At 63.1% G+C, this 55,167-nt stretch carries 57 protein-coding genes and 7 pseudogenes (2 of these 64 running past the window's edge); 27 read left to right on the top strand and 37 right to left on the bottom strand.

The genetic code is table 11. The features are described from left to right. Nucleotides 1–516: the 5' portion of an MraY family glycosyltransferase gene (locus OKW35_RS05650; protein WP_184059737.1), read on the bottom strand. 585 nt of this gene lie to the left of the window's left edge; 516 of the gene's 1,101 nt are visible here — the first part of the coding sequence; it begins with the start codon at nt 514–516; its stop codon lies off the left edge, out of view. Nucleotides 517–764: 248 nt separating this feature from the next. Between OKW35_RS05650 and OKW35_RS05645 the strand changes: the two genes are divergently transcribed. Then, nucleotides 765–2,324: a methyl-accepting chemotaxis protein gene (locus tag OKW35_RS05645; RefSeq protein WP_429551447.1), complete on the top strand. Its 1,560-nt coding sequence runs from the start codon at nt 765–767 to the stop codon at nt 2,322–2,324. Nucleotides 2,325–2,442: 118 nt separating this feature from the next. Here the strand turns inward: OKW35_RS05645 and OKW35_RS05640 are convergent. The 4 genes and pseudogenes from OKW35_RS05640 to OKW35_RS05625 all read right to left on the bottom strand — a co-directional run. Then, nucleotides 2,443–3,001, bottom strand: a pseudogene (locus OKW35_RS05640) (transposase); the annotation flags it as partial. Between the two features lie 1,746 nt (nt 3,002–4,747). Then, the gene (locus tag OKW35_RS05635; protein WP_429551446.1) at nt 4,748–5,212 is read right to left on the bottom strand and encodes a hypothetical protein; all 465 of its coding nucleotides are present in this window, start codon (nt 5,210–5,212) and stop codon (nt 4,748–4,750) included. 61 nt (nt 5,213–5,273) lie between these two features. Beyond that, the gene (locus OKW35_RS05630) at nt 5,274–5,420 is read right to left on the bottom strand and encodes a hypothetical protein (RefSeq protein ID WP_429551445.1); all 147 of its coding nucleotides are present in this window, start codon (nt 5,418–5,420) and stop codon (nt 5,274–5,276) included. A 397-nt stretch (nt 5,421–5,817) separates the two neighbouring features. Then, a complete protein-coding gene (locus OKW35_RS05625; protein WP_429551444.1) occupies nt 5,818–6,252 on the bottom strand; it encodes a hypothetical protein in 435 nt (144 codons plus the stop codon). Between the two features lie 218 nt (nt 6,253–6,470). Between OKW35_RS05625 and OKW35_RS05620 the strand changes: the two genes are divergently transcribed. Further along, nucleotides 6,471–8,378, top strand: coding sequence for an AAA family ATPase (locus OKW35_RS05620; RefSeq protein ID WP_429551443.1), 1,908 nt, complete (start codon nt 6,471–6,473; stop codon nt 8,376–8,378). A 51-nt stretch (nt 8,379–8,429) separates the two neighbouring features. Next, complete coding sequence (locus OKW35_RS05615) at nt 8,430–8,696, top strand: hypothetical protein (protein ID WP_429551442.1); 267 nt, start codon at nt 8,430–8,432, stop codon at nt 8,694–8,696. A gap of 100 nt (nt 8,697–8,796) precedes the next feature. On the opposite strand, the gene OKW35_RS05610 is transcribed toward OKW35_RS05615, so the two are convergent. Then, nucleotides 8,797–8,931: a hypothetical protein gene (locus OKW35_RS05610; protein ID WP_429551441.1), complete on the bottom strand. Its 135-nt coding sequence runs from the start codon at nt 8,929–8,931 to the stop codon at nt 8,797–8,799. Between the two features lie 294 nt (nt 8,932–9,225). Between OKW35_RS05610 and OKW35_RS05605 the strand changes: the two genes are divergently transcribed. The 7 genes from OKW35_RS05605 to OKW35_RS05575 all read left to right on the top strand — a co-directional run bounded on the left by OKW35_RS05605 (nt 9,226) and on the right by OKW35_RS05575 (nt 11,807). Then, nucleotides 9,226–9,537 carry a hypothetical protein gene (locus OKW35_RS05605; protein ID WP_429551440.1) on the top strand — a complete coding sequence of 104 codons (312 nt, stop codon included), beginning with the start codon at nt 9,226–9,228 and terminating at the stop codon, nt 9,535–9,537. Between the two features lie 68 nt (nt 9,538–9,605). Then, nucleotides 9,606–9,818 carry a hypothetical protein gene (locus OKW35_RS05600; protein ID WP_429551439.1) on the top strand — a complete coding sequence of 71 codons (213 nt, stop codon included), beginning with the start codon at nt 9,606–9,608 and terminating at the stop codon, nt 9,816–9,818. Between the two features lie 31 nt (nt 9,819–9,849). Further along, entirely contained in the window at nt 9,850–10,152 is a 303-nt protein-coding gene (locus OKW35_RS05595; RefSeq protein ID WP_429551438.1) for a cyclic-phosphate processing receiver domain-containing protein, read from the top strand. A gap of 1 nt (nt 10,153) precedes the next feature. After that, nucleotides 10,154–10,471, top strand: coding sequence for a hypothetical protein (locus tag OKW35_RS05590; protein ID WP_429551437.1), 318 nt, complete (start codon nt 10,154–10,156; stop codon nt 10,469–10,471). Then, complete coding sequence (locus OKW35_RS05585) at nt 10,468–10,710, top strand: Sir2 family NAD-dependent protein deacetylase (protein ID WP_429551436.1); 243 nt, start codon at nt 10,468–10,470, stop codon at nt 10,708–10,710. Before OKW35_RS05590 ends, OKW35_RS05585 begins: the two co-directional genes overlap by 4 nt. Before the next feature lie 70 nt (nt 10,711–10,780). Next, nucleotides 10,781–11,566 carry a type IV toxin-antitoxin system AbiEi family antitoxin gene (locus OKW35_RS05580; RefSeq protein WP_429551435.1) on the top strand — a complete coding sequence of 262 codons (786 nt, stop codon included), beginning with the start codon at nt 10,781–10,783 and terminating at the stop codon, nt 11,564–11,566. Next, nucleotides 11,544–11,807 carry a hypothetical protein gene (locus tag OKW35_RS05575; RefSeq protein ID WP_429551434.1) on the top strand — a complete coding sequence of 88 codons (264 nt, stop codon included), beginning with the start codon at nt 11,544–11,546 and terminating at the stop codon, nt 11,805–11,807. Before OKW35_RS05580 ends, OKW35_RS05575 begins: the two co-directional genes overlap by 23 nt. 532 nt (nt 11,808–12,339) lie before the next feature. On the opposite strand, the gene OKW35_RS05570 is transcribed toward OKW35_RS05575, so the two are convergent. The 4 genes and pseudogenes from OKW35_RS05570 to OKW35_RS05555 all read right to left on the bottom strand — a co-directional run. Continuing rightward, nucleotides 12,340–13,122: a hypothetical protein gene (locus OKW35_RS05570; protein WP_429551433.1), complete on the bottom strand. Its 783-nt coding sequence runs from the start codon at nt 13,120–13,122 to the stop codon at nt 12,340–12,342. Between the two features lie 107 nt (nt 13,123–13,229). Further along, on the bottom strand, nt 13,230–13,670 hold the full coding sequence (locus tag OKW35_RS05565; RefSeq protein ID WP_429551432.1) for a hypothetical protein: 441 nt from the start codon (nt 13,668–13,670) through the stop codon (nt 13,230–13,232). 30 nt (nt 13,671–13,700) lie between these two features. Continuing rightward, nucleotides 13,701–14,798 (bottom strand): integrase domain-containing protein, encoded by a 1,098-nt coding sequence (locus tag OKW35_RS05560; protein WP_429551431.1) that lies wholly within the window; start codon nt 14,796–14,798, stop codon nt 13,701–13,703. Between the two features lie 934 nt (nt 14,799–15,732). Beyond that, nucleotides 15,733–15,983 (bottom strand): annotated as a pseudogene (locus OKW35_RS05555) (IS481 family transposase); the annotation flags it as partial. Nucleotides 15,984–15,987: 4 nt separating this feature from the next. Between OKW35_RS05555 and csgH the strand changes: the two are divergent. Continuing rightward, complete coding sequence (gene csgH / locus OKW35_RS05550; protein WP_429551430.1) at nt 15,988–16,362, top strand: curli-like amyloid fiber formation chaperone CsgH; 375 nt, start codon at nt 15,988–15,990, stop codon at nt 16,360–16,362. Between the two features lie 151 nt (nt 16,363–16,513). On the opposite strand, the gene OKW35_RS05545 is transcribed toward csgH, so the two are convergent. Next, a complete protein-coding gene (locus tag OKW35_RS05545) occupies nt 16,514–16,648 on the bottom strand; it encodes a hypothetical protein (protein WP_429551847.1) in 135 nt (44 codons plus the stop codon). Between the two features lie 287 nt (nt 16,649–16,935). On the opposite strand from OKW35_RS05545, the gene OKW35_RS05540 reads away from it, so the two are divergent. The 7 genes from OKW35_RS05540 (at nt 16,936) to OKW35_RS05510 (ending at nt 21,150) form a co-directional block, all read left to right on the top strand. Next, nucleotides 16,936–17,400, top strand: a complete 465-nt coding sequence (locus OKW35_RS05540) for a helix-turn-helix transcriptional regulator (protein ID WP_429551429.1) — start codon at nt 16,936–16,938, stop codon at nt 17,398–17,400. A 12-nt stretch (nt 17,401–17,412) separates the two neighbouring features. After that, a complete protein-coding gene (locus tag OKW35_RS05535) occupies nt 17,413–17,673 on the top strand; it encodes a hypothetical protein (RefSeq protein WP_429551428.1) in 261 nt (86 codons plus the stop codon). Continuing rightward, nucleotides 17,670–18,782, top strand: coding sequence for an AAA family ATPase (locus tag OKW35_RS05530; RefSeq protein WP_429551427.1), 1,113 nt, complete (start codon nt 17,670–17,672; stop codon nt 18,780–18,782). Before OKW35_RS05535 ends, OKW35_RS05530 begins: the two co-directional genes overlap by 4 nt. A 173-nt stretch (nt 18,783–18,955) precedes the next feature. Beyond that, nucleotides 18,956–19,237: a hypothetical protein gene (locus OKW35_RS05525; protein ID WP_429551426.1), complete on the top strand. Its 282-nt coding sequence runs from the start codon at nt 18,956–18,958 to the stop codon at nt 19,235–19,237. 81 nt (nt 19,238–19,318) lie between these two features. Next, nucleotides 19,319–19,600, top strand: a complete 282-nt coding sequence (locus tag OKW35_RS05520; protein ID WP_429551425.1) for a hypothetical protein — start codon at nt 19,319–19,321, stop codon at nt 19,598–19,600. A gap of 32 nt (nt 19,601–19,632) precedes the next feature. Continuing rightward, complete coding sequence (locus OKW35_RS05515; RefSeq protein WP_429551424.1) at nt 19,633–19,998, top strand: hypothetical protein; 366 nt, start codon at nt 19,633–19,635, stop codon at nt 19,996–19,998. 69 nt (nt 19,999–20,067) lie between these two features. After that, the gene (locus OKW35_RS05510; RefSeq protein ID WP_429551423.1) at nt 20,068–21,150 is read left to right on the top strand and encodes a phage major capsid protein; all 1,083 of its coding nucleotides are present in this window, start codon (nt 20,068–20,070) and stop codon (nt 21,148–21,150) included. A 345-nt stretch (nt 21,151–21,495) separates the two neighbouring features. On the opposite strand, the gene OKW35_RS05505 is transcribed toward OKW35_RS05510, so the two are convergent. After that, nucleotides 21,496–22,395: a LysR family transcriptional regulator gene (locus OKW35_RS05505; protein WP_187628925.1), complete on the bottom strand. Its 900-nt coding sequence runs from the start codon at nt 22,393–22,395 to the stop codon at nt 21,496–21,498. 103 nt (nt 22,396–22,498) lie between these two features. On the opposite strand from OKW35_RS05505, the gene OKW35_RS05500 reads away from it, so the two are divergent. Next, nucleotides 22,499–23,479 (top strand): NmrA/HSCARG family protein, encoded by a 981-nt coding sequence (locus tag OKW35_RS05500; protein ID WP_187628926.1) that lies wholly within the window; start codon nt 22,499–22,501, stop codon nt 23,477–23,479. 636 nt (nt 23,480–24,115) lie between these two features. On the opposite strand, the gene OKW35_RS05495 is transcribed toward OKW35_RS05500, so the two are convergent. Beyond that, nucleotides 24,116–25,390 carry a tyrosine-type recombinase/integrase gene (locus OKW35_RS05495; RefSeq protein ID WP_429551422.1) on the bottom strand — a complete coding sequence of 425 codons (1,275 nt, stop codon included), beginning with the start codon at nt 25,388–25,390 and terminating at the stop codon, nt 24,116–24,118. A gap of 163 nt (nt 25,391–25,553) precedes the next feature. On the opposite strand from OKW35_RS05495, the pseudogene OKW35_RS05490 reads away from it, so the two are divergent. Then, a pseudogene (locus OKW35_RS05490) lies at nt 25,554–25,706 on the top strand (methyl-accepting chemotaxis protein); the annotation flags it as partial. Between the two features lie 194 nt (nt 25,707–25,900). Here the strand turns inward: OKW35_RS05490 and OKW35_RS05485 are convergent. Then, a pseudogene (locus OKW35_RS05485) lies at nt 25,901–26,350 on the bottom strand (ABC transporter ATP-binding protein); the annotation flags it as partial. Here OKW35_RS05485 and OKW35_RS05480 point away from each other — a divergent pair. Continuing rightward, nucleotides 26,344–26,511: pseudogene (locus OKW35_RS05480) on the top strand (RNA-guided endonuclease InsQ/TnpB family protein); the annotation flags it as partial. The pseudogenes OKW35_RS05485 and OKW35_RS05480 sit on opposite strands and share 7 nt — an antisense overlap. A 120-nt stretch (nt 26,512–26,631) precedes the next feature. Here OKW35_RS05480 and OKW35_RS05475 read toward each other — a convergent pair. After that, complete coding sequence (locus tag OKW35_RS05475) at nt 26,632–26,889, bottom strand: ATP-binding protein (RefSeq protein ID WP_429551421.1); 258 nt, start codon at nt 26,887–26,889, stop codon at nt 26,632–26,634. Between OKW35_RS05475 and OKW35_RS05470 the strand changes: the two are divergent. Then, nucleotides 26,803–26,982 (top strand): annotated as a pseudogene (locus tag OKW35_RS05470) (ATP-binding protein); the annotation flags it as partial. The gene OKW35_RS05475 and the pseudogene OKW35_RS05470 overlap by 87 nt on opposite strands. 340 nt (nt 26,983–27,322) lie before the next feature. Beyond that, nucleotides 27,323–27,784 (top strand): GNAT family N-acetyltransferase, encoded by a 462-nt coding sequence (locus OKW35_RS05465; RefSeq protein ID WP_429551420.1) that lies wholly within the window; start codon nt 27,323–27,325, stop codon nt 27,782–27,784. 321 nt (nt 27,785–28,105) lie between these two features. Here the strand turns inward: OKW35_RS05465 and OKW35_RS05460 are convergent, their stop codons facing one another. The 5 genes and pseudogenes from OKW35_RS05460 to OKW35_RS05440 form a co-directional block, all read right to left on the bottom strand. Further along, on the bottom strand, nt 28,106–29,143 hold the full coding sequence (locus OKW35_RS05460) for a GSU2403 family nucleotidyltransferase fold protein (RefSeq protein WP_429491209.1): 1,038 nt from the start codon (nt 29,141–29,143) through the stop codon (nt 28,106–28,108). A gap of 314 nt (nt 29,144–29,457) precedes the next feature. Beyond that, nucleotides 29,458–30,480, bottom strand: a complete 1,023-nt coding sequence (gene galE / locus OKW35_RS05455) for a UDP-glucose 4-epimerase GalE (RefSeq protein WP_429551419.1) — start codon at nt 30,478–30,480, stop codon at nt 29,458–29,460. Nucleotides 30,481–30,493: 13 nt separating this feature from the next. Continuing rightward, nucleotides 30,494–31,642: a glycosyltransferase family 4 protein gene (locus tag OKW35_RS05450; protein ID WP_429551418.1), complete on the bottom strand. Its 1,149-nt coding sequence runs from the start codon at nt 31,640–31,642 to the stop codon at nt 30,494–30,496. 143 nt (nt 31,643–31,785) lie between these two features. After that, nucleotides 31,786–32,616, bottom strand: a complete 831-nt coding sequence (locus OKW35_RS05445) for a glycosyltransferase (protein WP_429551417.1) — start codon at nt 32,614–32,616, stop codon at nt 31,786–31,788. Further along, nucleotides 32,613–33,882 (bottom strand): annotated as a pseudogene (locus OKW35_RS05440) (oligosaccharide flippase family protein). The gene OKW35_RS05445 and the pseudogene OKW35_RS05440 overlap by 4 nt, the downstream one beginning before the upstream one ends. A gap of 343 nt (nt 33,883–34,225) precedes the next feature. On the opposite strand from OKW35_RS05440, the gene OKW35_RS05435 reads away from it, so the two are divergent. The 4 genes from OKW35_RS05435 (at nt 34,226) to waaA (ending at nt 39,164) form a co-directional block, all read left to right on the top strand. Continuing rightward, on the top strand, nt 34,226–35,620 hold the full coding sequence (locus OKW35_RS05435; protein WP_429551416.1) for a phosphomannomutase/phosphoglucomutase: 1,395 nt from the start codon (nt 34,226–34,228) through the stop codon (nt 35,618–35,620). Nucleotides 35,621–35,795: 175 nt separating this feature from the next. After that, nucleotides 35,796–36,797, top strand: a complete 1,002-nt coding sequence (gene waaC / locus OKW35_RS05430; RefSeq protein ID WP_184059725.1) for a lipopolysaccharide heptosyltransferase I — start codon at nt 35,796–35,798, stop codon at nt 36,795–36,797. An 80-nt stretch (nt 36,798–36,877) separates the two neighbouring features. Continuing rightward, nucleotides 36,878–37,762: a Kdo hydroxylase family protein gene (locus OKW35_RS05425; protein WP_429551415.1), complete on the top strand. Its 885-nt coding sequence runs from the start codon at nt 36,878–36,880 to the stop codon at nt 37,760–37,762. 88 nt (nt 37,763–37,850) lie between these two features. Continuing rightward, nucleotides 37,851–39,164, top strand: coding sequence for a lipid IV(A) 3-deoxy-D-manno-octulosonic acid transferase (gene waaA, locus OKW35_RS05420; protein WP_429407192.1), 1,314 nt, complete (start codon nt 37,851–37,853; stop codon nt 39,162–39,164). A 492-nt stretch (nt 39,165–39,656) separates the two neighbouring features. Here waaA and OKW35_RS05415 read toward each other — a convergent pair whose 3' ends face one another. The 17 genes from OKW35_RS05415 to urtA form a co-directional block, all read right to left on the bottom strand. Continuing rightward, the gene (locus OKW35_RS05415) at nt 39,657–40,751 is read right to left on the bottom strand and encodes a phosphoserine transaminase (protein ID WP_429551414.1); all 1,095 of its coding nucleotides are present in this window, start codon (nt 40,749–40,751) and stop codon (nt 39,657–39,659) included. After that, the gene (locus tag OKW35_RS05410; protein ID WP_429551413.1) at nt 40,751–42,019 is read right to left on the bottom strand and encodes an ATP-grasp domain-containing protein; all 1,269 of its coding nucleotides are present in this window, start codon (nt 42,017–42,019) and stop codon (nt 40,751–40,753) included. Before OKW35_RS05410 ends, OKW35_RS05415 begins: the two co-directional genes overlap by 1 nt. A 761-nt stretch (nt 42,020–42,780) precedes the next feature. Further along, nucleotides 42,781–43,443, bottom strand: a complete 663-nt coding sequence (gene ureG / locus OKW35_RS05405) for an urease accessory protein UreG (protein ID WP_429356728.1) — start codon at nt 43,441–43,443, stop codon at nt 42,781–42,783. 20 nt (nt 43,444–43,463) lie between these two features. Beyond that, the gene (locus OKW35_RS05400) at nt 43,464–44,144 is read right to left on the bottom strand and encodes an urease accessory protein UreF (RefSeq protein ID WP_429551832.1); all 681 of its coding nucleotides are present in this window, start codon (nt 44,142–44,144) and stop codon (nt 43,464–43,466) included. Beyond that, nucleotides 44,131–44,766: an urease accessory protein UreE gene (ureE, locus tag OKW35_RS05395; RefSeq protein ID WP_429407189.1), complete on the bottom strand. Its 636-nt coding sequence runs from the start codon at nt 44,764–44,766 to the stop codon at nt 44,131–44,133. Before ureE ends, OKW35_RS05400 begins: the two co-directional genes overlap by 14 nt. A gap of 2 nt (nt 44,767–44,768) precedes the next feature. Then, on the bottom strand, nt 44,769–46,475 hold the full coding sequence (ureC, locus tag OKW35_RS05390) for an urease subunit alpha (RefSeq protein ID WP_429551412.1): 1,707 nt from the start codon (nt 46,473–46,475) through the stop codon (nt 44,769–44,771). Between the two features lie 87 nt (nt 46,476–46,562). After that, complete coding sequence (locus OKW35_RS05385) at nt 46,563–46,868, bottom strand: urease subunit beta (RefSeq protein WP_018419648.1); 306 nt, start codon at nt 46,866–46,868, stop codon at nt 46,563–46,565. Nucleotides 46,869–46,893: 25 nt separating this feature from the next. After that, the gene (gene ureA, locus OKW35_RS05380) at nt 46,894–47,196 is read right to left on the bottom strand and encodes an urease subunit gamma (protein ID WP_008923043.1); all 303 of its coding nucleotides are present in this window, start codon (nt 47,194–47,196) and stop codon (nt 46,894–46,896) included. Between the two features lie 161 nt (nt 47,197–47,357). Further along, the gene (locus OKW35_RS05375; protein WP_090803364.1) at nt 47,358–48,170 is read right to left on the bottom strand and encodes a transporter substrate-binding domain-containing protein; all 813 of its coding nucleotides are present in this window, start codon (nt 48,168–48,170) and stop codon (nt 47,358–47,360) included. A gap of 214 nt (nt 48,171–48,384) precedes the next feature. Further along, nucleotides 48,385–49,254 carry an urease accessory protein UreD gene (locus OKW35_RS05370; protein WP_429407183.1) on the bottom strand — a complete coding sequence of 290 codons (870 nt, stop codon included), beginning with the start codon at nt 49,252–49,254 and terminating at the stop codon, nt 48,385–48,387. Nucleotides 49,255–49,325: 71 nt separating this feature from the next. Further along, nucleotides 49,326–49,523 carry a hypothetical protein gene (locus OKW35_RS05365; protein ID WP_184059700.1) on the bottom strand — a complete coding sequence of 66 codons (198 nt, stop codon included), beginning with the start codon at nt 49,521–49,523 and terminating at the stop codon, nt 49,326–49,328. A gap of 58 nt (nt 49,524–49,581) precedes the next feature. Next, complete coding sequence (locus OKW35_RS05360; protein ID WP_429407181.1) at nt 49,582–49,941, bottom strand: hypothetical protein; 360 nt, start codon at nt 49,939–49,941, stop codon at nt 49,582–49,584. A gap of 73 nt (nt 49,942–50,014) precedes the next feature. Continuing rightward, nucleotides 50,015–50,707 (bottom strand): urea ABC transporter ATP-binding subunit UrtE, encoded by a 693-nt coding sequence (gene urtE / locus OKW35_RS05355; RefSeq protein WP_429551411.1) that lies wholly within the window; start codon nt 50,705–50,707, stop codon nt 50,015–50,017. A gap of 50 nt (nt 50,708–50,757) precedes the next feature. Further along, nucleotides 50,758–51,621 (bottom strand): urea ABC transporter ATP-binding protein UrtD, encoded by an 864-nt coding sequence (gene urtD, locus OKW35_RS05350; protein WP_184059696.1) that lies wholly within the window; start codon nt 51,619–51,621, stop codon nt 50,758–50,760. After that, nucleotides 51,621–52,820: an urea ABC transporter permease subunit UrtC gene (urtC, locus tag OKW35_RS05345; RefSeq protein WP_429551410.1), complete on the bottom strand. Its 1,200-nt coding sequence runs from the start codon at nt 52,818–52,820 to the stop codon at nt 51,621–51,623. Before urtC ends, urtD begins: the two co-directional genes overlap by 1 nt. Nucleotide 52,821: 1 nt before the next feature. Further along, a complete protein-coding gene (gene urtB, locus OKW35_RS05340; protein ID WP_429551409.1) occupies nt 52,822–54,456 on the bottom strand; it encodes an urea ABC transporter permease subunit UrtB in 1,635 nt (544 codons plus the stop codon). 279 nt (nt 54,457–54,735) lie between these two features. After that, nucleotides 54,736–55,167 carry the end of an urea ABC transporter substrate-binding protein gene (urtA, locus tag OKW35_RS05335; protein WP_184020929.1) on the bottom strand. Its footprint extends 867 nt past the window's final position, so the window shows 432 of its 1,299 coding nt (coding positions 868–1,299); its start codon lies beyond the right edge, outside the window; its stop codon occupies nt 54,736–54,738.

Below are 55,167 nucleotides of genomic sequence, written 5' to 3'. Positions count from 1 at the left end.
CATCATGAACGCGACCATCGACGCGAGGCCGTTGAAGCCGTCGATGATATTGATCGCGTTGGCGAGCGCCGCGACCGCGAGCACCGTGACCACGAACGAGATCGCCGCATATGACAGCAGAAAGTCGAGCGGCGGCACGCTGATGCGCGTGACCGCGATGTCGAGAAAGAACCAGGCGAGCGCGGCGGCCGCCATCGTGCAGATCAGGCGTGCGAGCGGCGACACGCGCTTGGTCAGATCCTCGACGAGTCCCGAGCCGAACGCCGGCATGCCGCACGCGATCAACCCGAGAATGCTGCCCGATACGGCCGGATACGCGCGATGCAATTGCACCGCGGAGACGATCAGCCCGACCAGAATCCCAGTCCCGCCGATGCGCGGCACCGGCCGCACGTGGAATTTCTGGACGCCGGCCAGATCGGTGTCGGTCGAGAACTTTTCATGCAGATGCGCATAGCGCACGATCAACAGCGTGATCAGCAGAGAGACGAGAAAGCCGAGCGCAAAACTAAGCATGAAAGTGGGCCTGAGCGAAGACGCGGAATTATACAAACGAAACGTGCGGCGGCCGGCGCGCGGCACGGGCGCGAAGCTTTCATCCAGGCCGGCAAAAAATCCCAGATAGCGAGACCGAAGTGGCCCGCACAGGCCCGTGAGCGCTCGCTCCTCATGGATTCCCCCTATGCGGCGCGCGCGCGCCGCAACCGTAAACCTGGATGCGACGAAGTGTAAGTCGCGCGCAACAAAGGTGTTCCGGAGACCCAATGCTTAATAACATCACAATTCGTGGCGGACTGACGCTCGTGATCAGCGTATTCGTCGCCTTCCTTCTGACGGTGATCGCTGTCGGCTACGGCGCGCTGAAGCTCGCCAACGACAGCCTCGACGACACCCAGCGCAGTGCGGTCGCGCTGTCGCATCTGAAGGCGAGTTCCGAGAAGCTTCTGCAGGTGCAGCTCGCATTGGGCACCTATCAGACCTTGTTCAGCGTCGGCAAGCAGACCGACGATCTGCTGCCGGCCGCGCACAAGGTGCTGCTCGAATCGAACAACGACTTCCGCAACTACATGGCCGGCCCGTTCGCGAGCGACGCAGAGCGCAAGCTCGCGCAGAGCGTCGGCGACGCGCGCGCGGCGCTCGTCGACAAGGCGATCGAACCGGAATTCAAGGCATTGATCGACTTCGACTTCAACACCTTCCGCAACATCCAGGGCGACACGGCGAACAGCCTGTACGCGTCCTACTCGAAAGCGATCGACGCGCTCGAAAAAGCGCAGATGGACCATCAGCATCAGCAGGCCGCGACCGGCGCGCGACGCTTCCAGCTCGCGACAGTGCTGTTCGGCGCGATCGCGGTGATCGCTCTCGTGATCGCGGTGGGCGCTCGGGTCGCGTTGTCGTCGGCGCTGATCAAGCCGGTCAACGCGACGGTCAAGCACTTCGAGCGCATCGCGGCCGGCGACCTGAGCGTCGCGATCAAGGTGAAATCGCGCAACGAGATGGGCCAGCTGCTCGGCGCGCTGACGCGGATGCGCGACGGCCTCGTCGAAACGGTCGGCAAGGTGCGCGGCAGCACGAGCGCGATCACGCAGGGCGCGAACGAAATCGCGTCGGGCAATGCCGATCTGTCGGCGCGCACCGAGCAGCAGGCGGCCGCGCTGCAGCAGACCGCGGCGAGCATGGAGCAGCTGTCGGCGACCGTGAAACAGAACGCCGACAACGCCAGGCAGGCGAACCGCCTCGCGCACGGCGCGCTCGATACGGTCACGCGCGGCGGCAAGGTGGTGTCGCGCGTGACCGAGACGATGGACGGCATCAGCGAGTCGTCGCGCAAGGTCACGGAGATCATCGGCATGATCGAGGGGATCGCGTTTCAGACCAATATTCTCGCGTTGAACGCGGCCGTCGAAGCGGCGCGCGCGGGCGAGCAGGGACGCGGCTTCGCGGTGGTGGCCTCGGAGGTACGTAGTCTCGCGCAGCGCTCAGGGGCGGCGGCCAAGGAGATCAAGGAACTGATCGGCGAATCGGCGGCGAAGGTGGAAGAGGGCGCCTCGCTCGTGTCGGATGCGCAGAAGACGATTCATGAAGCGATGAGCGCGGTCGAACGCGTGACCGGTGTGATGAGGGAGATCGAGGCGTCGGCGCTCGAGCAGAGCGACGGTATCGAGCAGGTCAACAAGGCCGTGTCGCAGATCGACGAGGTCACGCAACACAACGCGGCGCTCGTCGAGCAGGCTGCGGCCGCGGCGAAATCGCTGGAAGAGCACGCGGTGGCGCTGCGTGATGCGGTGGCGGTGTTTCGGCTCGACGCGAAGGCGGCGTAGGCGGGACCGAGGGGACATCCCATGGCGGCCCACTCACGCCATGGACGCAAAAGATAACTTTGGTCGGCGTGAGCGCTTTGCGGGGACCCGAGCGGGCGGGCGCCTTGAACTTGCGTTACTGCCTGCATCGCAGCCCGAGCTTTTTGCGTAGCCGTTTTATTCGGTGAACCCCGACCGCACGCCGTGCCCGTCGAGGTGTTTCTGCAAACGCTCTGGACCGAAGCTCTCGCGAGTACGCTGATGCGCTGCAAGTACTTCAGCTTCGAGGCGTGGCTCCTGTTGTGCCCGCAACGACAGCGGCCGTTTGCGCCACGCGTAATAGCCGCTGACGGAAACGCCCAACACCCGGCACATCTGTTCAATCACACCGTACCTCACCGCGACTCCTTCGCGAAGTACGTCGCGAATTTTATTAGCAAATCGCGCTCCATCTTCACTTTGGCCAGTTCCCGCTTGACCCGCCTCAGCTCAGCTTCGATTTCCGTGAGCGGCTTCTGATGCTGACCGACGCTTTTGAGCTTGCCGGCCTTCGCGGCACGCACCCAGTTCGCCAGCGTCTTCATCGAAATTGAAAGCCGACGCGCAGCCTCCGAGATGCCGACGCCCTCGGTCATTGCCAACTTCACGGCCTCTTCACGGAATTCCTTCGTGTAGACCGCCTTGGGGATTCGATTCATGTGCGCCTCCATTCCCAAATTCCACGGAATGTTGGCGTCTACTTTCTCCGACCGCCTCAGCAACGGCAGCGCAGCATTGCAGCCCTCAGGCAACGTGCCTCGGCCCCCGGATTCCAGCTCCAGCCAAGCTCGCCGACGCCCTGAAGACCCATCTCTTCTCCCGGGCTTCTTGAGAGCTTCTAAGGACGAGCCGCCGCCGAGAGCGACTGCGGCGGACAGGGCCGCAGCGCTTCGTTGCGCTGGCAGTTCTTGAGGTCACCGTCTGCTCTCAAATTGAGAGTGTTGCGCGGGCCAGATCCGTGTGTCGCCCGTCCTTTGGTGTTGTCCCCGCAGCGTTCCGGATCGATCTCACGGTGGTTCGCGAGCGCGACTTGCATTTGCGATTTCCGGGGGATACTGGTTTGGCGAACCTCCTCAGCAAAGAGGAGATCGCATTCTTCCTTACCCCGTTACTCATGAGAGTTGAGATGAAGAGTGATAAAGCGCACCAATGCCAGTGTGGCCCAAGCCTTTCGGAGCGGCCGTCCCAGTGCTGGGTCGACAATGTCTGCGGGCAGTGATGGACGGTCCGCACAGCGACGCGCACACGAGCACGTCTTTGCTGATTGCGCCGGGGCGCAAGGGAGCTGGACGGAGGCGCGCGGCGTCACAGGTTGCACCTTCATGCCTGGAAGCGCGGACCCGCGCGAAACATGGATCGCTTCGTATGTGCGTACAAAACTCAGGACGATGGCGGCCGACGCTTTCTCCATATCGCGTCACACGACCGACTGTGTGGCACAGGCAGCGTACGAACGATTCCTCTCGGATACGGACATCGTCTTGCAGCGAATCCTTGATCTTGCCGCTCTACGGTGTCTGTATGAGGGCTCGACTACCGTGACGCTAGACGACGTCAGGATCGCCTTCTGTTCTGCCGCGCCGTCTCTTCGGTGACGATGGCGTCGCTCGTGTACGGGAACTTTCAGGAAACGGGTGGGGTTGTTAAGAGACGTGAGTCGTGTGCCGATTTTTTAAGCCGCGCCCGGTATGGGTATGGCCTGGTGAGCTTCGTCTGAGCCATTGGAGCTGAGTCGAGTCGACAGGGGGCTGCCAGCAAGAGGTGTGGTGGGGCGCACGGCACAACGGACGCCAGCGACTTGCATTGCCGATTTTCCATGATGGAGGGATGACCGCACCGTCGAGCCGACCGACGATCACCTCCTCGAGCGGGTCCCACTCGTTCCACGAGTTGACGGGCTTGCCGCTGCCGGGCGTCCGATCCGGTGGCAGCGGACCGGTGGCGGCTGGCTTCGCCTGGATGTCCACCGAAGATCCTGTTGGCGGATTGTCAGTGAAATGGTCAGCGAATCGAATTTGCCGAAGAACATCTGATGCGGGTTCATCGGCCGGCACGGGTGCCGCCCGTCGTGCGACGCTCTGGCTTATCAAATCGCTGGCGACGATGTGAGAGCCGGTTGTCTTGCCCATCGCCGTGCACGGTCCCTGGAGGAACTTGATGCAGGCGTCGATCTAAGACGGAATGCTCTCCGCAGAACTCCGGACTGCGGCATGTTCCGCGCAACACAGGGCGCGCCCTAGTTCCGTCGTCTGTGTCCCGGGGCCAGTTTCGGGGTCTCGCGGGCGATTTCGGCAATTTCACGTAGCCATCATCGCCATGGGCGCGTCGTGCTATCAGCTCGATCATCACCAGGGCGAAGTGTGCCATGATCGCGTATCGCCACGTGCCGGTCCGGCATGACCGGCTCACTCCCGGGTCTTCGGTTTCCGCCGGGCATCTTCATCGGTCGCTTCCCTCCCGTAACCTGCAAGCTGTCCGGCAAGCTGCCGACACTCGCCTTTCACAGACTCCATCGTCCGATAGGTGCTGCCACCGCAAAGCCCGCCAGGCTTAAGGTCGCCCGCATGGCCGCAGTCGAATCCGAAATACCAGTGCTCGCTGTCACCTCGCAGATGCCCCGAGTACGACAGGCCGCCATGCACGCCGATGATCAGGCAGACCAGCGCATGGTCGTCGCGCCATTCGGGGCGATCAAACATCGCCGCGAACGTATTCAGCACGCCATGCTCATCAATCGCAAAGGGGCGTTCCAGTGCGCCCGGCGGATACGGTACGGCGTCGCGGAAGTCATGCCCGAACAGCGGATGCGACGGCGGCACACCGACATAGGCGCACCAGTGGCCGAAGCATTCATGACGATAGCCACGCACCGGCAGGCCGCACGCGGTCAGCGTGAATTCGTCGGGGTCGTCTTCCCAAGGCTTGCCGCGCTCATGGCCGTTCCTGTGGGTCTTCTTCGCGCGATAAAGGGTCCAGCGCGATGCTGCAGATCACCGCATGGTCCGTCAGCAGGCGGCACAACTCAGCGCGATTGACCGTCACGCAGCACGTATCCTGCTTCGCGATGATGGCGAACATGTCCGCCGCCCGGTCGTGCGATTCACGGATGGCTTGCCGGGTCTTGCTAACCATTGTGTTCCCCTCTCGCGATAGTTCGCACAGTCCTTCGTCTTCCAGACCGGATCGAACAGAAGCGGATGGTAAAACCATCCGCGCCTGATGCCGTATGCATGCTCAGTGATGGCCGGGTCCGGGTTGACTCAGGCGATATGACAGTCTCCCGGCCACGTCGCGCCGATGCCCCCACGAATAGCATTCACCCATCATGGTCCGCACAGGCGCGAGGTTCATCGTCTTATTCCTCGGTCCGAAGCGCCAGCGATGCGCGTAGCAACGCGTCTTTCAACACCGATATCAGGCCGGGACCAATGCCGCGAATGGCATTCAGCTCGCTCTCGCGCCAGGTGCTCGCCTGCTAAAGCGTGCCAATGCCGTTTGCTTCGAAGGTGCCATGACGACGCACGCCAGCGAGCGCAACCGTAATCGGTGTCGCCGGTTTCAGTACACCTTCCTTCGCGCGCCCCTTGCCTTTGTCTTTACTACGGCTTGCGCCTCTAGTCTGGCAGCTCCTGCGCACCTTCGCCCGGACAGCGGGCTCGTCGGTCGTGAACAGTGCAGCCAGATCAGGCAATCCCTGTTCGTCAAGCATGTGGCGCGCGACTTCCAGACGCAGAGCTTCGGCCGATGGCGCAAAGGTCATTGCCGCCCTGACCAGCGACCTCACGAACAGCGATTCCGTATCGCTGGTGACGCCTTTCTTCCATGTGCATCGTTGGTTCCGGCCGCCATCGTACCTGCCGATCTGACGATCCCGCGACGACTGCAAGGCCACTGTCAGCGGCTGACGCACTCAAAACACCTCGCCCGTTGATTCCTGGTCGCAACGACGTGCAGGTTTGGCTGTCCGATTCGGCCGGCACTATATGTGCAGATTTCTTGCCTCCTAAAGCGTTCCCGGCATCGACTTGCATCGGCCCAATCCTGTGAGATCCTGGTTCTGTTGCCGCCGCCAACTGCGGCGACAAAACGGACGGGAACCGTCCGCCCCACCACCCTCACGAGGTCACCATGCGATACTCCGCCATCCAGAAGCCGTTTCGTCGCAAATCCACTTTCTACGTCGAAGGCACGCGCGCGTGGATTCCGCTGCATCAAAAGATCGGCCGCTCGCGCTCCATGGCCAGGGCATCGGCATCCGATCAAGCCGCTCCTGCAGTTTCAGCCGCCCCTGCAGTCGTACCGGTAGCGGCACCCGTTGCGGCATCCGCCGCTGTGGCGCCGTCTGAAACCGTTGTATCGGCAACGCCTGCCGCTTCATCCTCTACCCCGCCGGTGCCCGCATCACGCGCTCCCACGCCCACCGGGCGCCCGGCTACCCCGGCACCCGCCAGCATGGAGGCCATTCCACACGACTGCAGCGACCTTGTCCGTCGTCCCCGTGGCTCGTTCAAACACCTCACCGGCATGGCCGACACCAAACGCCGCCTGCTGCGCGCCGGGCAGGACATTCTGGCTGGCCTGGAGTGCGAGCCGCGCAACGGCATCCTGCTCTTTGGCGAACCCGGAAACGGCAAGACGATGTTCGCCGAGGCGCTGGCCGGTGAACTCGGCATCCCGTTCCTGTCCGTCGCCTTCGGCGACATGGCATCGAAGTGGATCAACGAGACACCCGAGAAACTGCGCGGCCTCTTCCGTACCGCGCGACGCCATGCGCCCTGCGTGCTGTTCGTCGACGAGATCGATTCATTTCTCAAGCCCCGTGATGGCACGACGGGCCACTCGATGGACCGCGACGTCGTCAACACGCTGCTCAAGGAAATCGTGGATCTGCGCAGCGCGAAGGTCGTGCTCGTCGCCGCCACGAACTACATCGAGCAACTCGACCGCGCCGCGATTCGCTCCGGGCGCTTCGATTTCCACATCGAGGTGCCGGCACCCGACTTGCCCGCGCGCCGCCACCTGATCGGGCGGCATATCGTCCGGTGCCTCGGACGGGAAGCCATCGACGAGGCTGCCGTCGACGAACTTGCGCGCCGCTGGGACGGCTTCAGCGCCGCCCGGCTGGCCGCCCTCGGCCCGCAACTGCGCGAGATGCAACGCGACAGTGAATTCGACGGCCCCATCACCTTCGAGCTCGCCATGCGAGCCATGCGCCTCATCCAGGGCCAGCGCAGTGCGTTGCCCAGGCATGTGGTCCCGCTTGAAGACATTGTCATGCCCGATGCCTCCCTGGGGATATTGACCCATCTCGGTGACCGGCTTCGCAACATCTGGGACTTCACCCGGCTCGGCGGCACCCTGCCGCGCGGGATCCTGTTTTATGGCCCCCCCGGCACTGGCAAAACGATGGCTGCGATGTCACTGGCGAAGGCGTCGGGCTGGCTGTTCCTCGCCACCACCGGCACCGACCTGATTGCCCGCCCCGATGAATGGGAGAACCTCGTGCGCAAGGCAAAAGACCAGCGCCCGGCCATCGTGTTCATCGACGAAGCGGATTCGATCCTGACCGACCGGCGTCACTCGAACGTCTCGGCCCTCACCAACCGCATGCTCGCCACGATGGATGGCACTGCAGGACGTACACCGGATGTCATCTACATCGCGGCCACCAATCATCCGGATCTGCTCGATCCAGCCGTGCTGCGCGGCGGGCGCTTTGCGATGCGGATCCGCTTCGACGTGCCTGGTGCAGCCGACCTGCTGGCATGGGTGGAGTCCACGCTGGATGACCGGCAGGCGAGGTGGAATATTGTGCTGGAGCGGGGCGCCGAAGATCTGGCTGCCCAGTTGCTGGCCGGGCGGCCCATTGCCGATGCCGAGGCGCTCATTGAGGAAGCCATCAACCTGAGCAATATGCGGTTTCTCAATGGGGAGGAAATCGAAAACGACATGCACAACGGGCCCTTTTTGTGCCTTGAGGACATGCAGGCCGCCGCCCGGACACTCGGCATCGGCGCTGCAGAGTCGCCTGCCTGAAAACGGGTTGCATTCTCTCCCATCCTCCCTCTGTCATTCCGGGGTCCCGTCATGCGTTTGTCCTTACTCGCCGTTCTCACCGGCTTGACCGGCCTGCTCTGCTACTGCGTGTTCGTGCGCCACTGGGATGGTGCGCTCGCCGCGCTGGTGATCGGCGGCGCGGGGCTGGTCGCCAGCCTGCTGCTGATCGGCGCGCTACTGCTTATCGCGCCCGCGGCGCGCCGCCCGGCCATGCGGCAGCTCTTTCTCGTCACGCTGCGCGAGGACCTGCGCACGCTGCGCGCGGCGGTGATGTTCTGGCGCGCGCCCCCGAGGTGACCGGTCTACCGGGCAGCGCCAGCCGCCCGAAACCCGGCGTCGCATTTTCGTCGTAATATCGGGCTCAGCGTCGCGTTGGGCGCCATACTGCCGGCGTACTTCATTCGTTGAACGCGCCGGCAGCCGCGGCCATTGCTCGCCACGGTCCCTTGCGCACGCCGTGGCTGCCCCCCTTCTGTCGCCGCCTGTACCGCCCTTCGTCGGCACCAGACTCCGCTCCGATGTCGACTTGCATTCCTTCCGCCGTGTGAGAACCTGGTTGTGTCTGCACCGAAGCGTGCAGCAACAGGTGGGCGCCCCGTATCAGGCTGCCCGGTTACCGGTGCGCCTTCGTCGCGCCGTCCTTCTGGAACAACCCGATCATGACTAATCCCGTTCATCCTGGCAGGTCGCCGTCGAGCAGGCCCAGATCTGCCTGGGCCTCTACTGCCTGCCGCTCACCATTACGTGGCGCTGGTTGCGGCGTGCTGCTCGACGCACGCGCCGTACGTGCCGCACGCACGGCACAGGCCGGTAGGGAGGCCCGATCATGGTGATCCGCTCGCATCGTCGCCGCTTCTGGTATCGCGTCACGCCGCACCCGACCCGGCAGCCGCGCTACCCGCGGCACCCCACCGCCACCGCACTCGTCACAGAAATAGCGCCCATGAGTATGACGGGCTGGCTGTTCCGCATCAGCCGGGGCCGACCCAACCGGACAGGCGAGGCGCGCCGTGCCATCCGCCTGGTCCTGCGGCGCCGCCGGTCGCGACGCAGACCGCAACTGCGTATGGCCATCAGGGCGTCGCTGCGGCTCTTTCTGCCACGACGCACGGGCATCCATGACGGCCCGGCGCGCTGACCGGTCACGCACCGCCTGCCGCCACTACACATTGGATTACACGCCCGCTTGCCGGGAAGGAGACTCTTATGCAGATCCGGTACAACGGCATCGACGACACGCTGGCCCTCCGTTTTTCGATCGAGCCCGTGCGTGAGCTGTCGCTCGGTCTCGCGGCCAACACCGGCCCGTCGGGTGCGGGCAGTAGCCAGTTGACCGTATTCGGAGCCAGCGCGACGGGATGCTGGCCGCCACAGGAGCACGGCGGCATCCCCGCTGCCGATGAGAAAAACCAGTCCTGAACCCTCTCCCGCTTTCATGGTGACATCAACGATGAAGATCTTTCTTGACGATGAGCGAGAGGCGCCCGCGGGCTGGATCCAGGCGCGCTGGCCCGACGAGGTCATTGCCCTGCTCAAAACGGGCGAAGTCGACACGGTCAGCCTCGATCACGACCTCGGTGACGACCGCCGCGGCACCGGCTACGACGTGATCCGCTGGATTGAAGAGGCCGTCGCCCTGCGCGGATTCAAGCCGCCGCACATACTGGTCCACTCGGCCAATCCCGCGGCAGCGGCGCGGATGCACGCGGGTATCGCGGCGATCGCGAACCTGATGAAGACGAGGGGTGCATGACATGGCGCTGACCCCGGAAGAAAAATTTGACCAGGCTGTTGCGTGGCTCGCGGATGCCGATGCGCTGCTGATCACGCAGGGTGCGGGCATGGGCGTCGACTCGGGGCTGCCCGCCTTTCGCGGGCGGCGGGGCCTCTGGAAGGACTATCCGGCGCTGAAACACCTGAACATGGATTTCGCGCGCATCTCCACTGAGGTGTGGCAATGCGCAAGGCCCCGCGCCTCGCCTGAGGCTTTCACGGCCATCTGCTGCAGCGCTTTCGCCAGACGGAGCCACACCACGGATACCGGATCCTGCTGTGCTGGGCGCGGCGGATGAAATATGGCTACTTCGTCTTTACGAGCAACGTCGATGGCGCTTTCCAGAAGGCGGGCTACGACAGCGACCGGATTATGGAGTGCCACGGCTCGATGCATTTCCTGCAATGCATCGATGCATGCGATGGGTGCACCTGGTCCGCCGACGGATTCGGTCCGGTGAACCGGCGCGACCTCGAACTGGCCGGCGCCACGCTACTGTCTCTGGCAAGCAGTTCGACATGCCCGCGGTTTTCGTGAACAGGGCGTCCGCCAGCACCCACTTCAGGTTCGACAACTCCCCCCTGCACCGCCCACGGGGCGGCCGCTGATGATCGTAACCTATCACGTGACGCCGAGGCTCGCCGAAAAACTCATTGCAAACCATATTCCGTTTCTGGACACCGCTGGTAACGCGTACCTCGACGAGCCCGAGGCGACGATCATGATCACAGGCCGTGACAAACCCGCGCTCAAGCCAACCGACACGACTTCGCGCTCGACAACACAGAAGGGACTGCGCGTGTCGTTCGCGCTGGCGACACAACCCGACCTGGTGGCCTGGCCCTTGCGCGCCATCGCTGATCTGTCCGGCGTGTTGCTGAACACCGTCAACCTTGCCGTTGACGACCTGATCGCGCGCGGCCTTATCGTCAAGAAGAACGGGCGCCGCGCAATCGCCGACTGCCGCAGGTTCATCAAGGAGTGGACGGTCCTGAATCCGACCGGACTGCGCCCGAAGCTCGGCGCGCGGCGATATTCAGGCGGCGTGGGGATCGACTGGTGGCGGAATGCGCCGCTGGCGGACTTCGAAGCCCGTCTGGGCGGCGACTGCGCGGCCGAGGTACTGACACACGAGATCAAGCCTGTTTCCGTGACGGTTTATTCGGCGGGCGGCGCAAAGTCGTCGCTCATGAAGGCCGCTCGCCTTCGGCCGGACGTCAACGGGGACGTGGAGATCCTCGAGCCCTTCTGGCCCGCACACGCCGCGAGGGGATGGAAGGTCCCGCCCGGCGTAGTGCACCCACTCCTCATTTATGCGGACCTGGTCGCATCAAGCGACAGCCGTCATCACGAAGTTGCCGAGACCATCTATGACCGCTTCCTCGCTCGCTAGGGTGCCGGCCGAGCGGCCTGTCGACCCTCTTGTCATTGCCTTGCTCGCCGCGGTCAAGATCACATGCGAGAAGATCGGCACACGGTTCATGCTGGCCGGCGCGACGGCTCGCGACGTCCAGTTCCCGCACCTGCACGGTGTCAAGGCGCCAACGGCTACACGCGATGTGGACGTCGCGGTGTGTGCGGTCAGCTGGGACTTCCACCAGCGCCTCATCGATGCGCTTGCTGGCGACCGGTGACTTCACGCGCAACGCCAAGGCCCCACTGCTTGCTCCTGAGTCAGCATCGGCGGCAAAAAGGCCGCCATCCTCCCCCAGGTAGGTCAGGTTTGCTTCGGCGCTAACAGTTAGACCGTGGTTGGCAAAGCCCGATCAAGAAACCATACCTTCGAGTGCGAAAATCCGATGGAGGCGCCAATCAGCGAATCCCATCAGGGACAGCGGCGACGCCGCATGACAGTCCGGATGTACGGGTGCAATCGATTCCTTTCTGACCATCATGAAATGAAATCCTGGCAAAACCGGGGCGACCATGTACGTTTCTTGACGGCACCCCTCGGCAATGGGCAACGCCCTGGTTCCGTCCACGTTCGCTGGATACGCGACGCGCTTCCTCGTTGCGTCGCGTACGCGTCGTCGTCCAGCATCAGGCCTTCAGCGCGTGACCGCTATGTTTATGCCTTATATGATTGACCCGCAAGACGTAACTGCGGGTGCAATCCTGAACGGTCACGCGCCGGGGCGCCCACAATGCTGTTCCCTGCGCCGAGCATTATTCCTGGGCCGCGGTCTCGTGGGGATACTCGCGTTCGTTGGGCAACTCGCTGCCAGGAATGCGCAACGCGCCAACAAGCCGGTTGATTTCGGGCATCAGTCCGTGCAGAGCACGCTGTGCAAGAAGCTTTTGGGCCAGTTGACACAGCACCTCAGCATCCGCATTGTTCCGACGCGCCCTGTCAATCTCGCTCAGGTAATCGTCCTTGCCGGAAAGGATGTTTGAGACCGAGATCTGGGCTTTTCCTGCATTCTCAAAGATGGATGTCACACGCAGCCGTGCCTCGAAGCTGACGTTCGGATAGGAGCCGGACGGCAGGCTTTCGCAGACTGACTTGAATGTACTTTCGACTGACTCGCCTTCGTCGCACTGAAGAAATGCAATCCTCGGCTGGGTGCGACTCATGCCAAGCCGTTCAAGCGCCTGGATTGTGTCGACCGCCGCGCGTTGGCTTTCGTCCTCGGGGGTAGCGGTGAGGATGAGAGCCTTGAAATCGAGGAGAGTCTGTGGGTGCTCGTCCAGAAACCTGAGCAACTGCGTGCGATAGGCTGACGGCACATGAAGGATGGTCGTTCCACGCGCACCCATTTGCATACAGTAACACTCACTCACCTTCTCAGGCCGAAAGCGCACGACGACATCGCGGGGCGGGGTCGAGTGGCGGGCGCGAGGCTCCAGACGGAATAACAGGCCGTCTGAATGAGTCGTGATGACCTCACCCATATTGATCTCGGCCGCGTCGTTACCACTGTTGATGAGAAGAATCGGATTGTGGCTCATTTGGTTGCTCCTTTCGTTCATCGGGTTTTTGATGGAAGACTCTGTTCGACTGTTGCATTTCCAGCTTTCATCGACTGCCGGCGGAAGCCGCCGCGCAGGAGACGTTGCTATCCATTTGATCCATCAGGTTTGTTTTCCAGCGTCGTTTCCGTCGGAGGGAGGGGAGAATCCGCAACTACCACGAGCGAGCGCTTTTCCGTTGCGAATTGGTATTTCCCCCCCTGATTCTTTTGGCGCTTTCGTACTCTCGGCGCTGTCAGGATTTGAAGATCGGTATCCTTTATCCCCGCGAGACACAGGACCATGCGCACGCTTGCCAACGTCAGATGTATTTCGTCGTCCGGAAGAGTGGAGGCCTCCAGATATTCCACGAAACCGCCGAAGGTGCAGGCAGGGATGGATTCCAGACGTTGGGAAATAACCCCCGCCGAATCCAGATGGGTAAAGAAGACAGGCAGTCGTGGAAGTACGACCGGAGCAATTGCGCTGCCGCCTTCCACCCCGTCCAGCAGACGTGTGGCTTGATCAGCTAGAAGAGAATCGTTCACTATCTGGTCTCCAGGTAATATGGTTGGGGTCTACGATCCGTTGCCAAGACGACCTGGCCAGGAATTCTGCATTCCGCGTGTGTTTCTCGCCTTCCGTCTTTTGGGAGCGCGGCGATTTGGCTTGTCTTCGTTGCGGCGCGTGACGGGGAGCTCGATTTCGATCGAGGTCGTTATGCGGCGTCGCCGAACCCGCGGAAATGCTTCCTTCACGTCGCGACGGCGAGGAATGTTGACGAAGCGATGGGCGAGCGACCTCAGGTAGGTATTTTTGGTGAAATGAATTCGGGTGGGACCGTGGCCGAGCACCGCGCTAACGGCGACGAGAGTTGCTTCGGGCGAATTGCCGCTGTCGAGGCTATCTGTAGCGGTATCCTCTGCAAACGCGTACCTGAATGCATGGGAGGAAAATTTCCCCTTCAGACCAGCACGCCTGTACCTTGCGGAAACGGAGTTGAGGACGCGCTTCATACCACGATTCGTAAGAAGGCGTGGAGGGTTGAACTGATGGCTGTAGTCGAGCGCTGCCTTGATGACCTGGATCGTCTCCGTCCGACGCGCGGCGAGCACAGACACGGTTCGGTGGCGGCCGTTCTTGGTTCCTCTCGTCACGAAGACGGTGTTCCCCCCGTTTTCGAGGCTGGCAAGCCACTCAGGAAGCGACTCTGCGCATTGGATTGCTTCTCGTCGGCGGAGCCCGAGAAGTCGCTGGAACCGGAGAATGAACTCGAATCCCCTGTTGGTTCTTGCGGCAAAATCGAGAGCACGTTTGCACTCGTCGTCCGGAATTGCCTGCTTTTTACCGTGGAGTGACCGATTCGGAATCCCCAGGAACCTGTTTGTGAAGTGGTCGATGTTCTTGCCACAGCGACCGCTGACGACGCGGATGTCCGTTGTCCGATTTTTCATCGTTGAAACGACGATTCCCTTGCTGAGTTCGTAGTGGACATAGAGCATGAAGGCGGCAGGAGGAATATCCTTCACCTTTCTCGGAAGACAGTTGATTTGTTTAAGGAAGCGCGCGTATGGTCGCCAGATGTCGAGCGAGTTCTGCGCGCTCTCTTCCGCGCCCTTCGATGAGTTCTTGCGCGCAACACTGGCTTCGTGGATCAGGTCACCGGTTTTGCTCATTGCGGTCTCCTTCCTGAATGACGACGTGCCATCCACGTTTAGTGTGGGTGCGGCGAAAAGAACGTTTGCGAAGCGGCGTGCAATCGGCACCGGAAGATTCTGGTTTGCCGGACACATGGTCGGTGCGGTGTAACACGATGTCCCTCGCGGGTGTGAGGCCACGCATGCAAGACTCCTGAAGAGGACAGGCAAGCAGGTTGAGTTAGGGTGCCAGGACGCAGCAATCCTGGCGGCCCTTCGGGCATGACGCATTTCCGGTCGGGGCAGAAGTCCGGTGACAAGTCGAGCCGCTGCTGCGAAGCGGGCTGCGCCTGTCCGACATGAGTTCGCGGATTGAATTGGTGACGAGTCGACGCAGGAGAGCCCTGTTCAGCTGTGGAACCGTATGCGCGGTGAGGCGCTACGGCTAAAAGGTGCGACTCTTTCGTGGTGTCGAGCGGCCCGGGAGGGGTGCGTGCGCTTGCACGGACGCACGACAAGCAGTTGCTCGTGCGGTCGGGCCTTTGATTCGCCCAAGGGGCGGCTTGAACGACTGCAGCAGGTCAGACGCTGTTCGTGACAGCGCAAACGCCGATCAGGCGTTCGCCAATGCAATGCGACGCGCGCTGCGGTCTGAAAACTGCATGAAGTCTTTTCGGCGCGGATACGCCACTGACGACGACCCTTGCGGGTGTCGTTCCGAACTGCTTGCTTGATGGCCCTTCGAATACAGGCCGCGTTGGAGGTTGCCTTTCCATCGGCACGACGACACCGACGGATAACGGAAGACCTCTTTTTCTTGCAATTGCGGCGTCCTGGACGCCGACTTTATAGATGTCACAGAGTGACGTACGTCATGCCGGCCAGCGGCTTGTTTGAAACACGGTCGACCCGAAGTCCAGCCGACACTGGCGCTAATTAACGCATGGAAATCACAGGCGTAAAATTAGGGAAATTACCAGGTATTTTGTCCCGGCATTTGATCGAACGGGTCAAGGTTGAACCTTTCTGGTTCTGCTGTCGAGATCTTGTATTTGGCGGAGTCTCTTGAGAGTCTCCAGGCGCCGCGCGAATCTGTATGCCCCAATGAAGTCGTGAAAATAGGTTTCAAGGCGGCTATGGGTCTCGCAGTGGTAGCGCTTGACGGTCGCTTCCTTGATGATGCGGTTCATTCTCTCGATCTGACCGTTTTGTCCAGGGATGCTCTCCGGTGTTTGCGCCGCCATCGGCGTGGCGCGCAAGGGGGAGCCGCAATGATGAACGCAGTGGATCTGCAGGTCTGGTTCGACGCGCATACGAACCAGGGCCGGCCTATGTCGTCGATTACGTGCGCGCCGCGCAGGCGCTGCGTATCGAGTACGACCCGAAGGTGGTCATCACGGCAGACAGCGCGGGGACGTCGCGCATCAGCCAGCGTGGCGCCGTAACGCTCGCGGCCGGCGAGCCACGGGCTCTGTCGTCCGCGCGTGCCGCAGGGCAGGCGGGCGGCACGTGCCGGATCGATCTCGTTTTGCGGGACAGTCAGGGAGGCCTCGGACAGGCGCAGCTCGGCGAATACACGTACGACTGTAGCGCCGGAAAATGACGCAGCTTCGTTCCGTGTTTCAGCCGCGCTTCAGCTTCGTGCCAAGGCGGTGTTGAACCGGTCCGAAGCGTGACGTACCGTGCCGGCCGTGGTTAGAGCGCGGATACGATCTGCACCATCGCTTACTGTTGGCGTTTCATCGCCACCTCCCTCAAAGGGAAACGTGCATCGAAACACCAACATTCATTTCTGTCCAGGCTTTCTGCAGCAGATCAGTGTCGCGCGTGACCGAAGCGATGGACGGCATCAGCGAGTCATCGCGCAAGGTCACGGAGATCATCGGCATGATCGAGGGGATCGCGTTTCAGACCAACATTCGGAGATCTTCAGTAAGCCATTGTTCTGTAATGGCTTTTTCTTTCTGACAATTTTCTGGCTAGCCACGCAGCTAGCCATTTCTTTCCGGACGTTCGCGAAACAACGCGGACAGACGCGGCACGTTTTTCTGCGCACGACGTCTGCGCACCGTCCAGGCCGCGATCTCTGCCGGCCTTCGTCTCTGACGCGGGCGCTTAATTTCCGCCATCTGCCGAAAAAATATTTTTCGCGATCGCGACGTAGTCGAGTATGTCCATGTATGTCTTCGTACGTCTCCATACGTCTTCCTGCATTGCTCCCCTTCAGATAGGGCGGTTTGCATTTCTTCAATCGTTCGCCAACGATGGATCTCAACGGCGCAAGTCGGGACTCGTTGAACTCACTGCGGAGGGGGAAGTGATGAAAGAAGCAAAAGCTGAATCGCTGCTAATACGCTTGATGCGTGCGGCTGAAGTCGAGATGGTTTGCGGCGTGAAGCACACGGCGATGTATCGAATGATTGGCGAAGGCACGTTCCCGGCACCCGTGCGCCTGCCGAATTCGAGGGCTGTGCGCTGGCGCTCGACGGATATTTTCGCGTGGCTGGAAAGTCTTGAAATCTATGCGAGCGGCCAGAAAGCGTCCAACGCCGAAAGCGTCGTGCAGGACAGACCCGATGAGGTCGGCGCGCAGCGCGGCAAGCGCGGGCGTCCCGCGAAGCGCATCGCTGAAGCCGTTTGAGCGGAGGCAGTCATGTCCCGCCCAAAAGAAAAGGCCCGCGGCGCGAGCGCGGCGGGCGAACTTGACCAAAATCACGCCGATCGTAGCCCGCGCTTCACGTCCCCGCAAGCTCTTGAGCGTTGGTTCGAGGCGCGCATCGCGCGCGAACTCGAACGCTGCCGCTCGTGCATGACTGAAGCGGAGTGGGCTGAGCGTCGTGCGTGGATCGAGGAACACGCCCGCGCGAGTCTGCGCGAGGCGATTGAGCAGCGCGCCGCGCGGGGGGGACTGTGACCACTGCACCAGATGACGTGCCGGGTTCCGTGCCGCCTGCCTGGTACGCCGCGCAGATCGAAGCGAACGGCAACCGGCTGGATCAGCAGGCTGCTGCCGAGAAGCGCGCTGAGAAGGCCCGCATCGCGAAGGCCAACGGCCATGCCGACGCGAAGCCGAACGGCAAGGCAAAAGCCCCTGAAATCTGGACCCCGGAGATCACGATGACCGAGAAGCTGATCGTCACGCCGCCAGTACGCCCGAAGTTCGTGATCGACGGTCTGCTGCCGACCGGCCTTGTGTATCTCGCGGGTCGACCGAAGGGAGGCAAAAGCCTGCTCGCCCTGCAGATGGCAGTGGCGGTGGCAAGCGGAAACCCGCTGTGGGGCCGTGAAGTGGACGCGGGCCGCGGCTGGTATATCGACGTCGAAAACGCGCGCTGGCGCGTCTATGACCGACTCGTGAAGGCAGGGATTGATACCACGGGACGCGCGCCGAATCTCGCGTGGTCTTTCGAGTGGAAGCGTGGCAACCAGAACGCCCTCACGGAGGCGCTCGACCGGATGCCGGTCAAGCTGCTCGTGATCGACGTGTGGGCCAAGTTCCGCGCGCCGCTCGACCGGCGACAGGACCAGTACGAACAGGAAGGCACCGAACTCGCGTTCCTCGCCCGTGTGGCGAATGAGCGCGCCATGGCGATCATCTGCGTCGGTCACACGACCAAGTCGGACATTGGCGACGTGTACTCGCAGATCGGCGGCTCAACGGCAATCTCGGGCGGCTCGGATGCGCTGTTCGTGCTGCGCAAGGAGGCCGACGACCGGCGGGTGCTACACATGACGGGCCGCGATGTGGCCGACAGCCGCTTCATGCTTCGCCTCGGCAACGATCTGCAGTTCCGTTTCATGTGCGATGCCGACTCGATGGTGAGCGAGGAGCAGATGCGCTATCTGCGCTTGATCGCGAAGGGCGCCGGTTTCCAGAGGCCGATCGCGGATGCGCTCGGCGTGTCCAGCGCCGCTGTGTCGAAGATGACGCAACGCCTGATCGAAGCGGGTTTCGTATGCAGGCCGTCAGGCGTCCTGCAACTGACCGATCTCGGCCAGCAGATCATCGAGGCAGAACAGTAAGTAAGAGGTAGTAGTAGTAGTAGTAGTAGTAGTAGTTAGTAAGGTTAGTTATGTTTAGTTAGTTAGTAGTGTTATGAAGGTTATCAAGGTTAGTTAGTCTTACTGCTTCGTCAGATTCCCTAACCAATTAACCTATTAACCTGCACAACCTCACTTTCGAATCGGAGAAAAACATGACGGAGAAAGAAGCGGTCAACGAAGCCGAAGCCCATGTCACGCAGCGTCTGAGCGCCCGCGCGACTCACCTGATCGCCGCTGCAAGACAGAGTTTCGATCCCGAGACGCTGCGCCAGATCGAGATCGCGGAAGCGAACGGCGCGACGCTGCTGTGCATCGCAGACGGCAAGGGCCGCGTATCCGTCGCACTGTTTGACGGCGCGCACGTGATCGCTGCGCTCTACGAGGTCGACGGCGAAGGCCGCAGCGTCGTTCGTTCGCTGCGCGCCAAGCAGTGAAGGTCACTCCTGCCCTGCTAGATGCTTGCATTCACGGGCGGTTTCCAGACGGATAACGAGCCGATGGTGAGGGAGATTTCGATGAACGAACAGCAGACACTCGAACAGAAAGTCGAGCAGCGTCGACGCGAGACGCTGGAAAAGGTGTCGCCGATGTATCGCAGCACGTACGTCAAGGCATACGAAGGCAATTCGAAAGCGGCGGCGATCAGGGCGTTCTGCCTGTACTGCACTGGCGACCAGCGCAACGAGATTCGCGACTGCACTTCCTACGCGTGCCCGCTGCGCGAGTGCCGCCCCTATCAGGAAGGCGACGCGGTCCGGCACCGTACAGTGATTGACCTTGCCGCGGTTGAGCGATAGCTTTGCATCACGAATCGATTGCGGAGCGGGCGATGGACGAGCTGGCAGCGTTTTACTCGGGCGTGCGGCGCTCGATCAGCGAAGCGATCGGACTCATGAGCCGGGAACTGGACGAGACAACGCTCGCTGTCGTCGAGGACGCGCTTGAGAACGAATGGCGGATCGCGCTGATAGCCGACCTGAGCGGCGGCATGGTCGTGGCGTTGCTCGATGCGCGCGGGCGAATCGGTCCGTTGCTCGGGTCGGTGAATGACCGGGGCCGGGAGCGAATCTACCGGTTGCAACGCACGCAGAACAAAGGATTGACCAACGGCGAAAACCTGCCGTACCGGGACCGCGAGAGGCGACAACCCCGGCGTGATGGTCAGGCGCCGGCCGCGCCTGCGCACTCTGCGTGACGCAGAATCTGTGGCGACCGATCGAAGTGGCCGTAGAGAAGTCATTCGTGGGAGTCCAGAAAAATGGACATGTCAGAAATTCGACGGGCGCTCGACGAAACGTTCGGGAAGTACGGCAACGACATCGCGGCGCTGAAAACGCAAATGATCGACCTGCAGCAGCAGTGGGCGGCGAAGTCGGAAGGTGGCTGGTTTCGCAGCGGTGGCGATGCCGGTTCGATGGCTGCGCTGATGCTCAAGCACGACGCGCTCGCGCAATTCCGCGCAGGCGCACGTACGGTGCGTGCAGACGTGCCCGACCTCGATATGAAGGCCGCTTTGCTCTCGAGTGTGGGCAATCCGACCGGCGGCTATCCGGTGCCGCCGCAACAGGTGCTGCCTGCGCCGCTGAAGCCGCCGCGCCTGTGGTCCTCACTCGCGAGCACGCCCACCGCCAGCAACGCGCTTCAGGTCATCGACATGATGGCCACCGGCGCCGCCGCGGCCACTGCCGAAGGCGCGACCAAGCCTGAGATGACGAACGCGGCGGCCCCTCGTCTGGTGCCGGTCGATACCATCGCGGTCCACAAAACGCTGTCGTTTCAATTGTTCGAGGACGCACCCGCGCTGCAGGGTTTCCTGCAGGCGGAACTTGTGGAAAGCTGCCACGACTCGATGGACGCCGCGTGCGTGGCTGCGCTGGAAGCGAACTCCACCACCTACGTGCCTGCGACTGGCGGCACGATCATCGATGCCGTGCTCAATGTCATCGGCTCGATGTACGGCAAGGGCGGCCAGGGCATCGTGATCGGCCTGAACCCGCTCGACTGGATCGGCATGCTCACGTCGAAGGATGCGAACGGCAGCTATCTGGTGAACCCGCTGCAAGGCCTCATCAACGGCGTGGCAGGCGCAACCATCGCCCCGACGAACGCAGTGGCACAGGGCGAGTTCGTGAGTGCTGCATCACCGGCCGGTGCATTCGTGGCACTGCGTGCAGGCTTCTCGTTCGAGTGGAGCCGCGAGCACGCCGACAACTTGATCAAAAATTTGGTCACGTTGCTCGTGGAGATGCGCGCTGCCACGGTCGTGCAACAGGCCGCGCTCGTGTACAGCGGCCCGCTCGTACCGGCAGAGCCGCCGCCGCTTGCCGCGAAGGGCGCAAAGGCCTGATTTTTTCATGCGGTTGCTGCCGTCCGGCTTACTCCTCCGGGCGGCGGCTTTTTTTTTCGCAGAGGTCTTCCACGCAGCGTCGACCCCCAAAGTTACAAATGCGTTTCTGGAAGAAAAACAGGACGGGGGGTGTTCGAGAGGGAATCGCTGGACTTTTGACCCGCCCCTGCCACCGTCCTTTATCAGCGGAGTCGCTCAACGACCCGTTACAGACATTGTTCCCCTCAGTCTGATCGCTGAAAAGGGGTCATTCAAATTAACCAGATTGCCTGTCAACTCAGTCGTTGCGCGCGTGCTTAGACCGCCGTGAGACGGCCGTTCCGCCCCGCCCTTTGCAGACCCGCCTCACCCGGCGACCAACGCCCTAAGGATCTCGCGCACCCAGCGATGGCCGGTGTGTCCGTGACTGCGCTCATGCCACAGCATGCCCACCTCGAAGCCCGGAACGGAAATCGGGCATTCTACGATCCGCAATGCATCGGTGTGATCGCGCACAAGCCGTTGCGGCACTAGAGCAACGAGGTCGGAGCGGGACACGATATCCAGCACAAACAGGAAGGAGGCCGCGGACAGCACCACGTTGCGCCGAAGGCCTAGGGCCGCCAACGCGTCGTCCACGGGCGTGACGAAGTCGCCGCCGCGTAGCGACACGATGACATGCTCAAGCTGCGCGAACTGCAAAACCGTGAGCTTTCGTCGCAGCTTGGGATGGTCGCGGCGGCCTATCATCACGTAGCGTTCGTTAAACAGGTGGCGGCTGCGCAGGCCAGTCGGGGCGTCACTGGGCGTCATAAACGCGAGGTCGACCTCGCCGTGAGCCATTTGCGTTGGCAGTTGCGGAACGTCCAGCATACGCAACGCTATCCGCACACCAGGCGCCTGTTGTCGAAGCTCCAGGAGTAGCGGCTGCACAAGCGCAGCCTGTAGATAGTCGGTGCAGGCGATAGCCATAGTTAGTTGCGCCCGCGCGGGATCGAAATGGCCATGCTGGATCACCGTTGCACGCAATTGATCAAGCGCATTGCACAAGGGCGCCAGCAGTTCGTCGGCTTTCGCCGTGGGAGTCATGCCGCGTTGCGCCGGGATCAGCAACGGGTCACCAAACAGGTCGCGCAAGCGTGCGAGCTGCGCACTTACCGCTGGTTGGCTAAGGTGTAGGCGGCGGGCAGCGCGCGTCACGTTTTGCTCTGCGAGCAAGGCTTCGAGGGTGACCAACAGGTTCAGGTCTATGCGTTTGGTATCCATGGCATGGATAGTAGAGCAAGAGATTGACGATTTCACTCTATAGCATTTTTTGTCCAGACTGCACATGTCGGCGCGCGTGTTGCGTGCCTGTATGGAGAGTCTCATGACGCCTTTTGCACCATTGCCCTTGATCACCGTCGCTGGCGCCTCCAGCAAGCAAGGCCGCAGCGTGGCCTGCGCCCTGCTGGATAGCGGTCGCTACCGCGTGCGCGCTCTCGCACGAAGTGCAGATAGCGCACCCATGCGCGAACTGGCCCAGCGCGGCGCCGAGATCGTCATCGCGCCGTTGGAGGCGGGTCGCCAAGCCGAGCTTGCCGCGGCTATGCGCGGCTCGTACGGTGCCTTCCTGATGACACCGCCAATAGCGCCCGTGCCGCCGCCGGGCCGCCCCGAATTGGCGCTGGGGCTCGAGTTGGCTGATGCGGCGCTCGCCGCGGGCGTGGAGCATATTGTCTGGAGCAGCCTCGAAAACGTTGAGGCTCGCACGGGGGGCACCCTGTGGGCGCCACACTTCACCGAAAAGGCCTTGGTGGAGGCATACTTGCGCACGCTGCCGCTGCGCAGCTCCTTCATCCAGCTCGCTTTTTTCTACAGCAACTTCCTTGAGTACTACGTACCACGGCCGGAAACCGACGACAGCCTCAGCTTCGCCGTCTATCTGCCGCCAGATACGCCCGTGCCATTTGTCGATCCGCTGACCGCAACCGGTCCCGCGGTTCTGGCGCAATTTGACGAGCCGGAGTCTTATTCCGGCCAAACCCTGCCGGTGATCGGTGAGGTCCTGACCGCGCGCGAGATTGTGGACACCTTCGTCCGCGTAACAGGCCGGCGTGCGCACTACGCCTCAGCGTATACGCGCGAGGAATTACTACGTCACTTTCCCGCGTTCGGTGCCGATGAGTGGCTGGTGCGCGAACTTGTGGGAATGGTTACCTATGCGGTCGAATACGGGTACTACGCGCCAGAACGAGACTTGACGTGGAGCCGGCGAAACGATCCCGACGCACTGACATGGGAAGGTTTTCTGCGGCGCAGTGGTTGGCGTGGAGAACTCACCAGCTTCCGGGTTGCAACGGGTTTATAGACGATTACGCACGCGGTCGACTAAAAGGCCGTCTGGCTCGGAGGGCTTATCAACATACGCCCTTCCGAGGTAAAGCTCGACCAGTATTTCTTATCGCAAAAAAATGCTCCACGGCTCCGGCGGCGAAATGGGCCGCGGTGCAGGAAGTTGACATCTGGCCGGCGTCCTTCCGGGTTCCTGTAAAGCGAGCAGGAACCCCGAAAGCGGTCAACTATGACCGACCGCTGTTGGCCGACCACGGACCGATGGTTGAGCCACTGACGACGAACTCGAACGCGCCAAGTTGATGCGGCGCCTATGCGCCGCGGCACGCGCACGAGACGCCAGACGAACGCGCGAACGCGTTGCCCGCGATGGTCGACAGGCAGCCGGAAGCTGGCGCGATGGCGCCGTTCGTCGACGGTGTCATCTGACGTTGATCGAGCGACGGCAGATCAGAACCGGCAGCGGCGCGCCAGATCGAGCGCTGGTCGCTTCCGGGCGGCTTTGTCTATGCGTCGGCAGCGGCGAGCGGCCGCAAAGCCGCCAGCGAGCGTTCTGGCGAACCGTCTTTTCGGTCGTCCAGAAACGACAAAACCCGCCACGCGGGCGGGTTCGTACAGGTTGCGGCCGCCACGTCGGGCGGGGTTCGCTCGTTCAGGCTGCGACGTTCAGATTGAGCGGCGTCACGTTGCTGTCGACGGCTCGCCCGTGCAGGTAGTTCGTCCATTGCTCCAGCAGGCGCGCGCGGCGCAGATACATCGAATCGCGTTGATACGCCGCCGCCGTCTGGCCTTTCGGGCGGTGCGCCAGCTGACGCTCGCCAAGGCGGCCATCGTAGCCCTTGGCATCGACCCATCCGCGAAAACACGCGCGACATCCGTGCGGGACAGGCGTGCGCCCGTCCGTGTCCGACGCGACGCCCGTCTCGCGAAAGAAGTCCTGTAACGGGACATCGGGCATGGCGTTCGTGCCGAACGTGTTCGGAAAGACATACGTCTCGTGCAGTCCGGTTTCGCGCATCGCGCGCAGCAACGCGACGACCTCGGGCACGAGCGGAACGTCGTGCTGGATGCGGCCTTTCATCCGCTCGCCGGGTATCAGCCAGCGGCCAGCGTCGAGATCGAATTCGTCCCACGTCGCCTCGCGTACCTCGTTCGGACGCACCGCCGTATGCAGCAGCACGAACGCACAGGCGCGCACGATATCGGTCGGCTCGACGCCCGACAGGTGATCTCGCACGAACGCGGGCGCGTCGGCGTGAGGCAGCGCCGGCTGGTGCTTCGACTGATGCGGGCCACTCTTGCGGCTTGGCATCAGTTTGCGCGCGCTCGGTACCGGGTTGCTCACGACGTGCTCGGGCCATTGCGCAACCGCGTGGTCCATCGTCTGCGAAGCGCGCTGCAGTACGTCCGCGGCGACCTTCGGATATTCGCCCCACGCCACCGCCAGCGCCTGGGCAAAATCGCGCGGCTTCAGGTCATCGATGCGGCGCTCGAGCAGCGGCGCAAGATGACGCTTCACGCTGCTGATCCACGCTCGCGCGTTCGCATCGTCGGGATGCTTCCAGCCGGACTTCAGCTGTTTGTGCTTCGCCTCGGCGGCCTGCCCGAAGGTCGGGATTGTCGCGTCGCGCGCCGCCGCCTTCTCGCGATCGCGTTCCTCGATCGGGTCGCGTCCCGCTTCGACCAGTTTGCGCATCGCCTGTGCCAGTTCGCGCGCCTCGGCCAGCGTGACAGTCGCCAGCGTTCCGAGACCCATCGTTCGCCGTGCGAGGTTTCCCTTTTTGTTGCGATGCACGGGCGATACGTAGCGGAACATCCACTTCGCGCCGTCCGCGGTGCCTTCGGCGATCAGGCCGGACGTAACCGAATCGGTGACCTGCTCGGCGGGTTTCAGGGCCTTCACGGCGACTGTCGTAAGTTTTGGCATTTTGGTTTTCTCTCGGTCGATGGCTAGCCACGCAGCCAGCCATCCGGACGATGCTTGGCGCGGAAATCTGCGGAGCAGTAATGCACGTAAAGCATTGATTATACGCGGTTTATAGCCGTTTTAACGGAGAGCGCCGGAACGCTACGAACGAGCGCCAGAATTTCAGACCAACATCCTCGCGTTGAACGCGGCGGTCGAAGCGGCGCGCGCCGGCGAGCAGGGACGCGGCTTCGCGGTGGTGGCCTCGGAAGTGCGCAGCCTCGCGCAGCGGTCGGGCGCCGCGGCCACGGAGATCAAGGAACTGATCGGCGAATCGACGGCGCTCGTCGAGGAGGCCGAAGCCGCGGCGAAGTCGCTGGAAGAGCACGCGGTGGCGCTGCGTGATGCAGTGGCGGTGTTTCGGCTCGACGCAAAGGCGGCGTAGGCGGGACCGTGGCTCACGCGGCCCGGTGCAGAGGCGCCACAGCCGCGCAAAGTGCGCTTCGGCGATGACCGACCCGGTCCGTCGCCTCAGTGACTCGTACCCAGATAAGCGACCTTCACCGACGGATCGTTGCGCAATTGCAGCGCCAGCCCGTGCGCGGCGATCCGGCCGTTTTCCAGCACGTAGCAATAATCGGCCACATTGAGTGCCGACGCGGCGAACTGCTCGACCAGCAGCATCGTCACGCCCTGTCCCTTCAGGTTCTCGATGATGCGAAACACCTCATCGACAAGAATTGGCGCGAGCCCCATCGACGGTTCGTCGAGCAGCACCAGTTCCGGGTTCAGCATGATCGCGCGCGCCATCGCCAGCATCTGCTGCTCGCCGCCGGAGAGCGTGCCGGCCAGTTGGTGGCGCCGTTCCTTCAGACGCGGAAACAGTTCGATCGCGCGCCCCAGATCGGCGTTCACATCGCCGCGCGGCCGCGCCCACGTGAGGCGCGCAAAGGCGCCCAGAATCAGGTTGTCGGTCACGTCTGACGCAGGCGAAATTCGTGTGCGTCGGATGCTGCTTCGAGGACAACGCCGGTGTGGTCGGCGCGATCAATGTTTTGGCGCGGGGACGCCGCGTTGCAGCCTGTGGAGAGCCGGTGCAGTCAGGCCGCTCTGTGAAGCAGGAACCCGCCGAGGCGATCTGAGACTGTCCATTGTTTCAGTCGCTGTAGGAATCCCCTGCCGCCTTTAGGCAGGGGAGGATGTCAACGATAGCATGTCTGTTCCTGTGAGTCTCGTGGGTCCCGAAGGAGGCCTAGACGGCGTCAAACAGCACGGCCGGCGTGCACGCTCTGTTTGTCGCTAGCCTTACGGCGGCGATAGCTCTCAACGTTCAGTTCGAAGATCATCGAGTGATGCACGAGCCGGTCGATAGCGATGATCGTCATGCCGGGGTCGGGGAAGACATCGTTCCAGCCCGAGAAGGGTTGGTTGGTATTACAACGAATCTGAACTTCGCCGAATGGTCGAGGGTGTCCGGCGACGCGAAGATGACGACGGCGTTGCTGGATCGGCTGACGCACCACTACCACATCGTCGAGAACGGCAACGAAAGCTATCGTTTCCGGCATAGCAGCGCCAGTGCAAAGAAACGCATCCGGTCGCGCGAACATTGATGACACATTTGACGCGCTGAATCCCCGCGCCGGGTTTCGTCAACTTGCCATGCAGCTCAGCGGAGGAGCCCAGTGCTGCATTGCGAAAATGAGGTGTCCATATTCATGGCTATCTCGGTGGGTCTGATTGACCAACCGAGGAACAGGCACCATGCGCGCGCCGCCATTGCCTAAACTGAAGTTTGTACGCACTGCGCTGAGTGTGCCGTGTCGCTCGCGCACGTGAACTCCGGCACGTCTTCGGTATGTGAAAGAACATCGGGGCGGACATGAGGACGGCTGCCAGTTTTCATCCGCAATGGAAAGTCATGATCGACCATCGCGCCGTCGTGCCGCTGCTATGAATCTGGATTTTCGGCAGGCCGTATCCGGCGACTCGGAATGGCTATATGACACGTACCAGCGAACGATGAAGGGTTTTGTTACCTCAGCGCACGGCTGGGATGAGGACTTGCAACGAGCGGGGTTTGCAAAAAGCCTTCGCCAGGGTTCTTGTCAGATAGTTATGCGGGACGGCAACCGATGCGGGTTTGTTCACTGGGACGTCGAACCAGATCTCGTATGGCTGAGGATGCTTTGCATCGTGCCCGGGATGCAAAACAAGTCGATCGGCAGTGAAGCGCTTGCCAACGTCAGGTCGTTGTCCAGTTGCTTGCAAAAACCGCTGTACTTGCATGTCTTCGTATGCAACCAGGTGGCCTATAAGTGGTACAGGCGAATTGGTTTTGTCGAAATCGAGAACGATGGCAAGGTCTCTACATTGGTGCTTGCTCCGTCGTTGTCATCGGGTCATGTGGCGTAACACGTAGCTTTCCAGGAGCCCTGGTGCAAATAGGCGGTCTGGAAGAAAAGGCTCATCTAGAAAGGGATTCCTTATCGCGTAGACAGGATAGCGTTCCAGACGGCTGGCGCAGCGGCATCTTTGAGGTTGAAGTGACGGCCTGAGAATAGCTTGTCCGTGCTCTTCGCTTTGCTCATTGCTGGTTGACGAATTCAGGGAGCAACACTTTATTCGATTCATCCATACTGGTTTGCATCATGAGCCTGCTTGGGAGGATTTTTGAGGTTCGTCCGAGTGCCGGATGCCTCAACAGGCGTTCGCTCAAATATCGCGAGAACCGGATCACGTCTGTGTACCCAAATCAGTCAGAAAGTCCCTGGCGCGCTCTGACAGGTTAGGTGCAAGAGTCAGGGTTTGGGCGGCTGCTGCACCAACCCGTGTACGTGCGGTCTTCTCCAGTTCATTTGCAGCTGTCATCAACCAGTCTGGAAACCGCTCCGTCAGCGCATCAATCAGCGCTGCGGCCTGCCGTCGGTCCTTCTCCGCCTTAAGAGCGCGCGACGGGTCGCGAAGCGTGCTTACGATAAGCTTGTGAAGAGCAAATCTCGCAGGGTCCGGCAGCATGACGGGGACCACATGTTCCTTCCCGAGGATAAAGCCGCGCGACGGATTCGATACCAGATACGCGAAGTACGGGAGCCCGGTCGCGTGTGCGCGCAACTGGGGAATGGCTTTCGTCTCGTACGCCTCGGTACCCGGTACGAGCAAGTCGACCTTTAAGGGCTGTCCACGAGCCTTGAATGAGGTTGAAGGCTTTCGCGAGTCGAGTTCCGGCACCTCGAGAAAGGGAATGCCGCTGTCACGCAGGACGTCGAGAAAGCTGCGGTCTTCCGGGATCGCCACCGTAATAGAGCCCGCGCTTCCGATGTCGATATCCTCGGTCCTGTAGTTTGCGGAAAGACGAACGCCGAGACCGTTCAGGAGCGCGCCAAACGCGTGAGAGCCGACGAGCACCCCACCGTGACTGAAGATGCCAGCGTTAAAGAGCGTTGCGATAGTCAGCGCCGATGAATTGTCGGCGGCAGCAAAGCCTGCCTTACGCAAAACCTGGGCGTCAGTGGCAAGCATACGCATCTCCGCGCTCTCGAGCATTTTCGCCTCAAGCGCGGCGTCGGTAGCCGGTTCGCCAGTACGGCCCAGCGAGGTTTCCTTGTGCTTTCCTGAAGCGAGATACACCCGCCAATAGGTGTAGGTCTTCCCGTCGACTGTCTTTTGTGCAGCAGAGCCCGGGGAATGCAACGGAATGAGCTGTTGCGCACTGGCCCGTTCGGTGACCGAGGAATACAGCGTTTGCAGTGCTTCGTTATGGAGATTGGCCATATGGCTGCTCCTTATACCCTATTACTGGATCGTAGGGTATAAGTGGCGGCGTGTCAAATTTATACCTTGCTATTGCGTTGCGAGGTATAACCTCCATCGCTGCTTCGGCCAGATCAGATCATCATGTGAAAGATGTCCGAGATTGCGCAGTGGGCGAACATGTTGTTGGCATATATGCGCATGAACACAACAAATGGAGTCAGCACGGCACGCGACGTGGGTGCCGCGTGGGCGTGATCGCACGGAGCGACTCACCCGACGGACGCCGTGCAAGACGGGGCCGCCGGTCAACGAGAGTTTATTCGACGCTACGTCTACGCAAAGCCTCGCGGATTCGTCGATTGCCAGCGCCAATGATCCGCGCACATCCGCTCGATGCCGAACTCAGCGCGCCAGCCGATGATTTTCTCCGCCGCAGCAGGATCGGCAAAACACGAAGCCACATCGCCCGGACGGCGCGCAACGATCTCGTACGGCACCGGCTTGCCGGATGCCTTCTCGAACGAGCGCACCACGTCGAGCACGCTATAGCCCTGGCCCGTGCCGAGATTGACGACGAAGCTCGCATCGCGCTCGACGAGCGCATCGAGCGCGGCGAGATGCCCGCGCGCGAGATCGACCACGTGGATGTAGTCGCGCACGCCGGTGCCGTCGGGCGTCTCGTAGTCGCCGCCGAACACGCGCAGCTTGTCGAGCTTGCCGACCGCGACCTGGGCGACGTACGGCATCAGGTTGTTCGGAATGCCGGCCGGATCTTCGCCGATCAGGCCACTTTCATGCGCGCCGACCGGATTGAAGTAGCGCAGCGTCGCGATGCGCCACGATGGGTCCGACACTTCGAGATCGCGCAGGATCTGCTCGGCGATCAGCTTCGATTGACCATACGGATTGGTCGCCGACAGCGGGAACGATTCGTCGATAGGCGAGCTCTTCGGCACGCCGTACACCGTTGCCGACGAACTGAACACGAACTGCTTGACGTTGCGATCGCGCATCACGCCGAGTAGCGTCAGCAGGCTGCCGACGTTGTTCGCGTAGTACTCGATCGGCTTCGCGACCGACTCGCCGACCGCTTTCAGCGCCGCGAAATGGATCGCGCCGGTGATCGGATGCGCATCGAAAATCCGCTGCAGCGCGGCTGCGTCGCGCGCGTCGTCGTCGTAGAAGCTCATCGCACGGCCGGTGATTTTCTCGACGCGCCGCAACGCTTCGCGCTTGCTGTTCACGAGGTTGTCGATCACCACGACGTCGTAGCCGCCGTTCAGCAGTTCGACGCAGGTGTGCGAGCCGATGAAACCCGCGCCGCCCGTTACCAGAATCGTGCCCTTCGTGGTCATGCTGTTGCTCCCATTAAAGTAAAACACCCGTGATTTTTTGCACCAGGTCTTTATAGGTTTCGACGACCATGTGTTCGTCGAATTCGGTCGCGACTTTCTGCCGGCCGCGTTCCGCCATCGCGCGCCGCTCCGCGCCGCTCATGTCGAGCATGCGTGCGAGACTCGCGGCAAGGCTCTGCGCATTGCGCGCTTCGCACAACAAGCCGTTGACGCCGTCGGCCACCACCTCGCGGCAGCCGGGCACGTCGGTCGCGACGATCGGCCGGCCCATCGCCGACGCTTCCATCAGCGTGCGCGGCACGCCTTCGCGATACGACGGCAGCACCACGCAATCGGCATCGGCGATGAACGGCCGCACGTCGTGCGCCTCGCCCAGATATTCGATCACGCCTTCCTGTTCCCACGCGGCGACTTCCTCGCGCGTGATCGCGCTCGGATTGTCGACGCCGACCGGCCCGAGCAGCTGAAAGCGCGCGTGGCGGTAGCGCGCGCGCAATTGCCGCGCGGCCTCGACGTATTCGCCGACGCCTTTGTCCCACAGCAGCCGCCCGATCAGCACGAAGCGAAACTCCGCGCGCTCGCGCAGTGGCGTGAACGCGAACTGCTCGAGATCGACGCCCTCGCCGTGCAACAGCCGCGCGCGCTCCGGATGCACGAGCAGCTTGCCGTCGATGAACGCGGCCTGATCGTCGCGATTCAGGAACCACACTTCATGCGGAAAGCGGAACGCGAAACGATACAGCCTTTTGGCGATCTGCGCGGCGCGGCTGTGCTGGATGAACACGTAGCCGAGCCCGGTGGTGACCGCCACCGACTGCACGCCAGCCAGCTTCGCCGCGATCGAGCCGTAGATGTTCGGCTTGATCGTGTAGTGAAACACGACATGCGGACGGATGGTCCTGTACTGCCGATACAGCGCGACGAGCGTGCGCAGATCTTCGCCCGGACTCGTGCCTTTCGAGGCCATCGGCAGCTCGATGCAACGGCAGCCCATCGCGGCGAGCAACTCGAACGTGCGGTCGCGCGGCGCGAGCACCGTCACGTCGACGCCGCGCCCGATCAGCGTGCGGATCAGCCCTTGCCGATAGGTATAGATTGCCCAGGCCGTGTTGCAAACGAGTGTAATGCGTAGCGCGGGCGTCGACTTGAAAGAGGGCTTCATGCGAAGAAATGCCGGGCGTTGAATGAAGTGTGGACCATTGATACGAAGACAGCGCCCTACGATGCGGCGCGAACCTCAGCGAATGAAGCGACAGCGGCAACGACAACGACAGCAGCAACGACAGCGCTCACACGCGGCGCGACTCAACGGTTCGCGCGCGGCGTGAGCAGCGCGCGCTTGACCCGCTGTAACGTGCGATAAGGCAGCATCAGATGCAACAGATTCTTCGCGAGGCCCAACCAGTCGTAAGGATTGGCCACGTTGAAGTAGCGCAACTGCAAACGCAGCGTCGAACCGATCTGCCGGCGCCGTTTCGTCGCGCTGATGCCGCCTTCGTTCAGCTCATAGAAAAGGCCGAGTTCCGGCAGATTCGCGCAGTCATAGCGTTCCATCAGACGTACGAACAGATCGAGGTCCTCCGCCGAACGATACGCGGCGCGGTAGTTGCCGACTGTGCGGACGGCATCGATACGCAGCATCATCGACGGATGCGCGAGGCACGAGCGGAAAAAGCGCTGGCGCCGGATCACGTTCGGCTCGGCCGGCGGCGTCAGCATGAAAAGCGCCTCGCCCGCGCGCGTGACGACCTGGGTCCACATGCCGAGGCCCGCCACGTTCGGATGCGCTTGCATGAACGCGCGCTGCTTCGCGAGCCGCTGCGGCACCGCGCGATCGCCCGCGTCGATGCGCGCCGCATAGCGAAAGCCGCGCTGCGCGAGCGCGTCGATGCCGGTTCGCAGCGCACGCTCGATGCCCCCGTTCTGCGCCATGCGCAGCACTTCGATCTTCAGGTTCGGCAGCGTGGGCGCGACGATCGGCGGCGTGCTGCCGTCATCGACGATCAGTACGTGCACCAGCGCACTTTCTTCGAACGACGCGAGCGTAGAATCGACGTCCGCCTGACCGTTATAGGCGGGTATCAGCACCGCGACGTCGTCGAGCGTGGTTTGCGCGGTGGCGGATGAATTCGTCATGGGCGCAATTTGAAACGGATGTAATAAAGATTGACCGAGGCGGCCGCCAGATAGCCGGCCGCGAGGCCGACGAGCGCGCCATACGCGCCGAGCCGCGGGATCGCCAGCAGATTGACCGCGAACGCGACGGCGAGCGCGAGCAGCCACTTGGCGAGCAACACGAACTTGGCCTGATATTTGAGCACGACCAGATTGCCGATCGCCTCGACGCCGGCGGGCACCGACAGCCACACGGCCCAGCGGAAGATTTCGATCGCGCCTTCGAAGTCCGGCCCGAACACACGGCGGATGATGAAGCCCGCGAGCAGATCGAGCACGAACGCGCCGCACACCATCAGCACGGCGGTCAGCGCGGTGAGCCGCCACATGTTGCGGCGTAGTTGCGCGATGCCTTGCACGCGGTAGACGAATGCGGGCGCAATGGTTTGCGCGAGCATCAGCGCGAGCGTGATCCAGTTTTCATTCAACTGCTGGGCGGCCGAGTAGCGACCGAGGTCGGCGAACGAAATCGCGCGCTCGAGCATCAGCCGGTCCAGTTTCAGAAATAGATACATACAGATGAGCCCGAGCCAGAACACGGTGCCCGCGCTCGCGAAGTGCCTGAAGAGCGAACGTTCGACATGCCAGCCCAGCTTGCCGCCATGCCGGCGCATGAAGTAGAGCAACAGCACCGTGCCGATCGCCGCCGATTCGAGCGCCCACAGCCAGCCGAAACGCGCGGGCGCGGCCGTCGCGCGCACCAGCAGATAGACGAGAGCCGCCTTGATCACCGCGGTGCTCATGCTGGTCAGCAATTGCGGCTTGCTGTAGGTCATGCTTTGCAGCCACGCGTTGATCACGCCGACGAACGGCTCGCGAAACAGCATCGTCACCGCGAGGCCGGCGAGCATCGCACCGACGAGCGGTTCGAAGAAGTGCAGCGCAATGCCGAGCCACGTGCTAAGTGAGCAGCAGCGCAACGGCCGAGACGGAGATGCGCAACGCGAACGCGCTGCCGAGGACGGTGCCGAGTTGTTCGGGCGGCCGGTTGACGATGGTCGGTACGAGGATTTCCGCGCCGCAGACCCAGGTGATCGGCGACAGCACCAGCAGCAGCGTATTCGCGTACTGCCATTTGCCGAACGTTTCGGGCCCGAAGTAACGCGCGAGCATGCCGCTGATCACGATTGCGACGCCGATCTGCGTGAGCCGCTCGAGACCCAGCCAGACGATGTTCGTAAACGCTCGGGTGACGTCGGGATTGGCGAAGCGCTTGACCGTCAGCATCCGTTGGCCGCTCGCCGCTGCGCGTCGGTCAAGCCGCCTCGCACGGCCATGCATGCGGCGCTATGCGCATTCGCCCGCCCGGCCGGCAGCCACGGCAACTTTACAAATGGAGGGCGTCTAAGCATTAGAATGGCGGTATTCAGGCTGGTCAGAAAAACGCAATTATAAGTTGGAACCGGACCGCTTCCGGCAAGGGCGCATCGAGGCGCGGTAACAGGTGTTTTTAACGTGAGTATTACCGTGGTTTTTAACGCGAATTTTTACCGCGTTTTTTACCGGCGATTGTTACCGGTCGAGGTCGGTGCGCAGGTCAAAATTTTCCATTGCACGCAAGTGAGCCAACATGATCTCCAAATCCATTTTCAAGGCGTATGACATTCGTGGCGTCATTGGCAAGACGCTCGACGCCGACGCCGCGCATTCCATCGGTCGCGCATTCGGCAGCGAAGTGCGCGCGCAGGGCGGCGACGCGGTCGTGGTCGCGCGCGACGGACGCCTGTCGGGCCCCGAGCTGATCGGGGCGCTGTCCGACGGCCTGCGTGCGGCCGGCGTCGATGTCGTGAACGTGGGCATGGTGCCCACGCCGGTCGGCTACTTCGCGGCGAGCGTACCGTTGAAACTGGCGGGCGGCGAGCGGCGCGTCGACTCGTGCATCGTCGTGACGGGTAGCCATAATCCGCCGGACTACAACGGCTTCAAGATGGTGCTGCGCGGCGCGGCCATTTACGGCGAGCAGATTCTCGCGCTGCATCAGCGCATCGTCGACGAGAACTTCGCCGACGGCAGCGGCAGCTACGCCGAGTACGACATCGCCGACGCGTATCTCGAGCGCATCGCGAGCGACGTGAAGCTCGCGCGTCCGATCAAGATCGTCGTCGATACCGGCAACGGCGTGGCCGGCGAGCTCGCGCCGAAGCTGTTCAGGAAGCTCGGCTGCGAACTCGTCGAACTGTTCACCGAAGTCGACGGCAACTTCCCGAATCACCACCCGGACCCGGCGCACCCGGAGAACCTCGAAGACGTGATTCGCGCGCTGAAGGAAACGGATGCGGAAATCGGCTTCGCGTTCGACGGCGACGGCGACCGCCTCGGCGTCGTCACCAAAGACGGCCAGATCATCTACCCGGACCGTCAGCTGATGCTGTTCGCCGAAGAAGTGCTGTCGCGCAACAAGGGCGCGCAGATCATTTACGACGTGAAGTGCACGCGCAATCTCGCGAAGTGGGTCAAGGACAAGGGCGGCGAGCCGCTGATGTGGAAGACCGGCCACTCGCTCGTGAAGGCGAAGCTGCGGGAAACCGGCGCGCCGCTGGCTGGCGAAATGAGCGGCCACGTGTTCTTCAAGGACCGCTGGTATGGTTTCGACGACGGCCTGTACACGGGGGCGCGTCTGCTCGAGATCCTCACGCGTGTCGCCGACCCGAGCAAGCTGCTGAACTCGCTGCCGAACTCGCACTCCACGCCCGAGCTGCAGCTGAAACTCGAGGAAGGCGAGAACTTCGAGCTGATCGCGCGTATGCAGCAGAACGCGAAGTTCACCGGCGCGGACAACGTCGTGAAGATCGACGGTCTGCGCGTCGAGTATCCGGACGGCTTCGGCCTCGCGCGTTCGTCGAACACGACGCCGGTCGTGGTGATGCGTTTCGAGGCCGACAACGACGCGGCGCTCAAACGCATCCAGGACGACTTCCGCCGCGTGATTCTCGCGGAGAAGGCCGATGCGAAACTGCCGTTCTGACGGCTGATGCGGCGCGGCGCTTCGAGGTTCGTTAAGACGGCTCGAAGCGTCGCCCCTACCGAACGCGGCGCGGGTTGCCTTACCGCGCCGCGTTTTTCATGTCTTTCATGGACGGCGCGCTAGAATTGCGGTCCTTTCAACGCATCTTCGAGCCGGATAGCCGGTTTTCTCACTCTTGAGCGCGCAAAAGATACTGATCGTGAGGGTGTCGTCGCTGGGCGACGTCGTTCACAACATGCCCGTGATCGCCGACATCCGGCGCCGCCATCCCGACGCGCAGATCGACTGGCTCGTCGAGGAAAGCTTCGTCGGGCTCGTGGAACTCGTGAGCGGCGTGCGGCGCGCGATTCCGGTGTCGCTGCGGCGCTGGCGCAAGCGCATCCTGTCCGTCGACAACTGGCGCGAGATCGGCGCGTTTCGCCGCGCGCTCGCCGCCGAGCACTACGATCTGGTGATCGACTGCCAGGGCCTCATCAAGACCGCGTGGCTCGCGAACATGGCGCGCGGACCGCTCGTCGGCCTCGGCAACCGTACCGAAGGCGCCGGCTACGAATGGCCGGTGCGCTTTTTCTACGGGCGGCGCGTGCCGATCGCGCCGCGCACGCACGTGGTCGAACGCACGCGTCAACTGGTGGCCGCGGCGCTGAACGATCCGCCGCCGCAACCTACCGACGACATCGACTTCGGTCTCGACACGGGCCGTGCCGCGCTCGCGCTGTCGCAGGCGAATCTGAATCTGCCGGTGCCGTACGTGGTGTTCGTGCACGCGACTTCGCGCGCCGACAAGCAGTGGCCCGATGCCGCGTGGATCGAACTCGGGCAGGCGCTGGTGCGGCGCGGCGCGTCGATCGTGCTGCCGTGGGGCAGCGACGCCGAGCGCGCGACCAGCGAGCGGCTCGCGAAGGAGTTCGGCGCGGCCGCGATCGTGCCACCGAAGCTGTCGCTGCCGGCGGTGGTGGGGCTGATCGATGGCGCGGCCGCGACGGTCGGGGTTGACACAGGTCTGGTCCATATCGCGGCGGCGCTGAAGCGGCCCACGGTCGAGTTGTACAATTTCTCGACCGCGTGGCGCACCGGCGGCTACTGGTCGCCGAACGTCGTCAATCTCGGCGCGGCGGGGCAGCCGCCTACGCTGCAGCAGGTGAAGTCGGTGCTTGCCGGCTTCGGGCTGTTGTAACCCGGGCCGGCCGGCATCAGCACCTGCTGCATCCTGTCGGTGCGCTTCGCCTTGCGCACCCTCCGTTCCAAAGGGCGACCATGAACGAAACCCAGATCATCGAAGTAGCGAACGCCGACTGGCACGGCTGCAACCTGTCCGTGCCTCGAGAGACGCTGCTCGCCGGCGTCGAGCGCGGCAAGGTGCTGTACTTCCCGAACCTGCGCTTCGCGATCGACGGTGGCGAGCAGGCGCTGCTCGACCCGGCGCTCGCCGATCCGAACCGCAAGAACATCAGCCTCGAACCGAACGGCGGCGCGCTGCATGGCGTGGCCGGCGATGCGGTCACGCAATCGGCGGTGCGCGCGTTGATCGCGCGTTATCAGGCGAATGCGCGCACGCTCGTCGACGGGCTCTTTCCCGAGTACAGCGGCAAGCTGCGGGTCGCGCCGACGAGCCTGCGGCTGCATCAGGTCGAGACTCGCGAAACCTCGTGGCGCAAGGACGATAGCCGTCTGCACGTCGACGCGTTTCCGTCGCGGCCGAATTACGGCGAGCGCATCCTGCGCGTGTTCACCAACGTCAATCCGCATGGCGTGCCGCGCGTATGGCGCGTCGGCGAGCCGTTCGAGGATATGGCGCAGCGCTTCCTGCCGCGTATCAAGCCGCAGATGCCCGGCTCCGCGTGGCTGCTGAACCTGCTGCACGTGACCAAATCGCTGCGCAGCGAATACGATCATCTGATGCTCAGTCTGCACGACGGCATGAAGGCCGACCTCGACTATCAGAAGACGAGCCCGCAACAGACCATGCCGTTTCCACCGGGCAGCGTGTGGGTGTGCTTCTCCGACCAGACCTCGCATGCGGTGATGTCCGGCCAGTTCATGCTGGAGCAGACTTTCTTCCTGCCAGTGAAGGCGATGGCGCAGCCGGAATGCGCGCCGCTCGGCATTCTCGAGCGCCTGAAGGGCAGGGTGCTGGTTTGAGCGCGGCGGCCGATTCGAGGGCCGGGCAGACGCCGGCCCGCATCGCGCGCGTGAGCGCGCTGCGCTTTCCGAATCACACGGGGCGCCGATGCTAAGGGCGATCTATCGCGCGCTCTGGTGGCTCATCGCGCCGCTTGCGGTGCTGCGTCTGTTGATCCGTTCGCGTAAGGAGCGCGGTTATCGCCAGCATATCGGCGAGCGCTTCGGTTATTCGCGCGGGCGCTTGTTGGAGGACAGCGCGCCGTTGATCTGGGTGCATGCGGTGTCGGTCGGCGAGACGCGCGCCGCGCAGCCGCTGATCGATGCGCTGATGAAGGCGCGCCCGGACGCGCGCATTCTGCTTACGCACATGACGCCGAGCGGCCGCGCGACCGGCATCGAGATTTTCGGCGACCGCGTGTTGCGCAGTTATCTACCGTACGACATGCCGCATGCGGTACGGCGCTTCTTGCGCGGGTGGCGGCCGTCGCTCGGTCTCGTGATGGAAACCGAGGTGTGGCCGACCCTGATCGACGAGTGCCGTCGCGCCGACGTGCCGCTCGTGCTGACCAACGCGCGGATGTCGGCACGTTCGTTCAAGCGCGCGGCGAAATTCGGCGGTGCGACGAAGGACGTGTTCGGCGGCTTCGCGCGCGTGCTCGCGCAGAGTCCGTCCGATGCCGAGCGGTTGACCTCGCTCGGCGCGCGCAATGTCGCGGTGCTCGGCAATCTGAAGTTCGACATGAGCACGCCGCCCGAACTCGCGGCCCGCGGCCACGCGTGGCGCGCGGCGATCGGCACGCGGCCCGTGTGGGTCGCGGCGAGCACGCGCGAGGGCGAAGAAGCGCTCGTGCTCGAGGCGTTCGCGGCGCTCGGCATCGACGATGCGCTGCTGATTCTAGTGCCGCGTCATCCGCAGCGCTTCAATGAAGTCGCGGCGCTCGTCGAGAAAGCGGGGTTGCGGCTCGAACGGCGATCGAGTTGGGCGCCCGATGCGAAGGTCGCGTCGGCGGCGCGCACCGCTGACGATGGCGTGGCGCCGCTGCCTCGCGACGTGAACGTGCTGCTCGGCGATTCGATGGGCGAGTTGGGCGCTTACTACGCGGCGTCGGATCTTGCGTTTATCGGCGGCAGTCTGTTGCCGCTTGGCGGACAGAACCTGATCGAAGCGTGCGCGGTCGGCGTGCCGGTGCTGATCGGGCCGCACGTTTTCAACTTCACGCAAGCCACCGCCGATGCGGTCGCGGCCGGTGCCGCCGTGCGGGTGCAGGACCCGGCCGATCTGGCGCGCGCGCTGCGCGAGCTGTTCGGCGACAAGTCGCGGCGGCTCGCGATGGGCGGCGCGGCTGCCGCGTTTGCGGCGAGGCATCGCGGGGCGACGGCGAGGACGGTGGATGTGTTGGCGGCGTTGTTGCCGGAGTAGGGTTCGGCGGATGACGTGCAACGCGGCGTGGTGCTTCGTCGGATGACGCGGAAAGTGCAGACCGTGCTGGTTAATGTGAACGCGCTGCCGCAGGTAGTGAAAAAATCTGGGTAGCGCTCGAAAAGAAGCGCCCCGGATCCCGGCTCTTGTTTTTGATGCGCAGTTTAAAAAGCTCATTGCGCGGTGCAGGGACAGCGGTGGCCGCTGCGTCTTCGCAGTCGTCGGGCGGCTGTCGACCGAGGCCATGTGAAAACGCAAAAGTACTCGGTTTTCGGGTGTCGCTTTACCCTTCCCGAGTCGCCACCAGGCCGATACGCGGCGATCTGAAGGGTCGACTTTTGAGAAGGCTTCGTGCGGAGCGCGTTTTCACACTGCCTCGACCCACTTCGGACTCTAAACCAGACGCCACCTCATCGGCAGCTTTTTGGGGTGCAGCGGTCATTTATTCCTTCGAGTCGCACGGCACGTCAACGTGAGAACCGGCATTGCCGTTCAGGCCCGTTGCATACTGAATTCCGTTAGTGCGTTTGCCAGAATGTCCACGGCTTGCTCTGTAACGGCGTTGTATAGAGACGCACGCAACCCGCCAATTGAACGGTGCCCCTCTAGTCCAACGATACCCTGTTCACGAGCCGCCCCGATAAACGCATCGCCGAGCCGAGAATCACCGAATTTAAAAGCCACGTTCATTTGTGAGCGCCAGCGACGGTCCGCGTGGACGGTCACGACCCCCTCCAAAGCGTCCAGCGTGTCATACAGCCGCCGCGCCTTTCTCTCATTGATGCTTTGCATCGCGTGCAGACCGCCAACATCGAAGCGCAGCCAGCGCGTAATCAACGTCAGCACATAGATCGCGAATACCGGCGGCGTGTTGTAGTTGGAACCGTGCGAGACGTGGGTGCGAAAATCGAGGATCGCCGGCAAGCCGTCGGGGATCCGTTCAAGCAGCGAACGCTTGATTACCGCTACCGTTACCCCAGCCGGACCCAGGTTCTTCTGGGCGTGAGCATAAATCATCGAGTATGCGTCTGGCCGAATGGGCTTCGACAGAAAATCGGACGACATGTCCGCAATCAGCGGTACCTGCGTCGCCTCTTCCCAAACCGGAAATTGCAAACCTTCCACGGTCTCGTTCGACACGTAGTGCAGATAGGCGGCAGAGCCGGAGATGTCCAGTTTATCGAGGACGGGCAACTGCCGGTAGCCCGTCGCGTGGCCGTCCCACGCAACTTTCCTCTCAGTCACCTTGGCCGCCTCCGAGGTCGCCCGACCGCTCCAGTAGCCGGACGTCACATATTCGGGCGGGGCGAATCCTTTCGCGGCAAAATTCATCGGGATCATCGCGAACTGCAGACTACTGCCGCCCTGCTGAAAGGTAATGGCGTAGTCGTCGGATATACCGAGCAGAACGCGCAGATTCTGTTCCGCTTCGTCCAGTATGGAGCGAAACCAGTCCGAGCGATGGCTCATGCCGAGTACGGAGATGCCGGTTTCCGGTAACGCGGTAATCGCTATGCGCGTCTGTTCCAGCACCGTTTCAGGGAGCGCTCCGGGACCACCGGAAAAATTCAATGCATTGGACTTCACTATGCCTCCGAGGCCAGCCGTTGGATTTTGTATGCGTTCGCAGCCGCGCGGCGCAGCATTTCATGAAAGGCGTCAGCAACCCGGCGAATTTGCGGAACCTTATAAGGAAAGATGCTCTGGTCGTCCAGGTCATGCACAACCATGCCCGTCGCGATCTCGAATATGAGCAGCCGGCCATCGCTGGTTTCAGCGCAATCGAATCCTACGTAATCGAGACCGGTCAATTCCGCGACGTTGCGAAACGCCTCGCGGTGACGCACAGCAAAATCGGTGTCAAAGCTCGCCATCAGGTGCGATTCTTCCTCTCGCCGGTCGGGATGCGTCGACATTTCCGCGTAAGGGTAGTGAACCATCCATTCCTTCGAGATGCCCATATGGCACACGAATGGTGTTCCCTCGATCATCACGATCCGGTATTTGCGAAACAGACCGTCGGCGCTGCTGTAGTCGATAAAAGGCGCCATGTAATATTCGACGGCGTCAGACTCAGCCATGTAGCGCGCGAGTTCCTGAGCGTCAGACACTTTTGCCAGACCTTGTCCGGCGTGCGATCCTATCGGCCGTATGATGAGCGGATAGTTTGCGCCGAGTACCTCGGACAACTGCAACGCTCCCGAAGCCGCTTCGCTGACCCGCTCACGGGAAAGGCGCACCGTGTGGGCCATACAGATACCGGGGGCAGCGCCCAGCAGAGCATAGGCGGTGTCACGCATTGTCTTCGCAACGTGTTCGGACCGGTTTAGTACGCGGCAACCCGTCCCGCTCGTCAGCGACGCGATTTGGGCAAGAACGCCCACGGTTTCATCCGACGCGCATGCCGCAACGAAGATAACGTCGTGTTCGGGCAACTCGGCATCCCCCAGCGGCCGCGTGTCGACATACAGGACCTCTATCTGCAGGTCGGCGTTCTCAAGCAGGCACTCAAAAGGCGTGTTCGCCATCAGATCGCCGGGAGCCTTGAGCACCAGCACCTTCAAAGGAGACTTGATCGTCTGGGCGCTCTTTAACCGATAATGTCTGGTCATTTGAAGCGCTTGCTGCTGGACGGCGAGAGCGGCCGCCTTCTGGTATTTCAATTGCAACACTAGCGACAAATCAAGCAGAGCGTACGGGTCGTCATGGCGCTTTATGTGCTCGAGCAGGCTTTCCCCCAGCGGCGTCAGATCGCTCCCAGCCGTTGCCGCCCGGAGCAACGCAGCCAGTCCCAGTGGCTGATGCATCGATGGAAGGGCGGCATCACCCGTTAATTCAGTTCGAACAGTATTCATGAATGGCGCGTTTCAGTGGAGCGATACCCGGGGCGAAAGAATGCGCTCGCCGGCATTACTTTTACGTGAAGTTCACTCAGGTCATTGACGGTGGGTGTCAGTCGGGATGCGGGTACACGCCGGCATTTCGCCGATGTAGCCGACTTCTTCCTCGAACCATGCTTCTGGCATCGGCCCGGATGTCGTTGCTTTACAGTCCGCGGGAATCGCGACAGCACTCGATGTGTTGGCTACGAGGGACAATCTGGCCGAGCTCGCGCGTCGCTTTGCAATTGACATGTATCTTTTCCTTCGATAGAAACGTCAGGATTTTGTAACCCAAAACGTGTCCCACATACTGCATTAACTGCAATGTGCAGCCCATGATACGAGCTTGGGGCTGAACCAAACGAGGGAAAAGAGGGGCGATTGACCACCTATTCAGAGGACTTTGAGGCGACGACAGGTCAACGGTGACCGTTTTCCGTCCTTAAACTCAAGCATGGTTCACGACCCGGAGAGTGAATCTCACGGGGCTGACCGCTGTTAGCGGCAATCCTGAATAAGCGGGTGGATTTGCGGCTTCCCGGCGACTTCCCGTGCTGTCCAATCAATTGAGAAGGGCGACGGCACGTCTCTGGATGGCGTGCGCGAGCAAAGCTTTCCCGGCGGCCGCGTGACCCGCGAGTTTCCGCAAAGCCAGATCGATTTCGAATGTCATAGCGAAGACCACGATCCGGCGCATACCATTTTCGCGACCACAGGCATTCCCAAAACCACCCTCACACCTTCAACAATCCCTTCTTTTCAATAAACTTCACCACATCATCAAGGCCCTCGAGCGCCTTCAGATTACACATCACAAACGGCCGCTCGCCGCGCATCTTCTTCGCATCGGATGCCATCACATCGAGGTTCGCGCCCACCAGCGGCGCGAGATCCGTCTTGTTGATCACGAGCAGATCCGACTTCGTGATCCCAGGTCCGCCCTTGCGCGGAATCTTCTCGCCGCCCGCGACGTCGATCACGTAGATCGTCAGGTCCGACAGCTCCGGGCTGAAAGTCGCCGCGAGGTTGTCCCCGCCCGATTCGATGAACACGATGTCCGCATCCGGAAAACGCGTGAGCATGCGGTCGACCGCTTCGAGGTTGATCGATGCGTCCTCGCGGATCGCGGTGTGCGGGCAGCCGCCCGTCTCGACGCCCATGATGCGCTCGGCCGGCAGCGCGCCCGCGACGGTCAGCAGACGCTGATCCTCTTTCGTATAGATGTCGTTCGTGATCGCGACGAGGTCGTACTGGTCGCGCATCGCCTTGCACAGCATTTCGAGCAGCGTGGTCTTGCCCGAGCCGACCGGGCCGCCGACGCCCACGCGCAGCGGCGGCAGCTTCTTCGTGCGAATCTGGCTCGCGGTATGGAAAGCGGAATGATGAGATGCGTTCATGATGGATCGTGGGAATCGTGCTAGGAGCGGAAGAGCCGCGAATACTGCGACTCGTGGCGCGCCGACAGAATGCCGAGCTGCGGCGCGAACGTGTTGAGGTCGTCACGCGAGGTCGCCAGCGCGCGCGCGACGGCCGCCTCGATCGGCTCACGCAGCGCGACGATGATGCGTTGCCCCGCGAGCTGGCCGAGCGGCACCGCCTTCAACGCGGCGGCGGCCTGGTTCTCGACCCAGCTGAACGCATAGGCGGCGAGCGCGGCATCGACCGGAGCATTGTGCGCGTGAGCGGCGAATGCGAACGCGCTCGGCTGCGCGAGTGGCGTCAGCGACGCGAGCGTCGCGCGTCTTGCCACATCGCCCCATTCGAGCGACACGCACAGCTGTCGCAGCGACCAGCCCATCTGCTCCGTTTCGCGGCGCAGTTCGGCGGACTCGCGACTCGCGAGGAATTCGGCGTTGGCGTCGACGAGTTCCACGGCGTCGTGCGTGCGCCAGCGTTCGATCTGCTGCGCGAGGAACGGCAACTCGCCGCGCGCGAGCACGTCGGTCAGGCCGCGTTCAATCCACGTGCGCGCGGAGTCGGCATCGGTGATGAGCTGCACTTCAATCGCCGCTTCGAGACCCTGCGAATAGCTGAACGCGCCGATCGGCAGTGCTGGCGACGCGAGATGCAGCAGCGCGGTGAATTCAGCGATGCGCATGACGATGCGGGTGGTGTCCATGTCCGCACGATTCGTCGTGCACGTGGTCATGGTCGTGATCGTGCGAGTGCGAAGAGCCCTCATGGGCATGAGCATGCTCATGCCCATGATGCTCACCAAACACCTGCTGCGCGATCGCATAGTCCTCGGCGAACGTCTCGTCGTGCCCATGCTTATGTCCACCGCCATACGCCCCGGCCTCAGGCTGAAACGGCAGCGACACCTGCTCGACCGTCGCGCCGATGCGCTTGAGCATGTCGGCGAGCACCGGATCGTATTCGAGCTTCAGATAATCGGCGCCCACTTCGACCGGCGTATGACGATTGCCGAGGTGATAGGCGGCGCGCGTCAACGTCAACGCGTCCGATGCGCGTACGACAAGCACGGCTTCATCAGCCGCAACGACACGCACGAGCCCGCCATCATCGGCGACGAGCACGTCGCCATCGCGCAGCACGGTGCCGCGCGGCAACAGCAATGCGACTTCCTCGCCGTCATCGAGCGTCGCGGCGAGACGGCTCTTGCGACGTTCATCGAACGCGAGCGTCAAGGTCGGCGCGCGCTTGACGAGTACCGGCGCGATCTTCAGATGCGGCGCGAGAAGTTTGTTCAGTGTACGCATGATCAGAACAGGAAATAGCGTTGCGCCATCGGCAGCACGGAGGCCGGATCGCAGGTCAGCAACTGGCCGTCGGCGATCACCTGATAGGTTTCCGGATCGACGCTGATGTTCGGGCGCCACGCGTTGTGAATCATGTCGGCCTTCGTCACGTTGCGGCAGTTTTTCACCGCGACGATGCGCTTGTGCAAACCATAGCGTTCGGCCACATTCGCATCGGCGGCGAGTTGCGACACGAAGGTCAGCGACGTGCGGCCTAGCGCTCCCCCGCGCGTCGCGAACATCTCGCGATAGTGCACGGGCTGCGGCGTCGGAATCGATGCATTCGGATCGCCCATCTGCGCCATCGCGATCATGCCGCCCTTCAGGATCAGCGACGGCTTGACGCCAAAGAACGCCGGCTCCCAGAACACGAGGTCGGCCCACTTGCCCGGTTCGATCGAACCGACTTCATGCGCGATGCCGTGCGTAATCGCCGGATTGATCGTGTACTTCGCGACATAGCGTTTCGCGCGGAAATTGTCGTGGCGCGCGTTGTCCTCGGGCAGCGCGCCGCGTTGCACCTTCATCTTGTGCGCGGTCTGCCACGTGCGGATGATCACTTCGCCGACGCGGCCCATCGCCTGCGAGTCCGAAGAAAGCATCGACAGCGCGCCGAGATCGTGCAGGATGTCCTCGGCGGCGATCGTCTCGCGGCGAATCCGCGATTCGGCGAACGCGATGTCTTCGGCAATCGACGGATCGAGGTGATGGCACACCATCAGCATGTCGAGATGCTCGTCGAGCGTGTTGACCGTGTAGGGCCGCGTCGGATTCGTCGAGGACGGCAGCACGTTCGCTTCGCCGCACACCTTGATGATGTCCGGGGCGTGGCCGCCGCCCGCGCCTTCGGTGTGATACGTGTGGATCGTGCGGCCCTTGAACGCGGCGACGGTCGCTTCGACGAAGCCCGCTTCGTTTAGCGTATCCGTGTGGATCGCGACCTGCGTGTCGGTATCGTCGGCGACGCCAAGGCAGTTGTCGATCGCCGCGGGCGTCGTGCCCCAGTCTTCGTGCAGCTTCAAACCGATCGCGCCCGCGGCGATCTGTTCGGTCAGCGGGGCCGGCTGGCTCACGTTGCCCTTGCCCAGAAAGCCGAGGTTCATCGGATAGCCGTCGGCCGCTTGCAGCATGCGTTCGAGATGCCATGGCCCCGGTGTGCAGGTGGTCGCATTCGTGCCGGTCGCGGGGCCGGTGCCGCCGCCGAGCATCGTCGTCACGCCGCTCGCGAGCGCTTCCTCGATCTGCTGCGGGCTGATGAAGTGGATATGCGTATCGATGCCGCCCGCGGTCACGATCAGCCCTTCGCCCGCGATCACTTCGGTGGAGGCTCCAATCGCGATCGTCACATTCGGCTGGATGTCGGGGTTGCCGGCCTTGCCGATCGCCGCGATGCGGCCGTCCTTGATGCCGATGTCGGCCTTCACGACGCCCCAGTGATCGAGGATCACCGCGTTCGTCACGACGGTATCGACGACCTCGGCATGCACGCGCTGCGACTGGCCCATGCCGTCGCGAATCACCTTGCCGCCGCCGAACTTGACCTCTTCGCCGTAGGTCGTGAAGTCGCGCTCGATCTCGATCAGCAGTTCGGTGTCGGCGAGGCGCACGCGGTCGCCGGTGGTAGGGCCGAACATCTCCGCGTATGCGCGGCGGCCAATGCGTAGTGTCATGGTGTGGGTCCGGAATGAGCTACAAGCGAGCGACAGGCAAGGCAAGGCGGAGCAGGGCGGTCGAAACGCCAGGGCGCGGGCAGCGCATCACAGCTTGCCCATCACCTTGCCGTTGAAGCCGTAGACGATGCGCTCGCCGGCCAGCGCGACGAGTTCGACCGTGCGCTCCTGACCGGGCTCGAAGCGCACCGCGGTGCCCGCCGCGATATTCAGGCGAAAGCCGCGCGCCGCTTCGCGATCGAACGACAGCGCGTCGTTCACCTCGTAGAAATGATAATGCGAGCCGATCTGCACGGGACGGTCGCCGGTATTCGACACGACCACCGTGACCGTCGCGCGGCCCGCGTTCAGTTCGTGCTCGCCGTCGTCGATGAGGAGTTCGCCGGGAATCATGGGGCCTGCCTTGACGAAGAGGAGTTCAGGGAATCGGGTGATGGACGGTGACGAGCTTGGTGCCGTCGGGAAACGTCGCTTCGACCTGGATGTCGGGGATCATCTCGGGCACGCCCTCCATTACGTCGGCGCGCGTGAGCAGCGTGGTGCCATAGTGCATCACCTCGGCGACGCTCTTGCCGTCGCGCGCGGCTTCCATCAGCGCGGCGGTGATGAAGGCGACCGCCTCCGGATAGTTCAGCTTGAGGCCGCGCGCGCGGCGCCGTTCGGCGAGCAGCGCGGCGGTGAAGATCAGCAGCTTGTCCTTCTCGCGAGGTGTCAGCTTCATCGGGTGTGGGTCTCGGCGTTTGATGTGTCGTGGCGGCGTCGTGGTCGCGTCGCGATGACGGGGGCCTGGCGTCGCGCGATCATCCGGTCACGGTATCAAGTCCGGCTAACGGCGCGCTTACAACTACGTTTGCGACCGCGCATGCCACCGCGTCTGCAAAATTACAGATCGGCGGGCAGCGGTGCGCCGAACCACTTTTTCGACATCGCACCGAGCGTGCCGTCGTGTTTGGCCTGGGCGATCGCGGCATCGACCTTCTGTTGCAGGCGCGGCTCGTTCTTGTTCATGCCGACGAAGCACGGCGAGTTCTTGATCACGAACTTCGGCTCCGGACGGCGCGGCGGATTCTTCGCGAGGATCGCGGCCGCGACGATGTTGCCGGCCGCGATCAACTGCACCTGGCCGGACAGGAACGCGGCGATCGTCGCGTTGTTGTCCTCGAAGCGCTTGATCGTCGCGTTCGGCGCCATCTGCGTGAGACCGATTTCCTCGAGCGCGCCGCGCGTCGCGCCGACGGTCTTGCCGGTGAGATCGGCGGGACCGCTCACCTTGATGTCGGCGGGACCGAACACGCCCTGGTAGTACGGCGCGTACGCGCTCGAAAAGTCGATCACCTTTTCGCGCTCGGGCGTTTTGCCGAGCGACGAGATCACGAGGTCGACCTTGCCCGTTTGCAGATACGGAATGCGGTTCGCGCTGTTGACCGGCACGAGTTCGAGCTTCACGTTCATCGCTTTGGCGAGCAGCGCGGCCGTGTCGATGTCATAGCCCTGCGGCTTCATGTCGGGGCCGACCGAGCCGAACGGCGGATAGTCCTCGGGCACGGCGACCTTCAGCACGCCGGCCTTGGCGATGTTGTCGAGCGTGTCGGCGTGCGCGGGGCCCGCATGAAACGCGAGATCGGCGACGATGGGCAAGGCGAGCAATGCGGCTAGCAAGGCGCGGCGCGCGGAGCGGGAGAGAGTGCGGGTCATGGGCGTGAGCAGTGGTGGTGTCGTGGGTGTCGGGTCGTCGCTGGCTTCATCGTGGCCGGCCGCGAAGTGGCGAGTGCATGCAAGCTGTGTGCCATCCCTATGCGGCGTGGCGGGGCGGCGTGCTACGCCGGTTCGCGCACATGGTTGGGGCGTGCGCGTGCGCCGCCTTGGTGCGCAAAGAGCGTGATGAAGACGAAAGCGGGAAGCCGCGCTGTCAGGTCGACCAGATCCGCAACGGCACCGCCGCGACACCATGCACGACCGGCCGCAATTGCAGCCAACAGCGCGTGAGCGCGTGCTGCAGCGTTTCCATCGAGCGCGACACCGCGCGCACGAGCAGCACGCCGTTCGTCACGCACGAGGCGGCTGCTCGCAACGTGTCGTCGAACGGCAGTTGCGCGCTCAGCGATTCGGCGAGCGCGTCGTCGCAAGCGGCGCCTACGGCCCACAGCGTGCCGTAGGCCGGAAAGCCGGCGAGCCCCTGCGGCGCGTCGCGCAGCGGATCGTCGGCGGTGAGGCTCGCGCGTTCGAACCACAGCAGCTCGCCATTCGCGCCGACGATGCGCGACACCGCGCGCAAGCTACCCGCCGACCAGCGTTCGCCGGCCGCCTGGCGTCCGAGCTGGGTCGCGTCCCAGCCGATTGCGCTCGCGCCGGCGCCGAGCGTCAGCGAAAAATCGAGGTGCGCGTTCGCGTGATCGAACACGATGTTGTTCTGCGGCAGCCAGTCGAGCTTCGCGTGCTCACCGACACGCAGCGCGATGCGCTGCCGCGCCGCGCGGCCGTTCGACTTGTACCACTTGGTTGCGCCCGGCGTCGTCAGCACCGCATGCGTTTGCGCGGCGAGCGTGATGTCGATGTCGAGCTGATCGCCACCCGCGACGCCGCCGGGCGGATGCACGATCACCGCGTGACAGATCGACGGGCCTTCCGGATAGAGCGGCCGTTGCACGCGCAGCGGTCCGTCGTGCAGCCGGTGCGCGAGCGTCGTGCGAGCGTCGCCGCCGACGAAGCCGAGTTCGAGTCGCGCGCGCCACGGCGGGTGCGCGGCGGCGAGCGTGGCGTGGTTTTCGTGAAGCGACATGCGGATGGATGGGGGAATCGGCGTGCGACGAGGATAGCACGCGTGTCGAAGCGCGCAAGCCGCGGCAGCGGCTACGACGCGGTACTCTCGGGCGAGGCTTCGGTCACCGACAGCACCTTGATGCCCTCCCACTGCGGATGCAACAGTCGCAGCAACGCAAGGATCGCGCGGGGGGTGTTTTCCTGGACGGTCAACGAGTCGCTGCCTGTCTGGATTGCTTTCTTGCCATGTTGGCAATACTGATATTCGACGTGAACCGTCACGGACATGCTTTTCTCCCTCTATATCGATATTGTGTCTCCGACCCAGGCCGTATCGCGGCGGCGTCTAGCGTACGAGTGTCGGCTCGGCGTGATCGTCTACGCCCCGTTCCGCGCGATTGATGAATCCGCAGTCGAGCAATAGCTGACAGAAAGCTTCCGGCGAACACGACGGCCCGGTCGTCCCGGCCATTCTCGCGAGAACGTCGGGGAACGACGCGAGCACGTGCCAGCTGTCGTAATACGCGTGCAGCTGCGGCGCGAGTTCGTTGCCGAGCTTCTCCCAGCGCACCGACAGCATGCCGACCGTACCGCCGCTGTCTACTTCGAATAGACCAAAAGTGACCGCCGACACGACGTTCATCACCCTGCAATAGGAGGCTGGGTTTCTGTAAAACTCGCGTCTGGCCTGCTTGTTGTCGTCCATGGTGTCCACCTCGTCGAACCGTTGCGGTTGCCTAGCCTGTGTAACGGTTGCGCGGCGGATAACTTGAGCTCGCTTACACGGCAATCAATCCCCTTACCCCATCCGCATCCATGTTCGCCCCCTCGCCGCCCGCGACGATCTCGCCGCGACTCATCACCCAGTAACGATCGGCGATCGCTTTGGCGAAGTCGTAGTACTGCTCGACCAGCAGCACCGTCGTGCCCATGTCCTCGACGAGCTGCCGCAGCGTGCGGCCGATGTCCTGAATGATCGACGGCTGGATGCCCTCGGTCGGCTCATCGAGGATCAGCAGTTGCGGCGCGCTCATCAGCGCGCGGCCGATCGCGAGCTGTTGCTGCTGACCGCCGGAGAGATCGCCGCCGCGCCGGTTGCGCATGTCCTTCAGTACCGGGAAAAGCTCGTAGATGCGCTCGGGGATTTTCTTCGGCGCCTTTCTGCTCGCGGCGCCCACCAGCAGATTTTCTTCGACGGTGAGGCGCGGAAAGATATCGCGGCCCTGCGGCACGTAGGCGAGCCCCTGAGCGACGCGGGCATGGGTCGGCAGTTTCATCAACTGTTCGCCGCGCCATGCGATCGCGCCGCTTTTCGCGGGCACGACGCCCATCAGGCAGCGCAGCAGCGTGGTCTTGCCGACGCCGTTGCGCCCGAGCAGCACCGTCAGCTTGCCGTCGGGCACCGTGAGCTTCACGTCGCGCAGAATATGGCTGCCGCCGTAGTATTGGTTCAGTCGGTCTACTTCGAGCATTGTTCAGTCGTCCTGTCGGGTTGACGATGCGGTGCCGCTTCCAGCAGCAATCAGCGGCCTAGATAAGACTCGATCACAGTCTCGTCGCGCTTGACTTCGTCGAGCGTGCCGTGCGCGAGCACGCGGCCTTCGGCCATCACCGTCACCTTGCCTGTGTCGCCCGCGAGCGCCGCGACGAACTCCATGTCGTGCTCGACGACCATCATCGAGCAGGTGCCACGCAGGTGGTTGAGCAATTCGGCGAGTTGCATCGTTTCGTCGTCGGTCATGCCGGCCGCGGGTTCGTCGAGCAGCAGCAGCGCCGGTTGCTGCATCAGCAGCATGCCGATTTCGAGGCGCTGCTTCTGGCCGTGCGATAGCTCGCCGGCGAGCCTTCGCGCTTCGCTTTCCAGCCCGATCAGCGCGAGCGTTTCCTCGATGCGGGCCTGCGCGTCGCCATCGAGCCGCGCGCGCAGCGACGCCCACCAGCCCTTGTCGGTCTTCATCGCGAGTTCGAGGTTTTCCCACACCGGATGCTGCTCGAACACGGTCGGCTTCTGGAACTTGCGGCCGATGCCGGCGCGCGCGATCGCCGGTTCGTTCATGCGCGTGAGATCGATCGACTGGCCGAGAAACACCTTGCCGTGATCGGGCGCGGTCTTGCCCGTGATCACGTCCATCATCGTCGTCTTGCCCGCGCCGTTCGGGCCGATGATGCAGCGCAGTTCGCTCGCGTCGATCGCGAGCGACAGCGCGTTCAGCGCGCGAAAGCCGTCGAAGCTGACCGTCACGTCTTCGAGGTAGAGGATCGTGCCGTGCGATACGTCGATCTCGCCGGGCACGACCGCGTGTCCCATGCTCGCGACGCCGCTCAGCGAGCGTTCCGGTGGTGCTTCGGGTAAATCCAGATCGGGAACCATCGGGTTTTCGTTCATCAGCGGTCCCTTTTACGCGTCAGCAGATCGGCGAGCCCCATGATGCCGTTCGGCAGCAGCAGCGGCACCAGCACGAAGATCAGGCCGAGAAAGAACAGCCAGTATTCGGGGAAGTTCGCCGTGAAGAAACTCTTCGCACCGTTCACGGCGAACGCGCCGATGATGGGGCCGATCAGCGTGCCGCGTCCGCCGACCGCCACCCAGATCGCCATTTCGATCGAGTTGCCCGGCGACATCTCGCCCGGATTGATGATGCCGACCTGCGGCACGTACAACGCGCCCGCGATGCCGCACAGCACCGCCGACACAGTCCACACGAACAGCTTGTACGCGAGCGGGCTGTAGCCGAGGAACATCAGCCGCGTTTCGCCGTCGCGCACCGCGCTCACCACGCGGCCGAGCTTCGACGTGACGATCGCGCGCGCGCCGATGAACGCGGCGATCAGCACCGCGAACGTAATGAGCAGCAAGGCGGCGCGCGTGCCCTGATGCGTGATCGGAAATCCGCCGATGCGCTTGAAGTCGGTAAAGCCGTTATTGCCGCCGAAGCCCGTCTCGTTGCGAAAGAACAGCAGCATCGCGGCGAAGGTCATGGCCTGCGTGATGATCGACAGATAGACACCCTTCACGCGCGAGCGGAACGTGAAGAAGCCGAACACCCACGCGAGCACGGCGGGTACCAGCACGACGAGCAAGAGCGCGTAGCCGAGATGTTGCGTGCCCTGCCAGTACCACGGCAACTGGTGCCAGTCGAGAAACACCATGAAGTCGGGCAGATCGCTGCCGTACTTGCCATCGTGGCCGATCGCGCGCATCAGGTACATGCCGATCGCGTAGCCGCCGAGCGCGAAGAACAAAGCGTGACCCAAACTCAGGATGCCGCAGTAGCCCCACACCAGATCGAGTGCGAGCGCGGCGATCGCATAGCACATGAACTTGCCGGTCAGCGTCATCGCATACGCGGACAGATGCAAGGCGCTCGTCTCCGGAATCACCAGCGCGGCGAGCGGCACGCCGAGGCCGAACACGATGATCAGCGCGATCAGCGCGAGCCACGCGCGACGCGACAACAGCGCGGGCCGCGGTGGCAGGCCGAGCGCGAAGCCGGTGTTGGACTCGCGCGCGCCGCCAGCGCCGGCGGCGCCGGCGCGCGACGACGAAGCGGAAGCGGGGTCTGCCGATGAAGTAGCCGATGTCATCTCATGCCTCCGCGCTACGGCCCTTCAAGGCGAACATGCCCTGCGGACGCTTCTGGATGAACAGCACGATCAGCACGAGCACCGCGATCTTCGCGAGCACCGCGCCCCAGAACGGTTCGATCGCCTTGCTGACGAGTCCCAGCCCGAAGCCGCCGAGCACGGTGCCCGCGAGCTGGCCGACGCCCCCGAGCACGACCGCCATGAACGAATCGATGATGTAGCTCTGGCCGAGGTCCGGCCCGACATTGCCGATCTGCGACAGCGCGCAGCCGCCGAGCCCCGCGATGCCCGCGCCGAACGCGAACGCATACGAATCGACGCGCGCGGTCTTCACGCCGACGCACGCGGCCATGCGACGGTTCTGCGTGACCGCGCGCACGAACAGACCCAGCCGCGTGCGCGTGAGCACGGCCCACGCGATCGCGACGACGATCATCGAGAACGCGAGAATCGCGAGCCGGTTGTACGGCAGGATCAGATTCGGCAGCACGGTGACGCCGCCGCTCATCCACGACGGATTGACGACCTGGACGTTCTGCGCGCCGAACAGCATGCGGGTCGCCTGAATCAGGATCAGGCTCACGCCGAAGGTGGTCAGCAGCGTTTCGAGCGGGCGGCCGTACAGGTGCTTCAGCACGAGCCGTTCGAGCACGATGCCGATTAGCGCCGCCGCGACGAACGCGGCCGGTATCGCGAGTAGCGGATACCAGTCGAACGCGTTAGGCGCGAAACGCTGAACGAGGTTCTGCACGACATAGGTCGCGTACGCGCCGATCATCAGGAATTCGCCGTGCGCCATGTTGATCACGCCGATCAGGCCATATGTGATGGCGAGGCCGAGCGCGGCGAGCAGCAGCACGCTGCCGAGCGACAGCCCCGCGAACAGCGTGCCCGCGATCTGGCTGCGGCGCTGGATCGCATCGAGCTCATCGATGCCGCTTTGCGCTGCCGCGCGCACGCGTTCGTCGGCTTCGGCAAACGTGCCGTCGGCTTTCTTCGCGACCAACGGGCGCAGCAGTTCGTTCATGTCGAGGTCGTGGCGCGCGGCGACCAGTTGCACCGCATCGAGGCGCTTGGCCGGATCCGGGTCGTGCAATGCGCTCATCGCCCACAGCGTGTCGAGACGTTTCTTCAGAGCGGGATCGGTTTCTTTTGCGCGCGCCGCGTCGACGAGTGGCTTGATCGACGGATCGGGGTTTTGCAGCAGCGCATCGACGGCGGCTGCGCGTGTCGCCTGGTCGGGCGAGGCGAGTTGCAGACCCGACAGCGCGCCCGCCACTTTCGAGCGCAGCAGGTTGTTGAGCGTGACCGGTTGCGCGTCGCTCGTGGCGACGGGCTGGCCGGTGACGGCATCGCGGGTGGCGTCGCCGTCCTGCAGCAGTACCGCGCCTGCGTCGGTGGCGAGCGCGTTGTCGTCGGCGAGCGCCTTGAGCACCGCGAGCGACGCGGCATCGTGCGTCGAGATCAGCTTGTCGATCGCGGCGGACTTCGCCTCGAAGTCGTCGCCCGCGAGCGGCGCGACGTCGGCCTGGGTCAGCGCGAATGCGGCGCCCGGCGCGGCGGCGAGAAGGACCGCGAGCGGCAGCAGGAGCGTCGCGCCGCGTCGTCGTACGGAAGTCGGAAATGAAAACGCCATGATGGCCTTTTGCACTGGGTTGAATCGATGAGCCGCTCGAGAGCGCGAGGGCGTCGCGTCAGACGTCGCCGCCGCTTCAGCGGGACGTTGCCGCGCATTGGCGTGCGCGGTCACGCCGCGCGACACAGCGAACGCGCGGCGGCGGCGCGAAGCGCAGCGCGTCCGAGTCACGCGCGAGCCGCGCGCGCGTCGGCACGCAGGTCGCGCGTCGCGACCGGAGCGGCGATACCCGCGCGCCCCACCGCCGCCGCGAGCCGCAACGAGGCTCACGCCGACACGTCATGCGACGCGCGAGCGCCGCAGGAACGCCGGAATCGAGCTGACCACATCCGGCTTGCCAGCATTGCCGGCGATGAACGGGCTCCACGGTTGCGCGCGAATCGGTCCCTTGGTGTGCCAAACGACGTTGAACTGGCCATCCGCGCGTACCTCGCCGATCATCACCGGCTTGTGCAGATGGTGGTTGCCGTCCATCTCGAGCGTGAAGCCCGACGGTGCGGCGAAAGTCTGGCCGACCATCGCGACGCGCACCTTGTCGACCTCGGTGCTCTTTGCTTTCTCGACCGCCTGCTTCCACATATGCATGCCGACGAAGGTCGCTTCCATCGGATCGTTGGTCACGCGCTTCGTGCCGCCCGGCAGGTTGTTGTCCTTGACCCACGTGGCCCATTGCTTCTTGAACTTCTCGTTGGTCGGGTTGCGCAACGACAT

This window comes from Paraburkholderia sp. MM5477-R1 (genome assembly GCF_050436385.1).
Classification (GTDB): Bacteria; Pseudomonadota; Gammaproteobacteria; order Burkholderiales; family Burkholderiaceae; genus Paraburkholderia; species Paraburkholderia tuberum.
This window is presented reverse-complemented; position numbering and strand designations above follow the sequence as displayed.

Bases quoted from the DNA above. Each gene is read 5' to 3' on its own strand.
- OKW35_RS05645 (WP_429551447.1), top strand. From the start codon at position 765: ATGCTTAATAACATCACAATTCGTGGCGGACTGACGCTCGTGATCAGC.
- OKW35_RS05630 (WP_429551445.1), bottom strand. From the start codon at position 5,420: ATGTTCGCCATCATCGCGAAGCAGGATACGTGCTGCGTGACGGTCAAT.
- OKW35_RS05620 (WP_429551443.1), top strand. From the start codon at position 6,471: ATGCGATACTCCGCCATCCAGAAGCCGTTTCGTCGCAAATCCACTTTC.
- OKW35_RS05615 (WP_429551442.1), top strand. From the start codon at position 8,430: ATGCGTTTGTCCTTACTCGCCGTTCTCACCGGCTTGACCGGCCTGCTC.
- OKW35_RS05610 (WP_429551441.1), bottom strand. From the start codon at position 8,931: ATGCAAGTCGACATCGGAGCGGAGTCTGGTGCCGACGAAGGGCGGTAC.
- OKW35_RS05605 (WP_429551440.1), top strand. From the start codon at position 9,226: ATGGTGATCCGCTCGCATCGTCGCCGCTTCTGGTATCGCGTCACGCCG.
- OKW35_RS05600 (WP_429551439.1), top strand. From the start codon at position 9,606: ATGCAGATCCGGTACAACGGCATCGACGACACGCTGGCCCTCCGTTTT.
- OKW35_RS05595 (WP_429551438.1), top strand. From the start codon at position 9,850: ATGAAGATCTTTCTTGACGATGAGCGAGAGGCGCCCGCGGGCTGGATC.
- OKW35_RS05590 (WP_429551437.1), top strand. From the start codon at position 10,154: ATGGCGCTGACCCCGGAAGAAAAATTTGACCAGGCTGTTGCGTGGCTC.
- OKW35_RS05585 (WP_429551436.1), top strand. From the start codon at position 10,468: ATGAAATATGGCTACTTCGTCTTTACGAGCAACGTCGATGGCGCTTTC.
- OKW35_RS05580 (WP_429551435.1), top strand. From the start codon at position 10,781: ATGATCGTAACCTATCACGTGACGCCGAGGCTCGCCGAAAAACTCATT.
- OKW35_RS05575 (WP_429551434.1), top strand. From the start codon at position 11,544: ATGACCGCTTCCTCGCTCGCTAGGGTGCCGGCCGAGCGGCCTGTCGAC.
- OKW35_RS05570 (WP_429551433.1), bottom strand. From the start codon at position 13,122: ATGAGCCACAATCCGATTCTTCTCATCAACAGTGGTAACGACGCGGCC.
- OKW35_RS05560 (WP_429551431.1), bottom strand. From the start codon at position 14,798: ATGAGCAAAACCGGTGACCTGATCCACGAAGCCAGTGTTGCGCGCAAG.
- OKW35_RS05545 (WP_429551847.1), bottom strand. From the start codon at position 16,648: ATGCCGATGATCTCCGTGACCTTGCGCGATGACTCGCTGATGCCGTCC.
- OKW35_RS05540 (WP_429551429.1), top strand. From the start codon at position 16,936: ATGTATGTCTTCGTACGTCTCCATACGTCTTCCTGCATTGCTCCCCTT.
- OKW35_RS05535 (WP_429551428.1), top strand. From the start codon at position 17,413: ATGTCCCGCCCAAAAGAAAAGGCCCGCGGCGCGAGCGCGGCGGGCGAA.
- OKW35_RS05525 (WP_429551426.1), top strand. From the start codon at position 18,956: ATGACGGAGAAAGAAGCGGTCAACGAAGCCGAAGCCCATGTCACGCAG.
- OKW35_RS05520 (WP_429551425.1), top strand. From the start codon at position 19,319: ATGAACGAACAGCAGACACTCGAACAGAAAGTCGAGCAGCGTCGACGC.
- OKW35_RS05515 (WP_429551424.1), top strand. From the start codon at position 19,633: ATGGACGAGCTGGCAGCGTTTTACTCGGGCGTGCGGCGCTCGATCAGC.
- OKW35_RS05510 (WP_429551423.1), top strand. From the start codon at position 20,068: ATGTCAGAAATTCGACGGGCGCTCGACGAAACGTTCGGGAAGTACGGC.
- OKW35_RS05505 (WP_187628925.1), bottom strand. From the start codon at position 22,395: ATGGATACCAAACGCATAGACCTGAACCTGTTGGTCACCCTCGAAGCC.
- OKW35_RS05500 (WP_187628926.1), top strand. From the start codon at position 22,499: ATGACGCCTTTTGCACCATTGCCCTTGATCACCGTCGCTGGCGCCTCC.
- OKW35_RS05495 (WP_429551422.1), bottom strand. From the start codon at position 25,390: ATGCCAAAACTTACGACAGTCGCCGTGAAGGCCCTGAAACCCGCCGAG.
- OKW35_RS05465 (WP_429551420.1), top strand. From the start codon at position 27,323: ATGAATCTGGATTTTCGGCAGGCCGTATCCGGCGACTCGGAATGGCTA.
- OKW35_RS05460 (WP_429491209.1), bottom strand. From the start codon at position 29,143: ATGGCCAATCTCCATAACGAAGCACTGCAAACGCTGTATTCCTCGGTC.
- galE (WP_429551419.1), bottom strand. From the start codon at position 30,480: ATGACCACGAAGGGCACGATTCTGGTAACGGGCGGCGCGGGTTTCATC.
- OKW35_RS05450 (WP_429551418.1), bottom strand. From the start codon at position 31,642: ATGAAGCCCTCTTTCAAGTCGACGCCCGCGCTACGCATTACACTCGTT.
- OKW35_RS05445 (WP_429551417.1), bottom strand. From the start codon at position 32,616: ATGACGAATTCATCCGCCACCGCGCAAACCACGCTCGACGACGTCGCG.
- OKW35_RS05435 (WP_429551416.1), top strand. From the start codon at position 34,226: ATGATCTCCAAATCCATTTTCAAGGCGTATGACATTCGTGGCGTCATT.
- OKW35_RS05425 (WP_429551415.1), top strand. From the start codon at position 36,878: ATGAACGAAACCCAGATCATCGAAGTAGCGAACGCCGACTGGCACGGC.
- waaA (WP_429407192.1), top strand. From the start codon at position 37,851: ATGCTAAGGGCGATCTATCGCGCGCTCTGGTGGCTCATCGCGCCGCTT.
- OKW35_RS05410 (WP_429551413.1), bottom strand. From the start codon at position 42,019: ATGAATACTGTTCGAACTGAATTAACGGGTGATGCCGCCCTTCCATCG.
- ureG (WP_429356728.1), bottom strand. From the start codon at position 43,443: ATGAACGCATCTCATCATTCCGCTTTCCATACCGCGAGCCAGATTCGC.
- OKW35_RS05400 (WP_429551832.1), bottom strand. From the start codon at position 44,144: ATGCGCATCGCTGAATTCACCGCGCTGCTGCATCTCGCGTCGCCAGCA.
- ureE (WP_429407189.1), bottom strand. From the start codon at position 44,766: ATGCGTACACTGAACAAACTTCTCGCGCCGCATCTGAAGATCGCGCCG.
- ureC (WP_429551412.1), bottom strand. From the start codon at position 46,475: ATGACACTACGCATTGGCCGCCGCGCATACGCGGAGATGTTCGGCCCT.
- OKW35_RS05385 (WP_018419648.1), bottom strand. From the start codon at position 46,868: ATGATTCCCGGCGAACTCCTCATCGACGACGGCGAGCACGAACTGAAC.
- ureA (WP_008923043.1), bottom strand. From the start codon at position 47,196: ATGAAGCTGACACCTCGCGAGAAGGACAAGCTGCTGATCTTCACCGCC.
- OKW35_RS05375 (WP_090803364.1), bottom strand. From the start codon at position 48,170: ATGACCCGCACTCTCTCCCGCTCCGCGCGCCGCGCCTTGCTAGCCGCA.
- OKW35_RS05370 (WP_429407183.1), bottom strand. From the start codon at position 49,254: ATGTCGCTTCACGAAAACCACGCCACGCTCGCCGCCGCGCACCCGCCG.
- OKW35_RS05365 (WP_184059700.1), bottom strand. From the start codon at position 49,523: ATGTCCGTGACGGTTCACGTCGAATATCAGTATTGCCAACATGGCAAG.
- OKW35_RS05360 (WP_429407181.1), bottom strand. From the start codon at position 49,941: ATGGACGACAACAAGCAGGCCAGACGCGAGTTTTACAGAAACCCAGCC.
- urtE (WP_429551411.1), bottom strand. From the start codon at position 50,707: ATGCTCGAAGTAGACCGACTGAACCAATACTACGGCGGCAGCCATATT.
- urtD (WP_184059696.1), bottom strand. From the start codon at position 51,621: ATGAACGAAAACCCGATGGTTCCCGATCTGGATTTACCCGAAGCACCA.
- urtC (WP_429551410.1), bottom strand. From the start codon at position 52,820: ATGACATCGGCTACTTCATCGGCAGACCCCGCTTCCGCTTCGTCGTCG.
- urtB (WP_429551409.1), bottom strand. From the start codon at position 54,456: ATGGCGTTTTCATTTCCGACTTCCGTACGACGACGCGGCGCGACGCTC.